44 protein-coding genes are annotated in these 46,680 nt (G+C 69.9%); 35 read left to right on the top strand and 9 right to left on the bottom strand.

The features are described from left to right. The coding region (locus tag ACWCXX_RS32430) for a transposase (protein ID WP_451133525.1) at nucleotides 1-168 on the top strand (168 nt) is incomplete at its 5' end. Between the two features lie 1,873 nt (nucleotides 169-2,041). Here ACWCXX_RS32430 and ACWCXX_RS32425 read toward each other — a convergent pair. Together ACWCXX_RS32425 and ACWCXX_RS32420 are read right to left on the bottom strand one after the other, a co-directional pair. Next, nucleotides 2,042-2,623 (bottom strand): N-acetyltransferase family protein, encoded by a 582-nt coding sequence (locus ACWCXX_RS32425; RefSeq protein WP_451133519.1) that lies wholly within the window; start codon nucleotides 2,621-2,623, stop codon nucleotides 2,042-2,044. Nucleotides 2,624-2,637: 14 nt separating this feature from the next. Further along, nucleotides 2,638-3,876 (bottom strand): hypothetical protein, encoded by a 1,239-nt coding sequence (locus tag ACWCXX_RS32420; protein ID WP_451133517.1) that lies wholly within the window; start codon nucleotides 3,874-3,876, stop codon nucleotides 2,638-2,640. A 170-nt stretch (nucleotides 3,877-4,046) separates the two neighbouring features. On the opposite strand from ACWCXX_RS32420, the gene ACWCXX_RS32415 reads away from it, so the two are divergent. Then, nucleotides 4,047-4,517, top strand: coding sequence for a hypothetical protein (locus ACWCXX_RS32415; protein ID WP_451133515.1), 471 nt, complete (start codon nucleotides 4,047-4,049; stop codon nucleotides 4,515-4,517). Beyond that, nucleotides 4,514-4,903 carry a DUF6415 family natural product biosynthesis protein gene (locus ACWCXX_RS32410; RefSeq protein ID WP_451133513.1) on the top strand — a complete coding sequence of 130 codons (390 nt, stop codon included), beginning with the start codon at nucleotides 4,514-4,516 and terminating at the stop codon, nucleotides 4,901-4,903. The genes ACWCXX_RS32415 and ACWCXX_RS32410 overlap by 4 nt, the downstream gene beginning before the upstream one ends. 432 nt (nucleotides 4,904-5,335) lie before the next feature. On the opposite strand, the gene ACWCXX_RS32405 is transcribed toward ACWCXX_RS32410, so the two are convergent. From ACWCXX_RS32405 to ACWCXX_RS32395, 3 genes are all read right to left on the bottom strand, one after another. Then, nucleotides 5,336-5,512, bottom strand: a complete 177-nt coding sequence (locus tag ACWCXX_RS32405) for a hypothetical protein (protein WP_451133511.1) — start codon at nucleotides 5,510-5,512, stop codon at nucleotides 5,336-5,338. 655 nt (nucleotides 5,513-6,167) lie between these two features. Continuing rightward, nucleotides 6,168-7,430, bottom strand: a complete 1,263-nt coding sequence (locus ACWCXX_RS32400) for a hypothetical protein (protein ID WP_451133510.1) — start codon at nucleotides 7,428-7,430, stop codon at nucleotides 6,168-6,170. A 159-nt stretch (nucleotides 7,431-7,589) separates the two neighbouring features. Next, nucleotides 7,590-7,811 (bottom strand): hypothetical protein, encoded by a 222-nt coding sequence (locus ACWCXX_RS32395; RefSeq protein ID WP_451133508.1) that lies wholly within the window; start codon nucleotides 7,809-7,811, stop codon nucleotides 7,590-7,592. A 272-nt stretch (nucleotides 7,812-8,083) separates the two neighbouring features. Here ACWCXX_RS32395 and ACWCXX_RS32390 point away from each other — a divergent pair, with 272 nt between their 5' ends. From ACWCXX_RS32390 to ACWCXX_RS32335, 12 genes are all read left to right on the top strand, one after another. Then, nucleotides 8,084-8,923 carry a hypothetical protein gene (locus ACWCXX_RS32390; protein WP_451133506.1) on the top strand — a complete coding sequence of 280 codons (840 nt, stop codon included), beginning with the start codon at nucleotides 8,084-8,086 and terminating at the stop codon, nucleotides 8,921-8,923. 116 nt (nucleotides 8,924-9,039) lie between these two features. Next, complete coding sequence (locus ACWCXX_RS32385; RefSeq protein ID WP_451133504.1) at nucleotides 9,040-9,288, top strand: hypothetical protein; 249 nt, start codon at nucleotides 9,040-9,042, stop codon at nucleotides 9,286-9,288. Further along, nucleotides 9,285-10,310 (top strand): conjugal transfer protein, encoded by a 1,026-nt coding sequence (locus ACWCXX_RS32380; RefSeq protein WP_451133502.1) that lies wholly within the window; start codon nucleotides 9,285-9,287, stop codon nucleotides 10,308-10,310. Before ACWCXX_RS32385 ends, ACWCXX_RS32380 begins: the two co-directional genes overlap by 4 nt. Further along, nucleotides 10,310-10,630, top strand: a complete 321-nt coding sequence (locus tag ACWCXX_RS32375) for a hypothetical protein (protein ID WP_451133500.1) — start codon at nucleotides 10,310-10,312, stop codon at nucleotides 10,628-10,630. Before ACWCXX_RS32380 ends, ACWCXX_RS32375 begins: the two co-directional genes overlap by 1 nt. Then, complete coding sequence (locus tag ACWCXX_RS32370; protein ID WP_451133498.1) at nucleotides 10,627-10,884, top strand: hypothetical protein; 258 nt, start codon at nucleotides 10,627-10,629, stop codon at nucleotides 10,882-10,884. Before ACWCXX_RS32375 ends, ACWCXX_RS32370 begins: the two co-directional genes overlap by 4 nt. Next, entirely contained in the window at nucleotides 10,881-11,564 is a 684-nt protein-coding gene (locus ACWCXX_RS32365; protein ID WP_451133496.1) for a hypothetical protein, read from the top strand. The genes ACWCXX_RS32370 and ACWCXX_RS32365 overlap by 4 nt, the downstream gene beginning before the upstream one ends. Nucleotides 11,565-11,576: 12 nt before the next feature. Then, nucleotides 11,577-14,159, top strand: coding sequence for an ATP-binding protein (locus ACWCXX_RS32360; protein WP_451133523.1), 2,583 nt, complete (start codon nucleotides 11,577-11,579; stop codon nucleotides 14,157-14,159). After that, the gene (locus tag ACWCXX_RS32355) at nucleotides 14,156-16,747 is read left to right on the top strand and encodes a hypothetical protein (RefSeq protein ID WP_451133494.1); all 2,592 of its coding nucleotides are present in this window, start codon (nucleotides 14,156-14,158) and stop codon (nucleotides 16,745-16,747) included. The genes ACWCXX_RS32360 and ACWCXX_RS32355 overlap by 4 nt, the downstream gene beginning before the upstream one ends. Beyond that, nucleotides 16,744-17,853 carry a C40 family peptidase gene (locus tag ACWCXX_RS32350; protein WP_451133492.1) on the top strand — a complete coding sequence of 370 codons (1,110 nt, stop codon included), beginning with the start codon at nucleotides 16,744-16,746 and terminating at the stop codon, nucleotides 17,851-17,853. The genes ACWCXX_RS32355 and ACWCXX_RS32350 overlap by 4 nt, the downstream gene beginning before the upstream one ends. A 173-nt stretch (nucleotides 17,854-18,026) precedes the next feature. After that, nucleotides 18,027-18,827 carry a TnsA-like heteromeric transposase endonuclease subunit gene (locus tag ACWCXX_RS32345; protein WP_451133490.1) on the top strand — a complete coding sequence of 267 codons (801 nt, stop codon included), beginning with the start codon at nucleotides 18,027-18,029 and terminating at the stop codon, nucleotides 18,825-18,827. After that, complete coding sequence (locus ACWCXX_RS32340; RefSeq protein ID WP_451133488.1) at nucleotides 18,824-20,185, top strand: helix-turn-helix domain-containing protein; 1,362 nt, start codon at nucleotides 18,824-18,826, stop codon at nucleotides 20,183-20,185. The genes ACWCXX_RS32345 and ACWCXX_RS32340 overlap by 4 nt, the downstream gene beginning before the upstream one ends. 42 nt (nucleotides 20,186-20,227) lie before the next feature. Next, complete coding sequence (locus ACWCXX_RS32335) at nucleotides 20,228-22,711, top strand: DUF4158 domain-containing protein (protein WP_451133486.1); 2,484 nt, start codon at nucleotides 20,228-20,230, stop codon at nucleotides 22,709-22,711. Nucleotides 22,712-22,807: 96 nt separating this feature from the next. Here ACWCXX_RS32335 and ACWCXX_RS32330 read toward each other — a convergent pair whose 3' ends face one another. Next, nucleotides 22,808-22,996 (bottom strand): hypothetical protein, encoded by a 189-nt coding sequence (locus ACWCXX_RS32330; RefSeq protein ID WP_451133484.1) that lies wholly within the window; start codon nucleotides 22,994-22,996, stop codon nucleotides 22,808-22,810. On the opposite strand from ACWCXX_RS32330, the gene ACWCXX_RS32325 reads away from it, so the two are divergent. Further along, nucleotides 22,907-23,104 carry a Tn3 family transposase gene (locus tag ACWCXX_RS32325; RefSeq protein ID WP_451133521.1) on the top strand — a complete coding sequence of 66 codons (198 nt, stop codon included), beginning with the start codon at nucleotides 22,907-22,909 and terminating at the stop codon, nucleotides 23,102-23,104. The genes ACWCXX_RS32330 and ACWCXX_RS32325 overlap by 90 nt on opposite strands. A gap of 122 nt (nucleotides 23,105-23,226) precedes the next feature. Here ACWCXX_RS32325 and ACWCXX_RS32320 read toward each other — a convergent pair whose 3' ends face one another. Next, a complete protein-coding gene (locus ACWCXX_RS32320; RefSeq protein WP_451133482.1) occupies nucleotides 23,227-24,093 on the bottom strand; it encodes a GNAT family N-acetyltransferase in 867 nt (288 codons plus the stop codon). A gap of 252 nt (nucleotides 24,094-24,345) precedes the next feature. On the opposite strand from ACWCXX_RS32320, the gene ACWCXX_RS32315 reads away from it, so the two are divergent. From ACWCXX_RS32315 to ACWCXX_RS32225, 19 genes are all read left to right on the top strand, one after another. After that, nucleotides 24,346-25,275, top strand: a complete 930-nt coding sequence (locus tag ACWCXX_RS32315) for a recombinase family protein (protein WP_451133480.1) — start codon at nucleotides 24,346-24,348, stop codon at nucleotides 25,273-25,275. Nucleotides 25,276-25,339: 64 nt separating this feature from the next. Then, nucleotides 25,340-26,008: a class I SAM-dependent methyltransferase gene (locus ACWCXX_RS32310; RefSeq protein ID WP_451133478.1), complete on the top strand. Its 669-nt coding sequence runs from the start codon at nucleotides 25,340-25,342 to the stop codon at nucleotides 26,006-26,008. 121 nt (nucleotides 26,009-26,129) lie between these two features. Next, nucleotides 26,130-26,747, top strand: a complete 618-nt coding sequence (locus ACWCXX_RS32305; RefSeq protein ID WP_451133476.1) for a PadR family transcriptional regulator — start codon at nucleotides 26,130-26,132, stop codon at nucleotides 26,745-26,747. Between the two features lie 106 nt (nucleotides 26,748-26,853). After that, nucleotides 26,854-27,642: a hypothetical protein gene (locus ACWCXX_RS32300; RefSeq protein WP_451133474.1), complete on the top strand. Its 789-nt coding sequence runs from the start codon at nucleotides 26,854-26,856 to the stop codon at nucleotides 27,640-27,642. A 754-nt stretch (nucleotides 27,643-28,396) separates the two neighbouring features. Further along, nucleotides 28,397-28,891 (top strand): hypothetical protein, encoded by a 495-nt coding sequence (locus ACWCXX_RS32295; RefSeq protein WP_451133472.1) that lies wholly within the window; start codon nucleotides 28,397-28,399, stop codon nucleotides 28,889-28,891. Beyond that, nucleotides 28,888-31,149, top strand: a complete 2,262-nt coding sequence (locus ACWCXX_RS32290) for a hypothetical protein (protein WP_451133470.1) — start codon at nucleotides 28,888-28,890, stop codon at nucleotides 31,147-31,149. Before ACWCXX_RS32295 ends, ACWCXX_RS32290 begins: the two co-directional genes overlap by 4 nt. Next, nucleotides 31,149-32,093 carry a replication-relaxation family protein gene (locus ACWCXX_RS32285; RefSeq protein WP_451133468.1) on the top strand — a complete coding sequence of 315 codons (945 nt, stop codon included), beginning with the start codon at nucleotides 31,149-31,151 and terminating at the stop codon, nucleotides 32,091-32,093. The genes ACWCXX_RS32290 and ACWCXX_RS32285 overlap by 1 nt, the downstream gene beginning before the upstream one ends. 311 nt (nucleotides 32,094-32,404) lie before the next feature. Continuing rightward, nucleotides 32,405-33,022 carry a hypothetical protein gene (locus ACWCXX_RS32280; RefSeq protein WP_451133466.1) on the top strand — a complete coding sequence of 206 codons (618 nt, stop codon included), beginning with the start codon at nucleotides 32,405-32,407 and terminating at the stop codon, nucleotides 33,020-33,022. Then, nucleotides 33,016-33,882 (top strand): ATP/GTP-binding protein, encoded by an 867-nt coding sequence (locus tag ACWCXX_RS32275; protein WP_451133464.1) that lies wholly within the window; start codon nucleotides 33,016-33,018, stop codon nucleotides 33,880-33,882. Before ACWCXX_RS32280 ends, ACWCXX_RS32275 begins: the two co-directional genes overlap by 7 nt. A 43-nt stretch (nucleotides 33,883-33,925) precedes the next feature. Further along, entirely contained in the window at nucleotides 33,926-34,618 is a 693-nt protein-coding gene (locus ACWCXX_RS32270) for an SAF domain-containing protein (protein WP_451133462.1), read from the top strand. Nucleotide 34,619: 1 nt separating this feature from the next. Then, nucleotides 34,620-35,495 carry a MinD/ParA family ATP-binding protein gene (locus tag ACWCXX_RS32265; protein ID WP_451133460.1) on the top strand — a complete coding sequence of 292 codons (876 nt, stop codon included), beginning with the start codon at nucleotides 34,620-34,622 and terminating at the stop codon, nucleotides 35,493-35,495. Then, nucleotides 35,488-37,041 (top strand): CpaF family protein, encoded by a 1,554-nt coding sequence (locus ACWCXX_RS32260; RefSeq protein WP_451133458.1) that lies wholly within the window; start codon nucleotides 35,488-35,490, stop codon nucleotides 37,039-37,041. The genes ACWCXX_RS32265 and ACWCXX_RS32260 overlap by 8 nt, the downstream gene beginning before the upstream one ends. Continuing rightward, nucleotides 37,038-37,955, top strand: coding sequence for a type II secretion system F family protein (locus tag ACWCXX_RS32255; RefSeq protein ID WP_451133456.1), 918 nt, complete (start codon nucleotides 37,038-37,040; stop codon nucleotides 37,953-37,955). The genes ACWCXX_RS32260 and ACWCXX_RS32255 overlap by 4 nt, the downstream gene beginning before the upstream one ends. Further along, nucleotides 37,952-38,857 (top strand): type II secretion system F family protein, encoded by a 906-nt coding sequence (locus tag ACWCXX_RS32250; protein WP_451133454.1) that lies wholly within the window; start codon nucleotides 37,952-37,954, stop codon nucleotides 38,855-38,857. Before ACWCXX_RS32255 ends, ACWCXX_RS32250 begins: the two co-directional genes overlap by 4 nt. 15 nt (nucleotides 38,858-38,872) lie before the next feature. Then, nucleotides 38,873-39,061, top strand: a complete 189-nt coding sequence (locus tag ACWCXX_RS32245) for an LPXTG cell wall anchor domain-containing protein (protein ID WP_365475787.1) — start codon at nucleotides 38,873-38,875, stop codon at nucleotides 39,059-39,061. Nucleotides 39,062-39,108: 47 nt separating this feature from the next. Further along, nucleotides 39,109-39,564 (top strand): TadE/TadG family type IV pilus assembly protein, encoded by a 456-nt coding sequence (locus tag ACWCXX_RS32240; protein ID WP_451133452.1) that lies wholly within the window; start codon nucleotides 39,109-39,111, stop codon nucleotides 39,562-39,564. Further along, complete coding sequence (locus ACWCXX_RS32235) at nucleotides 39,561-40,019, top strand: TadE/TadG family type IV pilus assembly protein (protein ID WP_451133450.1); 459 nt, start codon at nucleotides 39,561-39,563, stop codon at nucleotides 40,017-40,019. Before ACWCXX_RS32240 ends, ACWCXX_RS32235 begins: the two co-directional genes overlap by 4 nt. Beyond that, entirely contained in the window at nucleotides 40,016-40,477 is a 462-nt protein-coding gene (locus tag ACWCXX_RS32230) for a pilus assembly protein TadG-related protein (RefSeq protein ID WP_451133448.1), read from the top strand. Before ACWCXX_RS32235 ends, ACWCXX_RS32230 begins: the two co-directional genes overlap by 4 nt. A gap of 7 nt (nucleotides 40,478-40,484) precedes the next feature. Next, the gene (locus ACWCXX_RS32225; protein ID WP_451133446.1) at nucleotides 40,485-43,895 is read left to right on the top strand and encodes a LysM peptidoglycan-binding domain-containing protein; all 3,411 of its coding nucleotides are present in this window, start codon (nucleotides 40,485-40,487) and stop codon (nucleotides 43,893-43,895) included. Nucleotides 43,896-44,175: 280 nt separating this feature from the next. On the opposite strand, the gene ACWCXX_RS32220 is transcribed toward ACWCXX_RS32225, so the two are convergent. Next, entirely contained in the window at nucleotides 44,176-44,442 is a 267-nt protein-coding gene (locus ACWCXX_RS32220) for a hypothetical protein (RefSeq protein ID WP_451133444.1), read from the bottom strand. A 783-nt stretch (nucleotides 44,443-45,225) separates the two neighbouring features. After that, on the bottom strand, nucleotides 45,226-46,680 hold a 1,455-nt coding region (locus ACWCXX_RS32215), incomplete at its 5' end, for a DUF2637 domain-containing protein (RefSeq protein ID WP_451133442.1).

The following is a 46,680-nucleotide window of genomic DNA, read 5'->3' as shown; positions in this document are numbered from 1 at the left end:
AAAGAGGAGCACAACGCTTCCCACCGCAAGGTCCGCGCTCGAGTCGAGCATGCCTTCGCGCGGATGAAGACCTGGAAGATCCTCCGCGACTGCCGTCTGAAAGGCGACGGCGTTCACCACGCCATGCTCGGCATCGCCCGCCTGCACAACCTCGTCTTGGCCGGGTAACGCAGAAACCAGCAGGCCACCAGCCACGTCAGAGATCATTTACGGGACAACTCTTAGTCGGGGGAAGCGGCAGCGGAAAGCTGCGGTTGGTGCGGCTCCCACCGCGATCAACTTTCAGCACAACTTGAAGTGGAGCTGAAAGTTGGCTACGGTGAGGGCTGCACCAACCGCACGGGCAAGCCCTGCGGCATCGCCCCGGAAGGACCTGTGGAATGACCGTGAGCAAACACCCGACGTCCGTGTCTGAGGCGGCGACTATGGCGGTGCGCAGCACCCGGAACACCCTTGCCATGGTGGCCAAAGGGCCGATCCTCCGAACGGGCAGCCCTGATGACTCCGCGCGTGTGGTGCTGTGCTGGGGCGAAGGCGGCGCCGGGGCCCTGAACAGGTGGGAGGTCACGGCCTCATGGCGTGGTCACGGCTTCTGGGTGGCACAGCACAAGGGGGAGTGGTTCATCACCCGCGAGCGAATGCACCCGGCGGACCTCAGTAAGAACCCGAAGCGGTGGCGCAAGTCTGAGCAGGTCCGGCACTCGGACCGCCGCCCGATCCGGAGCCGGGCAGAGGCGGAAGCCCTGATGATCGCCCGGGTAGAGGAGCGGCGTGGCCGTGAGTCCGAAGTGCGCGGGATCATCAAGGCCGCGGCCGATGGTCCGGCTCCGAAGTGGACCCCGGCCCCGAGCATCATCAAGCCGCGCAAGGCCCCGCGTGCGGACTGGTCCCCGGCTGACGTACTGGCCAAATGGGGCGACTCGGTGAGCTACGAGGAGATCGTCGAGGAGGAGGCCGAGGACGTCGCCACTTTTGAAGGGGCGGCCGGTCCTCCGGGGCTCGTCGAGTGCCAGGCAGCGGCCGAGACCACAATCAGCCAGAGCGCGGAGGCTGGAGAGATCAAGACCGGAGCACCGACGGGGGTCAGCGCGCCGGCGCCTACCAGGGTGCCCGGCCCGGGCAGTGTCCAGACGTGGGAGGGCGGCGGCACGGTTCCGGGCATCGATGATCCCTGCCCGACAGCGCCCCGTCAGGGCGTTAATGCGAACGGGTCGAGCGAGATTCTCCTGCGGGTGGCAGAACCTGTCTCCGACGCGCCCGCAGTACCAACACCCGTCAAAGGCGTGCCCCGGTACCGATTCAGGCGATGCGACGACCGGGGATGCTACCCAGTGACGGTCGATGGCGCGTTTATCGGCCACGTCTACCGAATTCGCTGCGCATGGTTGGCCATCGGCCTTTCCGAAGAGCATGCGACCAGTCACACCAGCCGCGCGGCAGCAGCGGCCCGACTCGTAGCGCTGATTGACATGCGGGTCGCTGCTGAAGCCGACATGGCGCGCAACATGCGGCGGCGCACTGAGCCACCCCAGGGATGGCGCTTCACCATGTGGGACGCGGTCGGTCCGGGCGACATCGTCCGAACCCCGGCCCGGTGCCAGCCCGTACAGGGAGCCTCGGACGGCGGTCCGTTGTATCCGGAAGTGTGGAGCGCCCCGGTGACCTTGACCGGTGTCGACTATCTGTCCAACGGGGCCATTGTGGCGCGTGGACAGGAGGAGGGCGCGCCTGCATGGTCCGGAATGGGTGTCCTCCTGTCTACGCCAAAGTTCGCTGAGGTCGGCGTCCTGGTGCCGGAGGCGACCCCGGCGCGGACGACCGCCGCACAGTGGGTCGGCGCCCAGGCCGAGGGAAAGGGAAAGGTGCTCTTCCCCTTCGGGAGAAGAGGTGTCGGCGGCTGCGTCACGCTGACCCATGCCGCTGACCTGCAGCGACAGCGGGCAAGTGAATCCACCGTTGGCAACCTATTGAGCAACCCGTTGCTCAACAGGTTAGGCAACCCGTTACGCAACCTGTTGAGCAACTGGTGGGCCTGCGGGCTTTACGTCGGCATGGTGGCGACGGTTCCGTCGTGTGGCGGGAGATCGAGCAGCATGGCGTGGAAGAGCGGGGCGGCCGGGAGGGTCGGGTGTAGGTCGCCCAGTGTCTGCCAGCCCCATGATTCGTACAGTGCCCGGACTTTGGGGTGGTCCTGGAGGACCAGGAGCGTGGCGCGTTGTTCGGGCCGGGGTATGAGCAGTGCGTCGTGGAGTCGGCGGGCAGTGCCGGTCTTGCGCCAGGGGGCGCGGACCATGAGCTCGCTGAGTGCGTAGGTGCGAGTGCCGGTCTCGGTGATGGTGTCGGCGGGTGTGTCGGTGAGCAGTCCGCTCCACCACCGGCTGGCGGGAGGCAGCGGGGCTCCGTAGGCGTAGCCGACGGGCTGGTCGTGGTCGTAGGCGACGGTGCAGGTCCAGCCGGGGCGGGTCATCCAGCTGTCGAGTCCTTCGGCGAACCGGTCGAGGGCGCAGAACGGGTCGCTCTGTGCCTCCTTCGCGTAGACCTCGGCGTAGATGTCCAGCAGGAGCGGGCGCAGGCGGGGGGTGTGGCGGGTGGTGTAGTGGCGGATTTCTATGCCGGTGGTCACTTCGGGTGGTTCTCCTATGCGGTGGCGAGGGCGCGGCGGACGGCAGCGAGCCGGTTGGTGATGGCGCGGCTGCCGATGTGTGTGGTGTCGATGGCGGCTGTGGTGGTGTGGGCGGCGGCGGTGTTTCCCTGGGCGAGCTGGAGTTCGGCAAGCTGGACGGTGTAGTACGCGTGGCTGCGGCGCAGGCCGGGTTCGAGGAGGGTGAGGGCCTGGGCGGTGGCGGTCTCGGCGTCGGCGAGGCGTCCGGTGACCTGGTAGGTGATGGCGGCAAGTCCGCTGATCTCGGCGGGGGTGAGGAAGTTCAGCCAGCGGGGTGCGGGTTCGGTGGGGTCGATGCGGTCGTGTGCAGTCTGGGCGGCGAGCAGGGCGCGGGCGGCGGCGGGGCGGTCGCCGACGTGGGCGTGGCTGATGGCCAGTCGGGATTGGAGCAGGGCGGTGTAGCGGGGGTCCTGGCGGGCTGCGCGGCTGGTGAGGGCGGTTCGGCTGATGTGGAGGGCTTCGCGGTGGTGGCCGCCGCGGCGGGCGTGGATGGCGAGGTCGGACCAGGCTCGGGCCTGGGCCTGCGGATTGGTGCCGAGGATGGCTCTTTGCAGGGCAGTGGTGCGCCACCGGTGGGCCGTGTCCAGGTCGCCAGCGTCGTCGGCGGCCCATCCGGCCGAGCTGCACAGTGATGCGATCGCGGTGTGGAGTGCCTGTTCGACGCGGGGGCCGTAGGTGCAGTGGTCGGCTGCGGTGGTCAGGCGGTCGAGGTAGGTGGTGGCGACGGTCAGGAGGGGTTCGCCGCCGATCGCGGCGAAGTGGGCGTCGAGGCGGTCGATCCGTTCCCGGGCACGGGTGATGTCGCTCATCGCGAGGCGGCCGCCGGTGGGGGTTTCGTCGATGCTGAGGGCGAGGGCGACCGTGGTGGCGGCGGTGGCGGTGATGAAACGGCGGCGGCGCACGGGCGCCTCCTTCGTCGGTGCGGGAGCCCTTGGCGGGGCTGGCAGGTTCGCGCTGTTTTTGCCTCGGGGGATGAAGCCGAGTGCCTGCGCCGGGCGGTCGAAGAGCTGCTCCAGGGCATGAAGGTAGCGGGTCCAGGGCCATCGGACCTCGCCGCTGATCCAGCGCCGCACGTGGCGGTCGGTGCACTTGCGGGGGTGGTTCTCCCCGAAGATCCGGGCAGTGACCCGGTTGATCTCGTCGGCAAGGCCCTGGTGCGTAAAGCCGTACTCGGCCATCACCGCCTCGAGCCGGGTGTTCCGCTGCCTGTCCATCAAGTCCCCCGTAAGTACCGGTCGCGGCGCGGCCGGTAGCCCTGCTGGTTTTCTCCTGTTGGTAAAACTGTCCGGTCCCCGCCCGGTACTTGCCCGGAATCCGGCCTGAGCCCACCCGAACGTGTCGCGGTTGTCTGGGCGTACGCCGACAACCGTCCCGGGGAGGCCCCATGCCGAACTCGTCCGGCCACCACCGCACCGCCCGGCCCTTACCGGCCCGGGTGCGCAGGAAGGTCGCAGCGCTCCGCGCCCCGACAGCAGACGGGCCCCTCGCCGTCCCGGTGACGGCGGTGGCGTTGTATGCCGTGGTTCCGGTGCCGGGCACCGAGCACCTGGTGCTGCCCCCTCTGGCCGCGCACGCAGAGGCACGGGGCTGGAGGGTTCCGACCGGGTGCGCGGTGACCGACACCGGGCCGCTCGACCAGGAAACGGAGCTGCGGCCGGGCTGGGCACGCATCCGCGCAGCGGTGGACGGCGGCCGGATTTCCGGGATCGTCGTTCCTTCGTTCGCGCATATCGCCTACCGCTGGCACGACTGGCCCACGCAACGGTCCTGGCTGCTGGGCCACGGACTGTTCGTCATCGCCACCGACCCGACCGACATGGTCACGGGTCTGGAACCGGAGGAGTCACGGTCATGAGCCACGGCGTGCTGTACGACCCCGAGGCACTCCTGGCCGAGGAGCTGCCGCTCGACCGTGCCCCCGTCACGGCACTGGCCGACGCGATCCTGGCTCGGAAGAACGCGGACGGTCTGCGGGCGGGCGACTGCGCGCAGATCGCGCTGCTCCTCACCGGGCACGCCCGCGTCGTCGCCGCCGAAGTGGGCCGGCGCTTCGAGACCCTGCCCGAGGACAGTGACCTGCGGCCGCTGACCGACCAGGTCCTCCAGGAGGCGGAGCGCCGCCTGTCGGTCACTTCCCAGACCACCCTTGCGCACGCCCAGCAACGGGCCCGGCTGGTGAAAGCGCTGTACCGGGCACTGGACCGGCTCCACCCGCCCCGACCCGCGCCCGAGGACTCCTGACATCTACAACTCCCCTGGGACACGAGATGAAGAACCCCCGGGTCGGAGAAGGCTTCCGCCCGGCGGTTCCTCCATCTCGTGAGGACAGCCGACTGCTCGGGCCGCGGTCAGCCCACCCACCCGATGTCACGGACCTCCAGACCGTCGCGGTAAGCCACGTACGAGACCCAGCACCGACTCCCAAACACATCGACGACGCCCTCGCCACCGGGCGCCAGCCACCGGTCGGGCCGCTTCGTAACGTCGACGAGCAGGTCCCTGACAGCGCTCCGCGCCGCAGCGGACGACAGCCCATTCATGGCATCCGCAGCCAGCCACTCCAGCCGCACGTACCGCAGCCTCCTGCCCCCCAGGTGATCGACAAGACAGCACGCTACGGCAAGGCGCCCTGCCCGCCGGGGCCGGTGAACAACCTGGTGGCATGTTTCGGCTTCATCGGACGGTAGCGATGACACCGAGGCATGCCACCAGGACCGCCGCGGCGCCCGTGGCGACCATCAACGGTGTAGCAAGGACCGGATGCCGGTGCACGACGTAGGCGACACCGCCCACCACAAGGAGGGCGACGAGGAGCAGAAGGAGCAGAACCAGCAGGGCTAACGAGGACACAAGACATCTCCATTTCCATGAGCACACTTGAACTGAGTACAGGGCCAAAAATTATGCAATGACCACCATTTCACAAATCATTCATCCATGGCCTTTTTGTTTTTCTGTTCTTTTCTACTCTCCCGCATTCGACGGGGAGCACCACCCAAAACCCGCCTTAAGCAGCTCTACAATAATCGACACACCTCGACTACTAACGGCGAGCAAAACTTCGGAGCATTTCACAGGGGTAACGGATCTCAAGAGGCCTACCACTCACACATAAAAAATAAGAACGCGCTGACTAAGGAAGCAGAATGCCAGTGGTGGCCACGTCTCCGCTAAGGGCTGCCCCGTAATCCTCGGCGGATCAACGCGCGGCGTCAGATGCGGTGCATCGCAAGGCGGAGGGACGCCCACATGCTGGATTCATTCGGGCGTTCCAGCAACGCGGCGAGGCGCCGTAGCTGCCGCCGCGCGCCCGCCAGGGATTATTGGACAGCCCTTAGGTATCCAACCTCAGGCAACACTTACATTCATAGCCATGAAAACCAATCCTGCCGTTCCGCGAGCCCCTTCTGCAGTCACGAACAATCACTACCGACAGGCATAAGTAAAGCCATTTCGATCACCACAAGAATCCCACCACCCAATCCCATTTTATCCAGTTCAGCAATTAATCCCCTACGATGAGGTCGACGATCTTGTCGATGGCGCGGGTGACGGGTCTGGCGGCGTGGAAGACGGTTTTGACCTTGTGGGCGAGGTTGCCGATGCCGAGGAGTGAGGCGAGGAAGCCGACGAGGAGGGGGATGCCGGCGGCGAGGGCGGTTTCGACCGTTTTGGGGACGCCTGCGGTACCGCCGTTGGCGATGGCGAGGACGGCGTCGAGGACGGCGTGGACGAACTCGGCGATCTGGGCGCCCTGGTTCACGATGAACGTGACGATGTCGATGATGCCCTTGACGGCGCGGACGAAGGCGGAGGCGGGGTTGAGGAGGGAGAGGATCCAGGTGATGCCGGCGATGAGGACGGTGGGGATGAGGTAGCCGGTGAGTTTTTCGAGGATGGTGGCCTTGAGGTCGCCGGCCTCGGCCTCGATTTCCTTGACGGCGCCTGCGGGGCCCTGGGTGGCGAGTTTCTTCGCGAGGGGGACGGAGGACTCGACGGTGTTCATGGCCTGGTCGGGGACGCCCTTGCGGGTGATGCGGGCGCGGATGTTGTCCCAGGTCAGGCCAAGGAGGGAGGCGATGAGCTGGATGATGCCCTTGAGGTCGAACTTCTGGGGGAGTTCGAGTCCGGCCTTGACCGCCGTCCCCAGCAGCCAGGAGACGACGCCGGTCTTGAGGTGGGTGGCGATGTTGGTGACGAAGAGCTGAAGCCCGGCGCCGACCTCCTTGACCAGGTTGCCGAGGAACCCGATGGGGTCCTTGATGATCTTCATGATCGCGGAGGCGGCCTTGGCGAGGATGCCCAGCAGGAGGTTCTTGAGCTCGTTGATCGTCTTGAGGACGCCCACGATGGCGTCCTTCGCCTTGTCGACCAGGCCCTTGTTGGCCTCCTGGAGCTTCTTGATCTCCTCGTCGACCTTGTTCAGTGCGGCGGTGTATTTCTGGGCGAGGTCCTGGACGAGCTGTTCGGACTTCTCGTCGACGGTGGCTTCGAGGTCGTCGAACTTGCCCGCGAAGTCCTGCGCCGCGTCCTGCCCGAACCGTTTGAGGTCGGCGGGGAGCTTGTCGGCCTCGGCCCTGAGTTCGGTGCGGCCCTTGGCGATGCGGGCCTTGGCCTTGCCGAGTTCGGTGCCGATGAGGTCGGCGACCGAGGAGATGACGGTCTGCATCCTGGCGACGTAGAGCCTGCGGGCCTCCTGGAAGAGGGTGTTGGCCTCCTCCGGCATCCCCAGCAGCTTGTCCTTGGCCCACTTCGCCGGCCCGAACATCCCCGAAGCACACGGAAGCGCATCGGTGCACGGCGCAATGGGTCGCGCACGATCCACCGCACTCCCCCACCCGGTGAAGCGCACCGCAATGCCTGAGTGCAAGGCTTCCGCCCCGGGGGTTCCTTCGTTCGTGAGGACGGCCGACTGTTCGGGCCGTGGTCAGCCCGCCCACCCGATGTCACGGACCTCCAGACCGTCGCGGTAGGCCACGTACGAGACCCAGCACCGGCTCCCGAACACGTCGACGACGTCCTCGCCGCCGGGCGTCGGCCACCGGTCGGGCCGCTTCGCGACGTCGACGAGCAGGTCCTTGACAGCGCTCCGCGCCGCGGCGGACGGCAGCCCATCCATCACCTCCGCGGCCAGCCACTCCAACCGCACATACCGCACCTGCGCACCCCCGTTGATCGACAGGAGAGCACGCTACGACGGAATGTCTGGGCTTGCCGGGGCCTGTGGATATCCCAGTGATGGGCCTGTGGCGGCCAACGGCAGTGGTGGCATCTGGTGGTTACCCGGGTCAGCGCGAGCGCTCAGTGCGACCTGGGTCTGCTTTTGGGCAACCTTCTGACCTGCACATTTGATGATTTGGGTCAGCGGTCGGGTCAGGGGTGCTGAGAAGAGTTCACGGCATCACCTGAACGGGAGCTGTCGTGACTGGAACGCGGGTTTTTGAGTCGCTGGATGCCGAATGGACGCTGGTCTGCGCCGAGGCCGGGAGCGCCGAGATGGTGCTGGGCTGGCTGCAGGAGGGCGGGGTGGTCCTCAGCTGCGGGCGAGCAGCAGGTCTCGAGGATGTGCTGGCCGAACTGGAGCGTCGGGACCGGGTGCAGGGGCGTGTGCACAGTGACCGGTGGATGCGGGTGCTGTTGGAGCGGGCGGCCGGTGAGGGTGTTGGTGCGCAGTTGGCTGCGCGGGTGGTGGTGCAGGCGATGGTGCCGGGTGCGGTGCGGCTGACGCAGCGGCTGTTGCGGGCCGGCCGGGATTTCGACGAGGCGGGGCAGGTCGTCGTCGCGTGCCTGTACCAGGTCGTACGCCGGTACCCGTTGCAGAGGGCGGGCGGGGTCGCGGCGAACCTCCTTTTGGAGACGCTGCATCTGGCGAGCCGTGAGCTGAGGGCGGATGCGGAGACGGACGCGCTGCCGTGGCACCCGGCCCTCGAATCGGCGGTGGTGCTTGACGGGCCGGTGGCCGATCCGGCGGAAGAGGTCTGGCAGACGGTCGTCGGACGGCAGGCCGTCGAGGCCGGGCTCCTCGCAGCTGGTGAGGTCCCGGACGGTGCGCGGGGCGAGCTGGTCGAGCTGCTGGTGTGGGCTGTGGCTGCCGGACTGCTCGAGGTGGTACGGGCTCGGGTGATCGCGGAAGAGTCCCGGGCCGGGGCGCGGGAGAGCGCGGAGCGGGCCGGTGTGTCCGCGATCGCGTGGCGGCAGCGTCGGAGCCGGACCGTGCGGCAGCTGCGGTCGGTCGCGGACCGGTGGGTGCAGGCGGCGTGATGACGATTTCTCAGATTTCTCGGCTGTGGCTGTCACATCTGGGGGGCGGGCGCTCCTTGGTCCGGGTGTGCGGCGGAACGGCTGCCGTACCCGGGCTTGGAAGGGGTGAGCGGGACATGGCGGATCCGGTGCTCGCGGCGGAGGACGGCAGGGACGTCGAGCTGCTGGTGCGGGCGCGTCGACGGCTGCGTGATCTGGTGGTGCAGCTGGAGGTGGCGCCGTTCGCTGACCGAACGGCGCGGTCCATGCGCGCCTACCTCGATGAGGATGCGGCACCGGCCCAGGCCGCGTTCGCCCGCTGGGCCGCGTTACCGAAAGCGGCTCGGGACACGCTGGCCGCCCAGATGCGACAGGAGCAGCCGTGAAGCGCCGCAAGGAGCAGCCGCAGGATGTGCTGCCTGCCGAGGCGGGCGGTTGGGCGCTGGGTTCCCTGGGCGGTGCGGCGAACGCGGTAACGGTGATCCGCCGTACGGCCTGGGTCCTGTTGGTGGCCGGTCCGGTTCTGGCGGGGTGGGCGCTCGTGTCCCGGCCCGCGGTCACGGCGCCTGCGGCCCCGGTGCGCCAGGAACAGCCAGCGGCCGGGCAGCCTGCGGGGCCGGGCGGGTTCGCCGAGTTGTTCGTGAGCGCGTATCTGACGGCTGGGGAGGGCACCGAGGAGTCCTTGGCGCCGTTCTTGCCGAATGCCCGCGAAGTGAGTCTGACGGCTGATCCGGGCGTGCAGCGGGCGCAGGAGGTCGCGGCGGTAAAGGTGCGGGCCGTGTCTGCCGGGTACTGGTCGGTGACCGTGGCTGCCCGGGTGGTCTCGGCCAGCGCCGCGGACGGGAAGAAGACAGGGCCGGAACCGGGTGGGACCGGGCCGGTGCTGCGGTATTTCCAGATTCCGGTCAGGGCCGGTGCGGGCGGGAGTTTGGCGGCTGCTGCGCTCCCGGCCGAGGTGGGTACACCGCTGTCGGGTGAGGCTCCGTCGCTGGCGTACGGGCAGTCGGTCCCGGTCCGCAGTACCGATCCTGCTGCGCAGACGCTCACGGGGTTCTTTGCCGCCTATCTGGCCGGCAGCGGCGAGCTCGACCGCTACCTGTCCCCCGGGACGGCCCTGACCGCGGTGTCGCCTGCCCCGTACGGGCGAGTCGAGGTGGCCCGGTTCGCCGAGGTCGGCACGAACGACCCGTTTGGCACCGACGAGCGGGGCGTTCCCGTGTCCGATGGGGAGCGCAGGCAACTCCTCGTCGATGTCACCGCATCCGATGCCGGCGGGCAGGAACGGCCGCTGACGTACGCCGTCACGATCACCGCGCGGGACGGGCGCTGGGAGATCGCATCCGTGGAAGGGGCCCCCGTGCTGAGCAAGGAGCCGGCCGGGGCCGGGACGAAGGAGAGCGCGCAGTGATGGACGTGACGGTACTGGCCGGGGCGATCGACGACGTCGACCAGCTCACCCAGAGGATCACCGGTTTGCTGGTCGGCTCGGTGATGTCGTTCATGGTGGTCGCGGCAGTGGTGACTGCCTGGGCCAAGACGAAATCGATTCTGGCTGCCGGTGTGGCGCTCGCCGGTGGCGTGGCGTTGTGGTTCGCGGTAATGAATGCTGCGGTGTTCCGCGACAGTGTGGGCGAGGACATCGCTCCGAACAGCGGCTCCGTGAAGAACGCGGGCGCTGTTCATGCGGTGGTCCGAGTCGTCGAACTGGTGGACGGTGCGCGGCGATGACCAGCGTTCTCGCCGTCTTCCTGACGGCAGTTGTGGTGCTCTTCTCGGTGTCGCATGTATGGGCCAAGGTCCGTTCACTGCTTTCTTCGGTCGCAGTACTCGTCGGCACGGCGCTCTTCTTGTACGTGCTCCTGGCGGCCGTGTTCCACGACAGCGCCGGTATCGAGATCGTCTTCGGCGGTTCCGTGAAGAGCGCGGGCGCCGGTCACATGGTGGTCCGGGTCATCGAACCTGCGGCCGGTGAGCAGCAGTGAGCGGCGTCGCAGCGCCGGAAGCGCTGGTCGGCCGGTGCTACACCCGGGCGCGCCGTCACCCTTTGATGATCGGGAAATGGCCGGGTGGGCGGGGCCGGATCTGGGGTGGTCCGTACACGGTGCCGCAGATCGTGGTCCTGGCCGTCTCGCTCGCGGGCCTGGTGCTGACGCGGGGGGTGTGGGCTCATTTCGGGCTGTTCAACTATGCGATCGCGATCGGTGGGCCCTACGGGTTGTCGCTGCTGGTGCGCCACATCCGGGTCGACGGCCGTAATCCGCTGGCGGTGGCCGCGAGTACCGCCTCGCTGGTGGCGCGGCCGCGGGAAGGGCGGCTGGGCGGTCGTCCGCTCAGGTCGCGGGGCGGTCACCAGCCGCTGATCGGGGTGTGCAGCGTGACCTGGGCCGCACCGCGGCCCGAGGCAGGCGGCGGAGGTGCGGGCCCCGTGCTCCGGCCGATCCGGTCTCAGGCTGCGGCCTCCCGTGTGATGGGCGCCGGCCTCACCACCACAAGCGCTTCTGTATCCGAGAGCCCTGTGCCTGTCGACCGGGAGGACGTCGGCGCAACCCGTGGAGCGGTTGGCCGTCGGCCAGCGCCGGTAGTGGCGGCGTTGCTCGCCGCCCGGCGCCGCGACCGCCGGTTCAGCACGAGTGATGCGCCCGTGGCGCAGCGAGGGGAGTGATCCGTGGTGCGGATGCCGATCCGGCATGTGGCCGGGAATGTGATGTGGACGGTGCACGGTCAGGTCTGGGCGGTCTACCGGGTGGCGGGGGCGGATGCCGCTCATACCTCGCGGCGGGCGAAGGAGCAGCGGCTGGGGCAGCTGGAGTCGCTGGTCAAGGCGCTCAAGGGTGAGTCGATGCTGCTGAGTCTGTGCCCGGCCGTCGACCCGGCGAGTGTGGTCGCGAAGATGACCGAGGGGATCGATCTGGGGGGCTGTGGCCGGTACCGGCAGGCCATCGGTGTGCTGCGGGGGCAGTTGGAGCAGTTGGAGCTGACGGGGCGTACGGACTGGCTGGCGGTTCCGCTTGCGATGACGCGTGGGGAGTCGGTGCGGGAGGTTTTCGCGGCGGCGCGTGCGGATGTTGCTCTGCAGCTGGGGCTGCTGCCGCGGCCGGTGTCGGCGCGCGAGGAGGACGAGCGCCTGGTCCAGGCGCAGCGGATGGCGTCGGTGTGGCCGCCGGGTATTGCTCTGCGTCCGGCGACGACGGCGGAGGTTTTGTGGATCTACGGGCACAGTGCCCGTCGTGGGGTGTTCGAGCCGGTGCTGCCGGAGGGTGCGGGGCCGGGGATGCGGGGCCGGGGGCGGGGTGCGGCGGCGCTCGGCCAGGTGGTGCTCGCCGAGGGCGGCAACCTGCTCGACGAACTCGACAGGCAGGGCCTGGGCGGTGGTGGGGCCGGTTCTGTCCGGGCGGGGAGGCAGAAGGCGGGGCGGGCGAATCCGTTCGCGCGGCGCTGGCTGGAGGTGACCACGGAGTGGGGGCCCTCGTATCAGGTGATGCTCGCGCTCTCCGAGATGCCCGAGGCGTTCGCGTTTCCCGGGTCGGAGTATCTGTCGTCCCTGGATGCGTTCTCGTTCCCGGTGGACTGGGTGGTGCGCCTGAGCGTCTCCTCCGGCACCGAGGCGGAGGCGAAGACGCGGCGTCAGGCGCGCGAGCTCGCCAACCAGTACAGCGAGTACGACGGTGAGACCGCGGGTGTCCCGGCCAGCGTCGACAAGGCGGTGGGCGGGCTGGACGAGTACCGCGAGCGGCTGACCGCCTCGCAGACGGAGGTCGAGGTCCGTGCCATGACCGCCCTGTGCGTGTGGGGCGGCACCCCGGAGGAGGCCGAGCGGCGGGCCGGGGAGCTCGCCGGGCACTTCACCGGCAACGAGTACACCTTCACCCGGCCGCGCGGTGAGCAGGAGAACCTCTGGTACGGGATGCTGCCCGGTACCCGCACTCCGCGGGTCATGGCCCAGTACGCGCAGTACCTGGTCGCGCGGGACTTCGCGATGGCCGGCCCGTTCACGGGCAGCGGGCTGGGAGATGCCTCGGGGCCGTTGTTCGGGCTGCAGCTGGCCGGCGGCGGGGTCAGGCCGGTGCTGACGGACTGGGCGCGCGGCCCGCGGGAGAACACCTCGGCGACCGCGGCGTTCATCGGGGAGCTCGGTGCGGGCAAGACGACCGCGATGAAGTCGGCCGTGTATTCCGTGCTCGCCGCGGGCCGGCGGCTGCGGGGCGGTACCCGGCGGGGCCGGGCCGTGATCGTGGACCGGACCCCGCGGCAGGAATGGCTCCGCTACGCGCAGGCGTGCCCCGGCGAGACCGAGTGCATCACCATCGACGACCAGGCGGCCGTTTCCCTCGATCCGCTGCGGCTGTTCACCGGGCGGGAAGCGCAGCGGTTCACCGAGTCATTTTTGACGCTGCTGCTGGGGCTGGCTCCCATGAGCGATGAGGGCATCGCCCTGTCGGAGGCGGTCGAGGCGGTGCTGGCCGAGCCGCATCCCTCGATGCGGGTCCTGGTCGAGGAGCTCACCAACCGCGGCGCCTCGGGTGACATGCATTCGGCGATGGCTGCCCGCCGTCTGTCGGCGGTGAGGCGCAAGGACCTGGCCCGCGCGGTGTTCGACGAGTCGCTGCCCGTGGTCCGCGACTCGTCGGCCGACACCCTGGTCTTCTCGGTGTCCTCGCTGGCGCTGCCCACCAAGAGCGAACTGCGCGGCGGGGAGCGGCTGGAGAAGATGGAGTTCGAGAAGATCTTCGGGCGTGCGGTGATGTACCTGATCGCCGCCCTGTCCCGGAAGGTCGCCTATGCGGACCTGGACGAGTTCGCGCTGGTGGTGTGGGACGAGTGCTGGTGGCTGACGTCCAGCCCCGAGGGCCTTGCGCTGGCGCTGGAGCTGGTCAAGGACGGACGTAAGCACAATGCCGGTGCTCTCTTCGGCGGGCACGACGATGACGACATCGGCCCTGACGACGAGGGCGGGCAGATCCTGCGTGGCCTGATCCCCCGCAAGTTCGTCTTCCGGCAGACGGACCGCAATCTCGCCCGCCGGGCCCTGCGCTTCCTCGGCTGCAACCCGGACGACGAGGACCTCCTCGCCCTGGTCATGACCGGGCTGTCGCCCAACAGTGCCGAGTTCGGTGACGAGGAACGGGCTGCGCGGGCCGGTGAATGCCTGCACCGCGACCTGACCGGCCGGATCGGTGCCATGCAGGTCACGCTGCCCGCCGACGAGCAGGCTGTCGCCCACATCCACTCCCAGCCCATGCAGAGCACAGCAGCATGACCAGGCGGGCCGCCGCACCGGCGGGAACACTGAGGGCGCGCGCCCGGGCCCGGGGCGTGCGGGTGCTGCAGGGGGTGAAGCGGTGGGCGCGCCCCGGGCGGTCCATGGCTGCGGGGCTGATGCTGCTGGTGCTGTCGTTCCTGGTGTCGCTGGTGCTGGCGAACGTGTCGGCGAGCGCGGCCCCCACACCGACGCCGGCGCCTTCGCCTTCGGTGGGTCCGACGCTGCCCGGCCCGCAGAACCCGCTCGAGCCGAGCCCGCTCGTCCCCCAGCCGGGTACGTCGGGCCAGCCGGATGACTCCCCGCTGATCCGGGACGGGATCAAGGAGGCCGAGAAGAAGGAGAAGGCCGCCCGCGCCGAGTTCGACAAGCTGGTGGAGAAGTACAAGAAGGACCGGGCCGCGCAGGGCGGGGTGCTGTCCGCGTTCGAGGTGACCGACCGGGACGGGAATCCGGTCAGCTCGTACCGCATCTACTCCGACACCGGGGACTGGAACGACTGGGACCTGAGTGTGCAGGGGTTCCTCGTCGAGATGATGTTCATGGGGAACAAGTGGATCGTCAGCTTCGCCTGCTTCCTCTTGACCTGGAGCCTGGCGTTCTCTCTGGCCGGGCTGATGCTCAAGCCGGCGCTGCAGGTGTCGACGTCGCTGTACGGGAGCGTTGTCGTGCAGATGGGTCTGCCGGTGCTGTTCCTCACCTTCACAATGGTCGTCGCGTCGTGGCATCTGCTGTTCGGGAACCGGGTGCGCGGCTGGGGCGAGATGGCGGCTGCCCTGGTCATCTCCGCGCTCGCGCTCGGTGCTCTCGCCTCTCCCCCGCAGCTCCTGCTCAGCAAGGACACCGGGGTGGTGGGCGTGGTGCGGGCCCTGGCGGTCGAGACCGCCGCCCTGGTCCTGGACAAGGAAGCCATCGACACGGCCCGGCCGACCACCGACAGCGGATGGGAGAAGAAGCCGTCCGGGTCGACCGTGGGTGCGCAGGTCCGGTCCTCGCCGAGCGCGCTGGCCCGCCCCATCACCGACGCCCTCGTGGACGCGTTCGTGGCCCGGCCGGCCATGCTCCTGTCCTACGGGCGGACCTTCGAGGGCAGGTGCGGGAAGAAGTTCCGCGATTCACGGGTCCAGCAGGCCGTGTTCGACCAGCTGGTCGACACCAAGATGGAGAAGGGCAAGTCCTTCCTCAAGGACCTGCCGGGTTTCGGGATCGCGCTGCCCGACAGCGTCAAGAACTGGATGGTCGACACCACCGTCGACGCCGCCACCTCCCAGATGCTGGAACAGGTCCACGCGTCCGGCCCCATCAAGGCGTTCGAGAAGGCCTGTGTCCCGAACGCCGGCACGCTGAAGAAGGCGTCGATGGACAAGGTCGGCGGCGCGCTCTTCATGCTCCTGGCCGCGTTCCTCACCTGCATGTTCGTCATCGTCCTGGACGGTGCATTCCTCTTCGCCCAGCTGCAGATCGCCATCGAGGCGATGATCGCGAAGGTGGCCCTCGCGGCGGGGATCCTGCCCGGCCCCGGCCGGGCCTGGCTGTGGGGCCGGGCCGCGGCCATTGCCCGCGGCCTCGCCCTGATGCTCGCCTCCATCGCCTCCATGTCCGTCTTCATCGTCGTCGTCAACGCCGTGCTGAACACACCGGAGAGCGACCTGCCGGGCGGTCTCACCGTCCGGTTCGTCCTCCTGGACTGCGTCTGTGTCGCCGCGTTCATCTACCGCAAGAAGCTCGCCCGTTCCACCCGCGGAGCGGTGGCGCGCGCCCGTCACCGCCTCGGCAGCTCGCCCCTGGGCGGATCCGTCTCCCCCGCCCCCGTCGACACGCCGAGGCGCGGCGGGCTCGGCAAGGGCCTGCTGCTCGGCGGGCTCATGCTCGGCGCGGCCGCCGCCACCGGGGGAACCGGTGCTGTGCTCGGCGGCGCCGGACGCCTCGGCTCCGCCCGGCTCGCCGCCCGCCTCGCTCACGGCGGGGGCCGTGCCGTGGCGGGGCTGACCCGGCTCACCGGCCGCACCATCGAGGCCGGGGCGAAAGGCACCGTGAAGGCCGGGGTGTTCGGCCTCAAGGCCACCATCGGGCTGCCGGTGTACGGGCCGCGCGCGGCCTGCAGGGTCGGCGCGGCTGCGACCGCTTTGCCCGCCCAGGCCGCCGGCCGGGTCGGCAGCGCCGTCCAGAACCTTCAGCAGAGCGCGCAGAGTTTCCACCGGAGCTACGTCCAGCCCGCCCAGCAGTTCGCCGGGGAGTACCGGCACAACGTGCGCTCCCTCGGCCGGATCGTCCGGGGCCGGCCCGGGCTCGGCCCCTACACCCCGCCGCCCCGGGCCGCTGTTCCCGGTCCCCGGCGGGCACCGGCGCCCCGTCCCGCCCGGCCGGCTCCTGCACCCCAGCCAGCCCCCGCGCCGCCCGTGCGGCGGCGCCCTGCTCCGCCGCGCGTCGCCCAGCCGCCCTCCAGCGCGGCCCAGGCCATGCTCCAGCAGCGCCTGCACCGCATGCGCCAGCCGCGGAATACCGGGAGCAGCACCCCGAGGGCGCCCGTCCCCTCCGCCTCCCCGCGTCGTTCGCAGGCCGCGCCGCGCCTGGGAGGCCGCTCATGAGCGGCGTACGGAAAGTGGCCCTGGCCGTTTCCCCCGTACTGGTTTCGGCTGTGGGCGTCGTCGGCGTCCTGGTGCTGTTCATTGCCGCTGTCGCGAACGGGGCGGCCGGACACGAGAAGGGGGCCGCCGCCCCGCCGTCCGTGTCCGGGGCGGCCCCCGGGGCGGTGGCCGGCATCAGTCCGGTGATGCTGTCCGCCTACACCCGGGCCGCCGCGAACGTGCGCACCCTGCGGCCGAAGTGCACGGGCATGCGGTGGTCCGTCATCGCCGGGATCGGCAAGGTCGAGTCCAACCACGCCGCCGGGCGCACCATCACAGTCGGCGGGGATGTCCGCCCGCGCATTCTCGGGGTCCGGCTCAACGGCTCTGGGGCCGGAGGGAACACGAGCGTCTTCTCCGACACCGACCGCGGCCGGCTCGACGGCGACACCGCTTACGACCGGGCAGTCGGCCCCATGCAGTTCCTGCCTTCCACCTGGAACGGCCCCAGCGGCCAGGACGGAAACGGTGACGGGGTAAAGGACCCGCACAACGCGTTCGACGCCGCGCTCGGAACCGCCGTCTACCTGTGCGGAACCGGGACCACCGACTTGTCCCGGACCGACCAGCTGCGCAAGGCGGTCTACCGCTACAACCATTCCGAGGCGTACGTGGGCGACGTCACTGGCTACGTCGACGAGTACGACCGTCTCCCCGCTGGAAGCAGCGCGGCGGGTTCGGCGACCGGCCGGGCCGGCGCCGTCGTCGATGCCGCGCTGGCACAGCGCGGCACCCCCTACGTGTGGGGCGGCGGCAGTACCACGGGCCCGACCAAGGGTGGGTACGACTGCTCGGGCCTGATGCTCTACGCCTTCTACCAGGGAGCCCGGGTCACGCTTCCCCGTACCTCCCAGCAGATGCGGCACTCCGGTACCCGGGTCCCCCGCTCGCAGATCCGGCCCGGCGACCTCATCGTCATCAACAACGACGGGAACTGGGGACACGTCGGCCTCTACACCGGCAACAACACCATGGTCCACGCGCCCCGGCCCGGAAAGACCGTCGAGACCACTTCGACGTCCGGGTACTGGGAGCGGTACGACTGGGACGTACGCCGAGTGCTGTGAAGTCGGTGTAGGTTCCGAAAAGAGATGACGGTGTCCAAGTGATCTGTCGTCAATGTGTCGGCTGGCACTCTCTTTTCGGGCCGGTTCTCGCGCCGCACCGAAGTCACATCCAGAGTCTGAGGTCCAGCCTTTCGTTGGGTTTGCCCTGCCGCAGGGCCAGGTTACGGCTGGTCGTGGCCTATGTCCTGGTGTCAGAGGAATCTGACACGAAAGGGCGGGTCGCGGTGGGCGAGCACGACGACGCAGCAACGACAACTGATCGGACGGCCCGGGTCGTCTACCGGAAGGCTGACGGACGGCTGGCCGAAGCCGATTGGGACCGCTTGCTGGTGGACGAGGTGGCCGATGGGCTGCCGGTGCGCGAGTTCCGCTGGTACCGCGGCCGGAAGCACTATTCGGGCTGGTACCACGCGTCGACGGCGGGAGGGCTGGTGGCCTACGAGAGCCGTCTGGAGCTGGCCCGGATCCTGCTCGCGGACTTCGACCGGAGCGTCGTACGCATCGCGGCTCAGCCATTCCAGCTGGTCGGACGGGACGGGAGTCGCCTCCGCCGCCACGTTCCTGACCTGTTCCTGGTCCACACCGATGGTCTGACGACTGTCGTGGACGTCAAAGCCCCCTCACGCATGAAGGACCCCAAAGTGATCGCGCAGTTCGACTGGACACGCCGCCTGTGTTCGCACCGCGGCTGGGCCTATGAGACCTGGTCGGGGGCCGAACCGGTGGTCGTGGAGAACGTGAGGTTCCTGGCCGGCTACCGGCGCCGTCTGCTGCTGGAGGAGACGGTGCTGGCCGAGGTGCTGGATGCGGCCGGTCGTCAGTCGACGATCGGCGGTGTCGAGGCGGCCCTGGCGAGCCGCTATCCGGCCGAGGTGGTCCGGCCCGCCGTCCTGCACCTGATGTGGTGCGGTGATCTCACGGCGGACCTGCGCCAGCCGCTGGCCGGGACGACCGCCATCCGGGCGGCGGCGTGAGCGGGCAGGCAGTGACGGTCATGCCGGGAGGCCGCCTGTTCTTCGAAGGCGACGTCGTCGAGGTGATAGAGCTCGACGGGCTGCAGGTGACGGTGCGCAATGAGCGCACGGACGGCTTCAGTGTGATTCCGCTGGGCCGTCTGGCGGCCGGGGCACGGGCCATGGACATCGCCGTCGACCCTCCGTTGGAGGGTGTCGGCGTGTTACTGGCGGGGCTGTCTGCTGCTCAACGCACGGCTCTGGGCGAGCGGGCCGGGCATGTCAGGGAGGTCCTGAGCGGATATCGGGCCGGACACGCTGAGGCAGCCGTGGCGGGCGAGCCGCGGCCCGGGTTCGATCCTGACCTGCCGCTTCGCGACCGGATCGCGGCGAAGGCCGCGGAGCTGGATGTCTCGCCGCGCACGCTGGAGCGGTGGCTGAACGCCTACCGGGCCAGCGGCGAGGTGGGACTGGTGGACACCCGCGCGGTCAAGGGCCGGGGCCGCAGTGTCGATCCGCGGTGGGAGGAGGCGGTGCGCCGGGTGCTGGCGGAGTCGGTGAATGCCTCGACGCCGACCCGCTCGGCCGTGCTGAAGCGGGCCGAGGAGCGTTTGGTGGCCGAGTACGGCAAGAATGTGGTGCCGCTGCCGTCCCGGAGCACGGCTTATGCCCGGCTGGCCGAGTTGGCCAAGGGCACGAACGCGGTGTCCGGCAGCGCGAAGGCCCGCCGGTCGATCGCTCAGCGTCCGCAGGGCACCTACGGGCGGCTGCGGGCGAGCCGGCCGGGTGAGTACGTGGTGCTCGACACGCAGGACCTGGACATCTATGGCATGGAGCCGGTGACCTGCCGCTGGGTTCCGCTCCAGCTCACCGTCGCCCAGGACCTGTTCTCCCGGTGCATCGTCGGGCTGCGGGTGACGGCTTGCTCGACGAAGGCGGTCGATGTCGCCGGGGTGCTGTTCGAGGCCATCTGTCCGCCGCTGGAACAGTCGGCCCGGACGGGGCTGGCGCCCTATCACGGGCTCTGGGACGAGCTGGTGTTCACCGAGAACGCGCCCCACCCGGGACGGGGGTTGTGTCCGCCGGAGACGCTGGTGATCGATCACGGGCGGGCCTTCATGTCTGCGCATGTCATCGGGGTGTGCACCCGGCTGGGCATGTCGATCCAGCCGGCCCAGCCGAAGAAGCCCACCGACAAGCCGACCGTCGAACGGTTCTTCCGCACCCTGCGCGAGGGGCTGATCCAGCACCTGCCCGCCTACAAGGGGCCGGACGTCCACAGCCGCGGCGAGGCGGTCGAGGAGGCCGCGTTCTGGCCCTCGGGGAGTGTCCGAACGGAAATTAGCGGTAGCGGAGCGATCTTGATTCCGGTTCGGTGACGGACCCGTTTTGCCTGGTCAGCTGGCTCTACGTTCCTGGCCATGCCTGTTGAGTACCTGTCTGCTGAGCAAGAGGCCCGCTACGGCCGGTTCGCCACGGAACCCTCACCCGGGGAGCTGGAACAGTTCTTCCGCCTGGGCACCAGAGCCCTGGAGCTCGCTCGGGCGAAGCGCCGTTCGGCTACGAGGTTGGGGTGGGCGGTGCAGTGGGGCACGGTGCGGATGCTCGGCACTTTCCTGACCGAGGACCCCACGGCGGTACCGGCCTCCGTGGTGCGGTTCGTCGCCGAGCAGCTCGGTCTCGACGACGAGCATTTCGCCGAGTACGGGACGCGCGCGCAGACCGTGTACGAACACGCGTGGGAGATCCGCGACACCTACGGCTACCGGGACTTCGCGGCCGGGGAGGCGGAGCTGCGGGAGTTCCTGGCGGCGCGGGTGTGGTCGTCGCTGGAGGGGCCGCGGGCCCTGTTCGACCGGGCGGTGGTGTGGCTGGTGAACAACCGGGTGCTGCTGCCGGGTGTGACGTCGCTGGCCCGGATGGTGGCCGCGCTCCGTCAGGAGGAGAACGACCGGCTGCACGCCGCGCTGTACGAGGTGGTGCCGCACGAGCTGCGGACCGAGATGGTCCGGCTGCTGGAGGTGCCGGAGAAGAAGCGGGTGTCGGAGCTGGAGCGTCTGCGGTTGGGCCCGATGCGGGTGTCTGGCAAGGCTATGGAACTGGCCCTGGAACGCGCCCGCGCGGTGCGGGGCCTGGGGGCCGGCGCGGTGGATGCCGGACGGGTTCCGGCCGCGCGGATGACCGGGCTGGCCCGGTACGGGCTGGCCTCGAAGGGGCCGACGCTGAAGCGGCTGGAGGTCACGCGGCAGACCGCGACGCTGCTGGCGACCGTGCGCCACCTGGAGACCGCGACGGTGGATGACGCGCTCGATCTGCTGCACGCGCTGATGGCCACCAAGTTGCTGGCGAAGGCCGAGCGGATGGGCAACGATGCCAAGCTCAAGGCTCTGCCCCAGTTGCGCAAGGCCGCGAAGAAGGTCGCCGCAGCGGTCGACGTGCTGATGACGACGCCGCCCGCGACCGACACCGGCGAGCTCGTCTCCGTGGTCGACGCGTGGTCCGCAATCGAGCAGGTCGTGCCGCGCGAGCAGCTGGCCGAGGCGCTCGCCACGATCGCCTCGGTGGTCCCGGACATCGACGGGGACGACGACGCGGAATGGCGGGCCGAGCTGGTCGCCCGCTACGGCACGGTGCGTGGCTTCATCCGCCTCCTGGTCGAGGTCATCGACTTCGGTGCTGTGGAAGCTGGCGCGCCCGTCGTTGAGGCCCTCAAGCGGCTCCCGGATCTGATCGGCCGCAAGAAGGTCGGCGCCGAAGAGGTCGCCGCCGATCTGGTGACGGGCTCCTGGCGGCGGCTGGTGTTCGCCAACCCCAACGTGCCGCACGGCCTGGTCGACAAGGCCGCGTACTCGTTCTGCGTCCTGGAGCATCTGCACCGCTCGCTGCGCCGACGGGACGTGTTCGCCAAGGACGGCGACCGCTGGGGCGACCCCCGCGCCAAGCTGCTGGCCGGGGAGAAGTGGACAGCCGCCGAGCCCAAGGTGCTCACCGCTCTCGGTCTGGAGAGCGAACCGGCCGGACATCTCGCCGAACTCGCCTCCGCTCTGCATGCCGCGTACGTACAAGTCGCCGCCGGGCTGCCCGGGAACACGGCGCTGGAGGTAGTGGGCGGGAAGCCTGCATCCGCTGCCCTGTCCTGCGGCCCGACCCCGAGCAGATGCCCCGCCTGGAGGAGATCCACGCGAACCTGCTCGACCGGCTCCAGGAGGCCAAGGAACAGGGATGGCTCGGCGAGGTCGCCGCGATCGAGGCCAGCCTCGCCGCCGCCGAGCAGAAGCTCGCCGCCATGCGCGACCTCGCGGCCCGTCACGCCACCGTCCACCTGGGCATGCCCGATCTCCGCGGCGTCGTCGCGCGCATCGACTCCGAGCAGCGAAACGAAGATGCGAAGCGGCAGTCCTGAGCACTACAACGAGGGGATGACCGTCTTCCTCTGCTCCAAGTGCGGCACCGCGATCACGCCGGAGCTGGCCGAGCTTGCCGCCATCCCTGACGTCTCAGACGACGAGCGCGACCGGGACAAGGAGACACGCCGGGCACCTTCCACCGTTCCGCAGGGCCACTACGCGATCGATCCCGAGCCCTGGGGACCTCCCTACGTCATGCAGGACGACCAGGAGCACCCGCAGCCAGCTCAGTCGCGCGGACCTGTGGTCTGCCGTGAAGAAGGCTTCGTCATCTCGGCCGGCAGCCGACACACAGTGCTGGTGCACCCTGATGACGCCGCCGGTCTTCAGCCACTGCCCAACTGGGAGAACAGCAGTGGGTGCTGCGGACCGGCAGGCGACGAGGGACTCAACCGGGCCTGCCCCTGCGGCGCTCCGGTCGCGACCCTCGCGGCCGACTGTTTCGGGCCCTTCGAACTGCACCTCGACCCCGTCCGGACCTACGCGTTCTCCCAGTAGGACCGCAAAGCGCGCGTGGACGACATCCACGACACGCCCGATGGAACCCGTCCACCCAACTTCTTCACGACTACTTTCCGTGGTGAACGACGGCTCTCAAGCGGACCTGCCGCCGAGCTGGGCTAGTTCGGATAAGACCAGCTCGGCGCCCTCGGACTGGCCCTCAACTGCGTAGTCCTGTTCAACAGCCTTTACATCGACGCCGCCGTCAAACAGCTGGCCGCCGACGGCTTCCCCGTCACCGACGAACTGCTCGCCCGGCTCTCCCCACTCCAGTACGACCACATCAACTTCCTCGGCCGCTACGCCTTCACCCAACCGGCCGCGCCGGGCCTGCGGCAGCTGCGTAACCCGCACACCGATGACGAGAACGACGACGACGAGCAGGACTGAGCGTCACCGACCCGAAGGCTGATCAGAGTGCCCACTTTCGTCAGCCGCTACGCGGCGGTCACAGCCGGTACGTGGCAGGTGTGTTTGCGCCGATCACGCCCTCAACCGGCTTGTGGTGCGCTTCAGGAGAACTTGTACCCGGCGAAGTCGGCGACGTGAACATACCCAATGCGCTGGTAGAGGGCGTTGCTGGTGGGGTTGTCCGGGTCCGTGAACAGGACGACGTCCGTCGCACCCGCGGCCAGCGCTGCCCGGCTCGCCTCGACCGTCACGGCGCCCGCGTAGCCGCGGCCCCGGAGGTGGGCCGGGGTGTAGACGGGGTCGATCCGGACCATGCCGCCGATGACCGAGGTTGCGGCCCCCATCGAGACGGGGGTGCCATCCGGGGTCTCCCAGAAGGTGAAGTGCCGGTCGCCGAAGCGTGAGTAGGCCCAGGAGCCAGCGTCGATCAAGTCGATGGAGGGCTGCTCCCCGACGTCGACGCAGAACTCACGGCACCAGCGCACGACGCGTTCGCGGTCTGTTTCGTCCGTGAGACGGCCCCGGCCCTCCGGGTGCGGCTGCGGCGGGGTGATTTTGCCGAGACGGTAGAGATGCGTCCGCCAGAAGAGTGCTGGCTCCGCGCCCGTGTGCCGCTGCCAGGAGTCGGCGAACGCGGTGGCGGTGTCGCGGTCCGCGATGACGTTGGCGGGCGAGTGGCCGAGGACGGTCAGATGGGCGGCGAGGACGTCGGTCTGCTCGACAGAGAGGGGAGTGAGGCCCAGGCGGCCTCGCGAAGTGAGATAGAAGACCGCGTAGACCTCGCCTCCTGCCTCCAGTCGGCCGAAGACGGCGGTGACGAGGCCGTGTGCGTCCGGCCTGCGTATCCGCAGTTTCTCGATGTCCGTCAGCGGCGTGTTGTGTAGGGCGGGGCGCGAGCGCAAGAAGTTCCCGGCTCGGGCAAGGAAGACGTCAACGTCTTGGGTGAGGTGCCAGTCATCCGGGAGCATGCTTCATGATCCCGGATCTCCTCGACTCGGGAAGTGCTTGCTCAATGCCTTTCAGCCACGTGACGTAGCTGCCCCGATGAGCCGCAGGCTCTGTCGGCAAAGGATCGAATGACGACAGGGGCGGCGGGCGTCCAATGAACCCCGACTTTCCGGGGCCTGACGGCGGCTCCGATCCAACGAGATCCGATGGCGGCTGACGACAGGGTTAGATGACACCCGAGGTCCGATGCGGCGGCAGAAGCGGGGAACAGCGTGGCCAATCTCGTCTACAAGCGGGTGTCGACCGACCAGCAGTCGACCGCCCGCCAGGATCTTGTCCTCGCCGAAGCCGGGATCGACGCCCCGCGGGTGTTCGAGGAAGAGGCGGGCACCTCCAGCCGCCTCCACCCGCTCCAGCGCCCGAAGTTCGGCGAACTGCTCACGTACGCCCGGCCGGGCGACACCGTGCACATCTCCGAGATGTTCCGTCTCGTGCGCGGCAACCAGCACATCCTCGATGTCCTCGAAGTCCTCCACCGCGACCAGCTCGCCCTGCGTATCCACGACGGCGCGTTCTCCGCCATGGACCTCACCGCCCGCCACCCGCGCACCGGAGAACTGCTGTCCACCGTGAAGTTCATGCTCCAGACCCTCGCCGCCGCTGGCGAACTCCAGCGCGACCTCCAACGCGAGCTGACCTACGACGGACTGCGCGCCGCCGAGGCCAAGGGCAACAAGGGCGGACGCCGCCCCGCCGTCGCGGCCACGAAGACCGCTGACGTACGCACCGCGTACCTGGAGGGCCGCTCGATCGCCGCCCTTGCCCGCGACCACGGAGTCAGCCGCGGCGCGATCCGCACGGCCGTCGGCGACCTCCTGCCCGACCACACCGCCATCGAGGAGAATGCCCCCGCCCCGGAATTGCCGGTCACCCTCGACATGCCGGGCAAGGTCGCCGACTACCTCCGGGCCACCGAACTGGAGCCCGCCGAGCGCGCCGCGCTCGATCACGGCGTCACTGTACGGCGCGGCCAGGGCTACACCCTGCGCGTCAGCGCCGTCCCCGCCGTGCACCAACAGCTCCTCGCCCGCTGCCAACCGCTCGACGGTGCCCAGGGCGTCCCGGTGATACCGGCACAGCGCAAGGCCCGCCGCGAGTACGAGAACCGCGTGAACGCCCTCACGAGGTCAGCCGGGCCGTGAAGAACGGCTTGGCGTCAACCGCTTCACCAGCCCCAAGTCCCCCGTGCGGTCCTATGGTTGGCTGATGCGCGCACACCCTATTGACCGCCCGGCCGATCTCGACGTCGTACGTGAATCCTACGACCGGGTGGCCGACAACTATGCCCACATGGTCGTGACGACTGGAGTCGGCGACATCCGCAGGGACCCGTGGCTCAAGGCGTCGATCGACGCCTTTGCTGACACCGTGCGCGGGCTCGGGCCTGTCCTCGATGTCGGCTGCGGGCCCGGAACAGTGACCGCCTACCTCGCCGAACGCGGACTCGACGTGTCCGGGGTGGATCTCTCTCCTCGCATGATCGAGAACGCACGCCGCCTTCATCCGGAGTGCCGCTTCGCTGTCGCTTCCGCCACCGAGCTCGACCTCGGTGAAGCGACCCTGGGCGGCGTGCTCGGGTGGTGGTCGCTGTTCAACCTCCCCCGTGACGTCCTTCCCCAGGTCCTCGCCCTGTTCGCACGCGCGTTGAAGCCAGGCGGACACTTCATCACCGGAACACACGTCGGCGACGAGGACGCGGTGCGCACCGACGCCTACGGAGGCGTACCCGTCCGCTGGACGACCCACAAGTGGCGGCCGGAACAACTCGTCAATCTGATCGAGCAGGCCGGCCTGAACCCGGTCGCCGAATTGCGGCTCCCCCCAACGGAATACAGCGGCCCCGGTCTGGTCGTCATGGCCAAACGCCCGGGCTGACGATCAGGCGTCGAAGTGGCGCAGGGTCTTCGGCCTGGATCCATGACCTGACGCCTACCGCTATTTTCCGTTCGGATACTCCCCGAGGGCCAGCTACCTCAAGGCCGAGCGCAGCGCCCTCGTGACCCAGTTCCAGCGACTCGAACGCGACCTCGGCACCGACCTCTTCCACCGATCCGCCTTCAGCAAGCCCCAACGCCCCAGCGCACGCGGCCAAGTGCTGCTGCGTGACCTCGCGCAGGAACGGGTCCAGGAACTCATGCGCGCCGCCCTCACCAGCGACCAGTTCTTCGCCATGCCCGACGACGACACGCTCGCCCGGGCGATGGAGAGCCTCCACACCCGTCGACCGCCCAGCTCCCTCCGGCCCTACGACAACATCCCGGTCCCACGCATCCGGATCCGAGCCGAAACGCTCACACTCCTGCGGGATCTCGTCGACCACGCACCCACCGAGTTCTTCGGATCCCAGGTCAGCGCAAGGACCGGTCTCAACCAAGGCAGCATCTCCGACCGACTCCGCCAACTCGAACAGGCCGGCTGGCTCACCAGCAGGCCCGAAGACGACGCCAGCTGGCTCAGCCGCGCAACACCAGGACGCGGAGCAGGCCGACGTCGCACCTACTACGCCCTCACCCCCGAAGGGCGCCAAGCCGCTGCCCATGAGCTCCACACCCGCAGCACACGAGCGGCCCGCACCCCCATAGCCTCGGCCAAAGCCGCGCGGGATCCCTCGTGATCAGCACCACCACGGCAGTCAGTGCACACCTGCGCCACCTCGCCCGCGCTGGCCCCTCAACTTCGTACGTCACACCCCAACTCGGCCCGAATCCAAAAGGAGTTGCATGTTGTTCACCATCGAAGATCGGACACGAGTGCGAGATCACCTCCTCGCGCACGCGGAATCGGATGACGCCATCGTGGGCGCAGCCTTCACCGGTTCGGTGGCCGTCGGCGCCGAGGACCGCTGGTCCGACACTGACCTTGTCCTCGCCGTCCGCGGCGACCTCACCACCACGCTCCAACGATGGACTCGGTGGTTCTACAAGGAACTCAACGCACAGCACCACTGGGACCTGCCAGCCGGCGCGAGCAAGATCCGCGTCTTCCTCCTGCCCGGTTGGCTCGAGATCGATATGACCTTCGCACCCGAAGCTGACTTCGGCCCCCGTGGCCCGCAGTGGCAAACCCTCTTCGGCCAGGAACAAGCGGTCGAGTCCTTCCCTCCCCCCGACCGCACCACCCTTGTCGGGCTTCTCTGGCACCACGCCCTGCACGCCCGAATCTGCATCCATCGCAGCCGCTGGTGGCAGGCAGAGCACTGGATCAGTGCCATGCGCGACCACGTGATCACACTGGCAAGCCTGCGACTGGGTCACCCAGCCTCCTACGCCAAGGGCGCCCACCTCCTGCCGGACGAGCTCACGGCGAACATCGAGACAACCCTCGTCACCTCCATCAGCGCATCCGAACTCAACCGCGCCCTGGCAGCCACCATCACCATCACGACAGACGAATTGCAGCGATCCGTGCCGGAACTCGCCACCCGCATCGGCCCGATGCTCGCGGAACTCGCAGATGGGACTTCCGAAACCGGGCCACTCGCGCCCCCTCACCCCAGCCATGACCAGTAAGCGTCATGGACCCCAAACGGGTCGCATCCGCACCCCACCGCGAGAAAACGACAGATCAGCTGGACGGCGCCGCCGACAAACCATCTGGACACTCACCCGAAAACGCAGGTCACCGGAGCACCAGACGACATGTCAAGCCGGAACCTACAGTCGGCCTGTCTTCGGTGCCTACAGGTTTTCGCCGCCGCTGCCCAGGTCAGGGCATTGCGTCGGGCCGATCGTCTCCGAAGACCTCGGAGACGAAGGGCATGAGGTCGGCGCACGAGGTCCAAGAACCATGGGGCCCGGCCCCGCTGGTCAGTCCTCGTTGAGACGGCGCCAAGTTTCTTCTCATTCCTGTGTCACGTTTTCGGCCCGCGGGTTCCTTGCGCAGGTAAAGGGACGGCATCCGGCCGTCCTGCGCGGGAGGTGCATTGCGTATGGCACGGCACGCTGCTGGGTTCCGGAGTACAGCAGGGCGCAGCCGGCTAGATGCGGATGTCGAGGCGCTGGTCAGTCTGTGCGGGTGGCTGGTCGCGATGGTGTTCGTGGTCGGGTTCGTGCGCGGGTGGTGGTGGGGCGGGGATCTACGCAACCTTCCCTGGGGTTTGGGAGACCCGGCTGCGGAGGCGGCCGAGGAACGGCGGGGGTGGCCGCTGGTTCCGGTTCTGTCGGCGGGGCTGGGTGCGGTGTGCGCGCGCTGGGTGTGGCTGGCGTTGGCTGATCTGGTGTGCGGGATAGATCCTCGGGTCCGGCGGCGGGGGTGGCGGCGGTGATGGAGTGGCCCCCGGCCGTCGGCTGGTTCGACGCAAGTTCGCTGGTCGGCGTGTTCTGGGGTGCCCGGTGGTGGTGGGTGGGCGCCGCCGTCGCCACGGTGTGCATGTGGCTTTGGGCACGGCGATGGTGGCTGCGGCGTGCCCGGACCCTGTTGCGGGGCCGGGCGGTGGTGACGCTGGTGCCGGCTGCAGGTTTCGACCCGTCGCTGGAGGAGATCGAGCGGCACGCGGCACGGCTCGCGCGGGTTCCGGCAGTTACGGGGTGGGCGCCGAAGCGGGCGGTGGGGGTGCGGATCCGGCTGTCCAGTGAGGAGGGCCGGCTGTCGTACCGGCTGGAGGGACCGGCTCGGGCGGCAGCGCTGCTGAGGCTGCGGTCCTTTCCTGATGTGGATGTCGTGGATGCCAGGGCCGGTGGCGACGAGGTGCCACGGATCCGGTTCGACGGGGTGCCCCCGCTCGGAACGGACGACCACGATGGAGATGAGGACGCGTGACGGTTCAGCTGGAGAAAGCGACGCTCGACGAGGGCCTCGGCATGGATGTCCGTGTCCGTACGGACGGGGGCCGGTCGTACGTGGCACGGGCGGAGCTGGTGTTGGCCCGGCCCGATCACCGTCAGCTGACGGCTGCCGGTCTGGATCCGGATCCGCTGCAACTGATGGCCGCGGCATGTGCGCACGCCGACGGCGAGCGTGGTGAACGGGTGGAGCTCGTGGTGGACCTGGTGCCGGTGGCCGGGCGGCGGGTGGCTCGGTGGCGGCGTCGGCTGGTGCGGCGTGCGCAGCAGCGGGGCCCGTCAGCGTTCGGTGAGCAGCTGGGTGGCGAAGGTCGGGCGGGGATGGGCGGGTCGCTGTGGACTCAGGTTCTCGCAGGCCTGCACGGCGGCAATTCCCGAGGTCGTCAGAGTCAGAGGGTGGGGCGGGCTCCCCGGTCGTCGGATCTGGCCGAAGGGGTGGGCAAGTTCATTCCGGGGGTGGATGCGCAGGTGTTCGCGGTGCAGGTGATGGTGCGGACGGTCGCTGGCCACCCGGTGAAGGCGCAGGCGTTGTTGCATCAGGTGATGGCGGTGATGGATGCCTGGTCAGGTGAGAACTGGTGGCGCCCGGTCGGGCCGCGGATGGGTATGTGGCGGCCGTACAGCAGTGTGTGGTGGCGGCGCCGGGGGTTCGAGCGGCGGTTCGTGTCGGGTGAGTTCGCGCCTTCGAAGCGGCAGTGGGTGACCTCGCGGGAGATCGCCGCGCTGCTCAAGCCGCCGTCGGTGCACTGCACGCCGACGAACGTGGTGCGGACCGGGGGTGTGGTGCCGGCGGCGCCGTCGCGGCTGCCGGAGTGGACCGGGCAGCGGGGTGTCGTGCCGCTGGGCATGGTGACCGGTGCGGACGGGCGTGCACGGCTGGCGGCTGTCCCGCAGAAGGACGTGCTGTTCGGGGCGAGCCTGGGCCGGTCGGGTTTCGGGAAGTCGGAGCTGGCCCTGCTCCAGGCGCTGACGCTGGCGTATGCGGGGTTCGGGGTGTGGTTCCTGGATCCGCACGGTGCGGCGGTCCAGCGGGCGCTGCCGTATCTGACGCATCCGGCGGTCGTCGACCGGGTGCAGCTGATCGATCTGAGCGTGAAGGATCCGGCGGCGCGGATCGCGTCGTGGAACCCGTTGTCGATGGAGGGGCGGGGCCGGGCGCAGATCCAGGACGTGGTGGGTGCTGTCGTCGGCGGTCTCGCCTCGGCGCAGGGGTGGGGGGACCGGGCGCCGCGGGCGCGGGCGATCCTGTCCCACGCGGTGCAGGTCCTGGCCCACCTCGCGCTGCTGATGTGCGAGCGGGGCCGCCCGGACCTGCAGCCGACGCTGTTCTCGATCACGCGGCTGCTGACGGACGAGCTGTGGCGGATGCAGGTGCTGGAGCAGCTGCCGCGGCGGCTGTCCCGGTTCTGGCGGACCACGTTTCCGAAGTACGAGGGCAGCGCGGTGCCGGTCGTGACGCAGATGCTGGAGCAGTTGGAGACGTCGGATTCGCTGCGGGCGTTCCTCGGCCAGTCGCGGTCCAGCTACAACGTCAGGGCGGCGATGGACGGGAACAGGATCGTGCTGCTGCGGTGCTCGGGCACCGGGGGCGGTGACCAGATCATCACGAGTCTGCTGTTGTTCGATCTGTTCCTGGCGGGGCTGTCGCGTGAGGGTGTGCCTCCTGAGGACCTGGAGACGATGTTCGCGTTCGCGGACGAGTTGACTGCGATCGACGGTGCTTCGCGCGGGTATGTGGCGGCGATCCTGGAGCAGCTGCGGAAGTACGAGGTGCGGTTGATGGGGCTCACGCAGATGGTGATGCGGCTGTCCGAGGAGACCCGGCAGGCCCTGATGCAGAACCAGTCCCTGCTGTCTGCGGCGGGGGCGGACAGTGACGAGGCCGCGTTCATCTCCCGGCGTCTGGCCGGGGTTGTGTCCCCGGTGCTGGAGCAGCTCGCGAAGTACCAGTACGTGATGTCGACGATGCTGCACGGGGAGCGCAGTACCCCGTTTCGGGTGCGGGGTGTGGCGGTGCACCAGGTGCTGGCCGACTACCGTCGTCCCGACCTCCTGCCCGGCCTGGTCGCCGCGGTCGACCGCAACCTGGGGCGCCGGCCGGTCGGCGAGATCCTCAAGGCGCTGGACGGGGACGATGAACGGGTCCCGGGCCTGGACGACATGCTGCTGGCCCATCTCGCCGGCCTCGTCCCGGCCGTGCCCGCCCAGAGCACCGGACGAAGCGAGGTCGCGTGATGTCCCCTTCTCTTTCCCTGGATCCCCAGGCCCGATCCGCTGGTCTGTCCCGGTTCGGGCAGCAGCTGCTGCCGGTCCTGTACCAGCACCGTCTCGTCGCCACCAGCCAGCTCCACCGGCTCCTGACCCCGCACACCCGGCGCCCGGTGTATCTGCTGCGCCAGCTCGGGCGTCTGCGTGCGATGGGCCTCGCGGAGTCCACCGACCGGCGCACCGGGCGGATGGGGCGCTGCGAACAGCTCTGGTACATCACCCCGTTGGGCTGCGAGATCGTGGAGGCGGGCGGTGAGGTCACCGCCCGCTCGTACCGCATCAGTCCCAGGGCGGCCGCCTCCCGGCTCCAGGAGCACACCCTCGCCGTCGTCGAGACCGGGATCGTGTTCACGGAGTGGGCGGGCCGTCTGGGCGACGAGTGCGGGCCGCTGGACTGGGAGCCGGAGCTGGCCCACCGTGTCCGTGACGGCGACAGCCGGCTCGGCGACGACGCGTTCCTGGTCCCGGATGCGGTGCTTCGCTATACCCGGGCGACGGGTGAGGGGCGGCGTCAGCTCCTGACGTTCTTCCTGGAGATCGACCGTTCCACGATGCAGGTGGCCAAGCTGGGCCGGAAGCTCGGCGCGTATGCCCGCTATGCCTCCTACATCCCTCAGCCGCCGGGGCGCCGTCAGCAGGTGGGCACCCGGGAGGCATGGCGTGAGCGGTACCCGGCGTTCCCGCGTCTCCTGATCGTTCTGTCGGGGGCGTCCGAGCGGGTCCTTCGTCGCCGTACCGAGGATCTGCGGGCGCTGGCTTCCGCCAACTCTCTTGTTGTGCAGGGGAGTCGGCTGCGTGCCGGTATCACCACCGCTGAACTTCTGGGCAGGTACGGTCCTTTCGCTCCGGTCGTCACTCCGGTACTGGGCGATGCCGAGCCCACCGACATTCTGCTGGCGGATGCCCGGTGAAAGCGCCCGCCAATGCAGATGAGTCGACAAAATCAGCTGCCGCTTTTGTTTCGTTCCGCGCCCGGCTTTCCCGCCGGACGGGCGCGCGGGAGACGGAATCCCCGGGCCGGATCCCGTCATGCGAGATTGTGCCGGTTTATGGCGCATTCCATGCGACTGAACTGCGGGAACGGGGTGGGCTGTTGGCCAGAATTTGCGTACTGTATGGGATCAGACCGCACGGTCGGCTTTCAGGCCACGTCCGGCGCACGCTTCCGCTCGCAGCGCGCACCGCAGGTCGGAGCGCCGTGGCATATGCATCGGGAGGCAGAGTGACGCAGTCAGTGCGACCGGAAAGCTCAGAAGTTCGCAAACGGAATCATGCACTTCCGGCAACGCTGCTTGCCGTCGCCTGCACGCTCGTGACCGTCGGGGGATGCAGCACCGGCAAAGCAGAAGACCCGAAAGAATCCCCTGCGCCGACCGCTTCGGCAAAGGCGAAGCAGACGCCGTCCGCGCCTGCAGATGCCACCGAGACCGCCAAGAACGACGCCATCGCCACGTACAAGAAGTACTGGCAGGAAATGGAACGTCTCTACGCCGACATCGACGGAAACGAAAAGGGTCTGGAGCAGTACGTTGCGGGCGCGGCGCTGAAGAACGCCGAAGCAGATGCCAAGCGCATGCACGGCAAGGGCAATGTCGTCACCGGCCAGGTCGTTGTCGACCGCCCCACCGTGACCAGTTCCGACATCGACCGCAAGATCCCCAACGTAATGCTCTCCAGCTGTCTGGACGTCTCGGGCTGGAAGGTCATCGACCACGCCACCAAGAAGCCGGCGGCCCTTCCCTCGACGCGGCTGACCAGGTACGTCATCGTGTCCACGGTGGAACGCTGGCCGGAGGGCTGGAAGGTCATCAGAGACGAGCCCAAGGGGCAGAAGTGCTGAGCCGTCGGGGCCTGGCCCCTGCCGCGGCAGTTCTGGCAGTTCTCGCCGGCGCCGGCACCGGCCGGGCCGCGGACGGTCCCGGAACCGGAGTGGAGGGCTGCGGCCTCTTCGTGTGCGTGGAGGCCGACGCCCCCGGCACCGCCGCAAGCTCCAAGCCCGGCCGCCGTCCTGGAACGGACCAGGCGAAGAGCCGCGGCAAGGGCCCCGTCAGCGGGATGCCCTGCACGTACAAGCTGGCTGACCCGCAGCCCCCGGCCGGGAGCGTGGAGTGGGGCGGGCACGAACCGGGGGACGGCTCGGTCTACGAGAAGACGTGCGCCCCGGGGAACGACGAAGTCGCGATCACGCAGCTGGTCTGGGCGGCCGATCCGCCTGAGGAGCAGGTCGATTCTGCCGTCGTGGCGCAGCAGGCCGTGGACAAGATGCTGCTGTCCGGTCCGCGGATCGGGATCACGCCGAAGCCCGGCGGCAAGGGTGTGGTCGGGATGCCGGTCTACATGTGGACCGCGAAGAGCGCCTCGACGTACGGGCCGAACACGGCCTCGGCGACGGCGGGTTCGGTGACCGTCACGGCGACCGCGAAGGTCAGCAAGATCGTGTGGTCGATGGGGGACGGCTCGAGCGTCACCTGCACGACGGCGGGCACGCCGTACCGGGCGGAGTACGGCAAAAAGCCGTCCCCGGACTGCGGCCACCACTACACCCGGCCCTCCTCCACGCGGGAGTCCGGTAAGTATCACGTCACCGCGACGTCGACCTGGACGATCGGCTGGACCGGGGGCGGCGAGAGCGGCCAGCTCACCGAGATCCGCGACAGTGCCGTCGACGTCACCGTCGCCGAGGTCCAGGTACTCAACTGACCCCGTTTTTCCCCTTCCTTGAATTCCCGAGAGGCAGCACCGCATGGAGTCCCCTGTCGCCGTGCCGCCGGCGCCCCGCGCCGCCGGTCCGGCCCGCCCCGACATCCCCATCACCACGACGGCCCCGGTCAAGCGGGAGCGCCGCTGGTCGGTGGCCGCGCTCTGCGCCGTCCTGGCGGTGGTCGCCGGGCTCGGGGCGGCTGCGGCGGTCACGTCAGCCGGTGACCGCACCCGTGTCCTGGCCGTTGCCCGGGACGTCCCGGCCGGTCAGGCGCTGACGGAGGGCGATCTCGTCGTGGCGGAGGTGTCGGCCGACGCACACCTGTCTCCGGTTCCCGCCTCGGACCGGGCTGGCATGATCGGAAAGCGCCCTGCTGTCGATCTGCGCAAGGGCGGGCTGCTGACGGCCTCGCAGCTGGCTACGGGAAGCGGGCTGGGCGACGACAAGCAGCAGGTGGGCGTGCAGGTCAAGCGGGGCCAGGCCCCCGCCGGTGCCCTCGCCCCCGGCGACAAGGTGCTCGCCGTCACCACCCCGGCCGCGGGGGACCAGCCCGATGCCAAGGATGTCGAGGCGCCTCCGTCAACGGTCAACGGCGTCGTGGTCTCCGTGTCCCGCCCGGACGCCTCGGGCACGATCGTGGTCAACCTCGCGGTGTCCTCCACGGACGGGCCGCTGCTGGCGACCCGGGCCTCGACGGGGCGGATCGCCCTGGTCCGCGAACCGCGGAGCAGCTGACATGCCCGTGACCGCTCTTGTCTCCGCCAAGTCCTGCGGGGTCACCGCTTCCGCGCTCGCCCTGACCCTGGCCTCGAAACGCCCGTCGCTGCTCGCCGAGTGCGACCCGGCCGGAGGGACCGTCCGTGCCGGGTTCCTGGACGGCAGCGTCACCGCCGGGTTCGGCCTCTACCACCTCGCCGCCGCCGAACGCACCGGCCCCGACGCCCTGGCGAACGCGTTCGCCAATCATCTGTGGCCCCTGGACGAGGCCGGGCACCGCAAGCTGCTGCCCGGCCTGACCGACCCCGCCCAGGCGGCGGCACTCGGCAGGACGTGGCCGGCCCTGTCGGACGTGATGCACGTCCTGGCCGGGGAAGCCGGGTACGACGTGTTCATCGACGCCGGGCGCCTCGCGCTGGAGTCCGGGCACCTCCACCCCGTCCTGACTCCGGCTCCGCTGCTCCACCAGGCCGACCTGGTCCTGCTCGTGGTCCGCAGCACCGAGCAGTCCCTCACCCTGGCCCGGCACGTCATCGATCCGCTGCGCACCGAACTGCAGGAACACGGCTCGGGCGCCGACGCCCTGGGCCTGCTGCTCATCGAGGGCGGAACCTACCGGGCGCACCAGGTCAGCGACGCCCTGAAGGGTGTGCCGGTGCTCGGTGCCCTTCCCTGGGACCCGGCCACCGCCCAGTACCTCACCACTGGAGGCAGACCTCCTCGCGGTCACGCCCGCAGCCCTATGCTCCGGCACGCGCGTACCGCGACCGAGCAGATCGAGGCGGCCACCTCACGCCGGCGTATCCAGCAGGAGTACCCGGCCCGGCCCGCCAACCCGCGGATGGCCGGTGTGCTGCAGCGCCTGGCCGAGCAGCGCGGAGGAAGCCGTGGCTGACACCCACCAGCGTCCCGGCGCCAACGGGCATCCGGAGCCGATGGGCCGCCAGGAACTCGCGTCGTTGCTGTCCGGGCATCTCGGCCAGCGCCGTACGCACCCGCCCGCCCAGCCGCCGCAGGCCCCCGTCTCTCCCCCGGCGGCGAGTGCGGGGCCAGCCGCGGTACCGCGGCTGGCCGGGCTGCCCGGCGACCTCCCGGTGGGCTGGGACGTGATCGAGGCGCTGCAGAGCGAGGTGTCCAGGGCTCTCAGCGAGCAGGACCCCGACAAGCACCTGGAGGAAGCGGACCGGAGGGCTCTCGCGCGGGCCCTGGTCACCACCGCGGTCGCGGACTGGTCGACCAAGCACGCCCACGGCAACACCCCGCTGACCGCCGAGCAGGAGAGCGCGATCGGCACCGCGGTCTTCAACTCCATGTACCGCGGCGGCCGGCTCCAGTCCCTTCTCGACGAGAAGGGGGTCGAGGACGTGATGGTCGACGGGCTGCGCGCGCACGTCGAGTACTACGACCGGCCGCGCCGCACGATCGAGAAGGTCGCCGACAGCCATGAAGAGCTGATCGCGTGGGTCAACCGGATGGCCCGTCTGTCCGGGCACGGCGAGCGGGCCCTGACGCAGGCCACACCGATGGTTGGTTTCCGGATGCCTGACGGTTCCCGGGTCACCTCCTCGCTGCTCACCACCCGCCCGTCGGTTGTCATCCGGCGTCACCGCATCCAGCAGCACGGCATCGCCGACCTCGTCCGGTGGGGCTCGATCAACCCGATCCTGGAACGGTTCTTGACCGCGTGCGTCCACGCCAAGATGAACATGCTGGTGGTCGGGGACATGGGCGCGGGCAAGACGTCGCTGCTGCGTGCGCTCGGCCGTGAGATCCCGCCTGCCGAGCGGCTGGTCACCTTGGAGTCCGACCGCGAGCTCTACCTGGACGAGCCCGGCCCGAAGCCGGGACCGGTGACGTTCGCATTCGAGGCCAGGCAGTCCAACGGTGAGGTCAGAGGCGGCGACCGGGCCGGTGAGGTCAGCATTTCCGACATGTTCGCCACCGCGCTGCGCTACAACGCGAGCAGGGTCATCGTGGGCGAGGTCCGCTCCACCGAGATCGTGCCGATGCTGAACGCGATGTCCTCCGGCGGCTCCGGCTCCATGTGCACGCTCCACGTCCGCCGCCCGCACGCCATCATCAGCCGTCTGGTCCAGCTGTGCACCGAGGCCGGTATGCAGACCGAGGCCGCCCACCACCTCATCGCCGCCTCCATCGACGTGGTGGTCTACCTGACCTACCTGGACGAGACGGCGATCGGCGGCAAGCGGCACCGGTTCGTGAGCAGCATCTACGAGGTTCATGACACCGTCGGGGAGGGGGGCCGGCCGGTCACCACCGAGCTCTTCGCGCCCCAGGGCGGCGAGTTGCGCGCCGTCTACAAGAACATGCCGACCTTCATCGGCGATCTGGAGCGCACCGGTCTGTTCAACCGGCAGTGGCTGACCGAGAACCCGTACGGTGCGTGGCTCGGGCCGCTGCAGACGGTGGGTGCGCGATGACCACCTCCCAGCTCGCGCTCGTCGCGGCCTGCTGCGCCGTGCTCACTCTGCTCTCCGTCTTCGCCGCGGTGCGCGAGGTCCGGGGCCGGGTCCCCGACCCGGCCAAACCGAGATCCCGCATGACCGGCCGCATCCAGCGTGCGAAGGCCGAGCTGCCGGAGGCGTGGCAGCGGCGCTGGCGGCATCTGCTCACCGCGGCGGGCATCGTGGCGCTGGTGGTGTGGGCCTGGACGGGCTGGCCCGTCCACGGTCTCCTCGCCGGTGCCTCCGTCCTCGCCCTGCCCTACCTCCTCAACCCGGGCACCGCGGCCACCCAGCGGATCGAGCGCCTGGAGGCGCTCGGGCAGTGGCTCAACCACCTGGCTGGTGTCCACCAGGCCGGGATCAGTCTCTCCCAGACGATCCAGGCCTCCGCGAAGGCCGCGCCCGCACCGATCGCCCCGGGCGTGCGGGCCCTGGCGGACCGGCTGCGCTCCGGAATGGAAGCGAACGACGCCTTCGCCCTGTTCGCCGACGAGCTCGCCGATGGTGTGTCCGACCACGTCGTGCTCCTGTTCCAGTCCCATGCCGTCTACAAGGGCCCCGGGTTGTCGGACGCGTTGGAGGCCCTGGCGGTCACGATCCATCAGCAGGCCGCGGACGCCCGTGACATCGAGGCCGACCGGGCGAAGGTCCGCAAGAGCTCGCGCATGGTCTCGGTCGTCATCTGCATCGTCGTGGTCGGCTGCATGCTCAACGACGCCTGGTCCGGCTGGTACCAGTCCCCGGGCGGGCAGATCGTCCTCGCCGGCCTCGGCGGGCTGTTCGCCTACACCCTGCGCTGGCTGCGGAAGATCGCCCGGACCGAACCCGACCCCCGGCTCATCGACCCGCTTCCGCCCGCCCAGTTCACCACCACGGGAGGCGCCCGATGATCCCCATGAACGCGGTGCTCCCCGCCGCGGCCGCAGGCGTCCTGATCGGCCTGGCCGTACGCGCGGCCATGCCCGCCCGACGCGACCTCGCATCCGCCCTGGACCGCCTGGACGTCTCCAAGACCGGCGGACCGCCCCTGTCCTCAACCACCCACACGACCACCACCGCCGGCACAACGTTCCAGGAGCGCGTCGGGGCCCGGCTGCTCGACGAACTCGGCGGCCGCATCACCCTGCCCGTCAAGGACCTGAACCTGCTGAGGATCAGCCCGGCCGAGCACCTCGGCAAACGGTTCCTGTTCGCCCTGTACGGCCTGCTGCTCCCGCAGCTCCTCCAGGCGCTCCTCGCCGCAGCCGGCGCGGCCTTCCCGTTCGCCGTTCCCGCGATCGTCTCCCTCGCCATGGCCGGCCTGTTCTGGTTCTGGCCCGGCAAGGACGTCGCCCGTGACGCGGCAGCCGTCCGCCTCATCGTCCGTCACGCCGCAGCCTCCTACCTGGAGCGCGTCGCGCTGGCCCGCATCGCGAACTCCGGCGCGGCCCAGGCCCTGACCCAGACCGCGGAAGTCGGTGACGGCTTCATCTTCGTGCGCATGCGGCAGGTCTTCCACCAGGCCGACCTCTCCGGTGTCACCGTCTGGGACGCCCTCAAGCAGCTCGGCGACGAACTCGACATCCCGGAGCTGACCCGGCCCGCCGACACCCTCGCCCTCGCCGGTGACGGCGCGGCCGTCTACACCACCTTGCAGGCCCAGGCCCGCCAGCTGCGCATCGCGCTGCTGTCGGACGCGAAGGCGCAGGCCAACGCGGCGAGCGCGGCGATGATCCTGCCGGTCACCTTCGGCGTCATCCTCATGCTCACGTTCGTGATGATCCCCGTCACGATCACCATCCTCGGAAACTGAAAGAGAAGAACACTCATGGACATCCAGACCCTGACCGTGTGGATCCGCGGCCGGTACGCGGCGCTGAAGGCCGGCAAGGACGCCGGGCAGACCTCCACCGAGCTGGCGGTGATCGCCGGTGCGCTGCTGGTCGGCGCCGGTCTGCTGGTGCTGGCGATCCGCACCAAGCTCCTGGAGAAGATCGGCATCATCAACGGCGGCTGACCCCACCCCACACCCGCATCACCATCACGTCGAAGAAGCCGAGGAAGATGAAGCACGCACACGAGCCCCGAAGAGGCGGGGGGAGGCTGACACGTCCAGGACGGCGTGCGGCAGCGCTCCTCCGGCGGCGGGCGCGGGGCGACCGCGGTTTCGGCAGCGTCGAGTTCGCGGTCCTGGCCGTCGTCGTCCTCGCGCTGATCTTCACTGCCGTCCAGGTCGGCCTGTACTACCACGCGCGCAAGGTCGCCCAGTCCGCCGCCCGCCAGGGCGTGGAGGCCGGGCGGCAGTTCGGCGCCGGCGAGGGCGACGGCGTCACCCAGGCCCAGGAATTCCTGACCCGGTTCGGCGGCAGCGTCCAAGGCGCGAGCGTGTCATCGGACGGCAGCAGTGCGCAGGAGATCCGCATCACCGTGCGCGGCCGTGTCGCCACGCTGGTGCCCGGCCTGACGCTGGACGTCGTCCAGCACGCCGCCGCCCCCGTCGAGCGCTGGACCAACCCGTGACGGCCCGCTCCTACAGCCGTCGGCTGCTGCGGGGGCCGCGCCGCGACCGGGGCTCCTACGCGGTGGAGACCGCGGTCCTGGCACCCGTGATGATCGCCCTGCTCCTCCTCATGATCGCCTTCGGACGGGTGACAGACGCCGACGGCGCCGTGGACTCCGCCGCCCGCGCCGCCGCCCGCGCCGCATCCCTGGAACGCGACGCAGGAACCGCCCAGGCCCAGGCCCAGGACGCAGCCACCCGCAGCCTCCAGGGCGAAGGCATCACATGCCGAACCTCCAGCGTCGCGATCGACACCTCCGGCTACGCCCTCGACATCGGCGTGGAGGCAACCGTGACGGCCACGGTCGCCTGCACGGCGAACCTTTCCGACATCGGGCTGCCGGGCCTGCCCGGGGCCAAGACGCTGACCGCGTCGTGGACCAGCCCCATCGACACCTACCGGGGGCGCCAGTGAACACCACAGTCCGCTGTTTCGTGGACCGGCAGCGTGCGGCACTGGCCGCCCGCCGTGACCGCGGATCGATGTCCCTGTTCTTCGCCCTGTCCTCGCTCGCGATCCTGATGGTGATGGGGCTGCTCGTCGACGGCGGCGGCGCACTGAACGCCGGCAACCGCGCCACCTCGCTCGCCCAGGAGGCCGCCCGCACCGCCGGCCAGCAACTCGACCCCGCCCAGGCCATCGAGGGCACCGCCATCACGATCGACCCGGACGCCGCCGTCGGGGCCGTCCAGGACTACCTCGCCGCCGCCGACGTCCAGGGCGACGTACAGATCACCGACGGCGGACAGAGCCTCACCGTCACCGTCCACGCCACCTACGACACGTACTTCGCACAGTTCGTCGGCGTAGGAACGATCAACGTGACCGGCACCGCGAAAGCCCACCTGCAGACCCAAGCCTCCGGAGGCTGAGCCGACCATGGCCCCCCGCATCCCCGCCCCGCTGCGCGCCGTCGTCACCCTGCTGCGGTCCATGCTCGGCCTGACCCTCCTGACGGCCCTGGTCGGCGGCGTGCCGTACCTGCTGCTCAAGGTGGGCCACCAGCCGTCCGAACTCTCCGGCGGCCTGGACCTGCTGACCCAGCAGGACGACGGGACGCTGTTCCTCTTCGTCCTGACCTGCATCGGCTGGGTCGCGTGGGCGGCGTTCACGGTCTCTGTCCTGGTGGAGCTCGTGTCCGTGCTGCGCCGCCGCTCCGCCCCCCGCATCAAGGGACTCGGCGGCATGCAGTCGCTGGCGAGCTTCCTGATCGGCGGCATCGTGCTGCTCGCACCGACCGCCGCGTCCGCGGCCACGGTCGCTCCTGCGGTCGCCGCGACCGCGACCCCCACCATCGGGCAGGACACCAGCAGCCCGTCCATGCAGCACAAAGCCGTACAGACAAAGAAGGCGGGGCTGCGGCACACCGTCGCCTCCGCCACGGAGTCCCCGTGGGAACTCGCCGAGAGGTATCTCGGCAGCGGCCCGCGGTGGAAGGACATCGCTGCTCTCAACCCCGACATCCCCGAACTCGCCGCCGGCGACCAGTACCTGCCCAAGGGCGCAGTCATCACACTGCCCGCCGATGCCCGGCCCCCCGCCACGGCCGAGACCACACCCGGTTCCCCGACCGCCACCAAAGCAGCGAAGGCCCCAGCCGACGCTCAGGACGAGACGGCAGGCTCCCCCACGTCGTACACTGTCCGGTCGGGCGACTACCTGTCAAAGATCGCCGCCGAACAGCTCGGTAACGGGGACCGGTGGCCCGAGCTGTACGAAGCGAACAAGGGGGAAAAGCAGCCCTACGGGCAGGTCTTCGACGACCCCGACCGGATCTATCCGGGCCAGGAACTCGCCCTGCCCGCCAACAACCAGACCGACCCCGACTCCGAATCCGGTGAGAAGCCCCCCGCTCAGGACGATCACGACACCGCGACGCCGCCCGAAGCGGACACCACCACGTCGCCGCGACCGGCCCCGGACACCGAGCCGCCGTCAGCCGCCGCCCCCTCCCCCGGCCAGAGCCGCACGGCATCTCCCTCCCCCGCCGTGACGCCCGCCCCCGACACGACGACACCGGCACCCGCCGAACCGGCCCCGTCGGCAACCCCCGCCGACGACCGGCGGACGACGACCGGGATGCGGGCCGGCATGGTCGGCCTGGGAGCCACCGGAGTCCTGGCCGCCGGACTCGTGGGCACCCTGGCCACCCGGCGAATCCTGCAGCAGCGCCGCCGACGCCGCGGCCGCCGCATCCCGATGCCCTCCGGCCAGAGTGCCCTCACAGAAATCGCGCTGCGCAGCGCGGACGCCGGCGAGGAACTGGCCGTGCTGGACCGGGCCCTGCGCACCGCGGCCGCGGCCCTCTCCGAGGAGAACCGGCAGCTGCCCACGCTCACCGCGGTGCAGCTCGGCACCGAAGGAGTCCGGCTGCACCTGGAGGCGCCCGCCCCGGCGGTCGCCCCGTTCACCACCGACCCCTCGCAGAACACGGTGTGGTGGTGCCCGACAGACTCCGGCGAACTGCTGCCCTCTCAGGAGAGCCGAGAGGTCGACCCGCCCTATCCGGGGCTGATCGCGCTAGGCGAGGACGACCAAGGCGCGATCGTACTCGTCGACCTGGAGCACACCGGCGCGCTCCACCTCACCGGCAGTCTGCGCAACGAGGTCCTGCGGACCCTCGCGCTGACACTCGCGCTCTCGCCGCTCGCCGAGCAGCTCGACATCGCGGTCGCTGGAGAGGACACCGCCCCCGGACTGGCGATGCTGGACAGCGACCGGGTCACCCCGTACCCGGACCTGGCCGACGCGGTACATGCCCTGCAGGCCCATCACGCAGAGCAGCAGCAGGCCCTGGACAGGCTCGAGGACGGGAACGAGGCGGAAGCGGAGGATCTTCCTGCAACGGGGGCGGGCGGGCTGTGGCCGCTGGTCGTCGTCGCGGACCTGGATTCCTGCCCGGCTCCCGAGGGGACCCGGGAAGTGCTGTGGGAAGTGCTGGGCCAGCAGCCCCGGTCGGCGGTGGCCGTGGTCACCAGCAGCACCGCCGTACCGGAGGAAGCGGGCGGGGCATGGCCGGTGGACACCGACCTGCCGTACATCACCGTTCCGGGCACCACGCTCCACGTCGCGCTGTCGGTGTGCTCCGATGCCGAGTACGCCGACATCCTGGACGTCGCACTCACCGCGGACGCGCCCGGCGATGTGCCCGCCCCCGTGCGAGAGCCGGCCGCATCCGCACCGTCGGCGGAGAACCAGCAGCCCGCCTCTGTGCTTCCGTCGCAGCCAGGGGTGTCTGCCGCGGGCGAGGCGGCCGGGCCGGTCGGCAAGCCGGGGCTGATGGCCGCGTTCGCCGAGCTGGAGGACGGCTCCGACACCGACGTCGACGACGCAGAAGACCTTGCGGACCCGCCTGCCGGGCCGGAGAGCACGCCTGGGTCGGATCCCCTGCCCACCTCATCGCCGTCCCCCGGAGCTCCCGTGCTGCCGGCGCTGTCCAGCCCCCCTCTCCGGGTCAGCTCGCGGATCCCCGGCCCCGCCGGCCCGGAAGAGACCGAACCCGCCCGCCCGGCAGCCGTCCCGCTTCCCGAGCAAGCTGTCTCCTCAGACCCTTCCGACAGCCCGGACCGCCCGCTGGTGCGGGTACTCGGGACGGTCGATCTCCTCGGCGCCCGCGGCACCGTCAAGTCCAACCGGCGCACCCTCGCCCTGGAGATGACCGCCTGGCTGGTGCTCCACCCCGGAGCCAACCACCACCAGCTCGACGAGGTCCTCGCGCCCGGCGGGATCGTCACCCGCAACACCCGCAACACCCGCCTCGGAGACGTCCGCAGGTGGCTGGGCGCCGACCCGCAGGGCAACAAGCACTTCCCCCACGTGAGCACCCAGCCCGACAAGCTCTACCGGCTGGCCGAGGTGGACTGCGACTGGGACCGGTTCCAGCAACTGGCCCGTTCCGGCCGGGCCACCGACGGCCCGGACGGGGAACAGCTGCTGCGCCAGGCCCTGGAACTCGTGCACGGGCGGCCGTTCTCCGGCATCCCCTCCCGCCGGTACGCGTGGGCGGAACCCCTGGCCCAGGAGATGATCGCCGAGATCGTGGACGCGGCCGACGACCTCGCCGAGCGGTACCTCGCCCGCAGCGACGCACGCAGCGCCCTGTGGGCCGCCACCCACGGCCTGACCGTCGCACGGGAGATGGAGTGCCTGTGGCGCCACAAGTTCCGGGCGCTGTCACTGCTCGGCGAAGAAACCGCGCTCGAAACGTCGATCCGGCAGCTGGACGAACTCCTCCTGGAACTGGGCTCGTCCATGGACGAGGAAACCGAACAGGTCCTCCGCCTGCTGTAGCAGGCCGCACCGGCAACTTCCCTCCGCACAGGGATGGCCGAGGAGCGCTGCACCCGAGACTGCACGGGTGCCGGCGAACCGGGTGGTGGAACGTTGAAGGCCCTGCGCTCTCGAGAGGGAGTGCAGGGCCTTCGGCGTCCGGGCGGTGAAGGGAGGAGCGGGGCGCTGACCCAAATGCTGACCCGGTCAGAAAAGCCGCAGGTCGGCGCGTCTTCCAGCGCTATGGCTGCGCACATGCTGACGCGCGGCTGCGTCAGGCCCGGGCTGCCCTCATGTCACGTCACGCCGGCTTCTTCCGCTTGGGCTTGGCGGCCTGGCGCTCCTCGGATGCTCGGGCCAACCATCCAGGGTGGGCCTTGTCGATGAGGTCACGAAGATGCTGGACATTGATGCCCGCCTCCCGGGCGACGGCAGAGACATGGCCGTACTCGGTCGAGGTCATGGCCTCGGCAATGGCAGCCTCGTACCACTCGGCCCTGTAGCCGGCGGCGGTCTTCTCGGCCTTCTCGACCCGTTTCCGCAGCGCCGCAAAATCCGGTTTGCTCATGGAGCGAGAGTGGCACACCCGCCACCGCACTTCAAGTTTCACTGAAAGTTTGCCCCTGGTTGCAAAGCGGGCGACCACCCGCGCCCTGGCGCGGTAACCGTCGCCCTGGATGCGGGTCCGGCCAACCGCCCAGTAGGCCAGACCTCCTGTCACCGGCCGCCTCTGCGAGCTTCCATACTGGATGGCCAGCACGCACCCAGGACCGGCACAAGCACCCGACACAGCCGACGGGACGTCACCCAGCGCAACCAGATATGTGGTTGCGCTCCCCCTGCTCTCAGCCCCTTGCCCACCGACGAGGCCTGCGGCCGGGTGGAAAACCCGGCCACCGATCTGGTCGCCTCCCGGACCGGAAGACCATCTGAACGTGGAAAATTCCACCCCGTCCTCACCGCCACGGCGGCGGAGCCGGTCCTGCTTTTCGACCGGCTGCTCCCACGTGGAACGGCCAGCCCTCCGCTGATGGCCGACCCCTCCATGCGGCACCGCTCACCATCTCGATGAGCGGCAACAAGCAGCACAGAAGACGCAAGCGGGGTATGACCCAAACGCTGACCCATCCGGAAAAACCCCAGGTCGCAGCGTTCCACCCCCGATTCAGTGCCAGCCCTCGTCCCGGCGCTCCCCGACCGCGCGCCCGCTGCCTCAGCGGCAGAAAGCGACACCGCCGGGCACCCAGGCGAGGGTGGGACAGCGAAAAGGGGGTGGGGTGGAACTCTTGGATTCCGCCCCACCCCCGTGCAGCACTCCGGGCAGCTCTCCCGCATTCCACGCGGTGGAACGTCACACGCCAGTGGTCCGCTTGATCTGCCCGAGGTACTTCCGCACCGTGCCCTCCCGGTACCCGCAGAGCTCCGCCAGGACCGGGGCCAGGGCCTTCGCCGAGCGCTCCTGCTCCTCCGGTGGCAACTGCCTGTAGTGGAATTCCACCCGCGCCGGGCCCGTCAGATGAGAGCCGTCCTCCTGCCCGGTCTCCTGCTCCCCCTCGCTCTCACGAGGCTCCGGGGCCTGCTCCCCCGCGTCGGGTTCGTCCTCATCCCAGGCCTTCGGCACCCGCACCTGGACGATGTTACGGCCGCCGCTCTCCCCGCCGGACGCGTGGACGGGGTTCCTCTCCGCCGCCCTCGGCTGATCCTGCTGACCGGCTCGTGTACCGGGCTGCTCCCCCGGCTCACCGGAACTGCCCGGCGGGAGCTCGTCGTGGTTCTCCTCCCCGTCGCTGTCGGGGGCCGTCTCGATGGTCTGGTCGGCTGCCGCTGGCTGGGGTTCCGGGGCAGGCCCGGCCTCGCCCTGCCGTTCCCGGAACCGGGCGACGTAGTCCTTCAGTTCGTCTGCGGTGACGGGCCGGCCGGTGGATCCGAGGATGCCGTCGCGCCGATAGACGTACTCGGCGAGGACTGCGGCGTCGGGGTAGACGCCTTGCTCTTCCGCGCAGGCGAGCCACGCGGCGTAGAAGTAGTGGTCCCACGTGTCCTCGCTCGGTGTCTCCTCCTCCTGGGGAGTGCTGGGCCTGTCTCCGGGCTGGGGCGTGCTGCGCTGTTTTAGGACCTGCAGCAGGGGCTGGAGTTGTTCGTCGGACAGAGGGTCGCCGGCTGCGGTGGCGATGCCGTACTGCTCCTGGAGCCAGAGCGCGAGCTGCTGGTGTGTGGGTTCGGAGGGGAAGGTGGCAGCCCATGCCTGGTAGGCGTCGATGAGACGCTGATCGGCCCTCGCACCGCCCGGCGCCGAACCGCGTACTTCCTCGTGCGCGTAGTCCGGTGGTCGGGAATCTGCGGCCCGTGAGGCGGCGGTCGAGCCGGCGGTCTGCCGGTGTGCTTCCTCGGCGGAGGCCGGGGCGGCGGGGTGGTCGTCCTGTTCGTGCTGTGGGTCGGGGGCGGAGGGCAGTTCGGGCTGGGTCTCGCCCGCCGCGACCTGGGCCGGTGCCGGGGTGGGGGCCGGGGGCAGCAGGGCCGGTTCGATGCCCGCGGCGGCGAGGCCGGCCGGGGCGGTGTCGGCCAGCGGGACCCCGTACTTCGCCAGGCGCAGCGGCATCAGGGCCTCGACGGGCGACTTGCGGCGCCAGTTGCGGCCGAAGCGGGCCTGGAGGCGGGCCTGGTAGATCAGCCGGTCCTGTTCGAGCTTGATGACCTGGTCGTAGGAGCGGAGTTCCCACAGTTTCATCCGGCGCCACAGCCGGAACGTGGGGACGGGGGAGAGCAGCCAGCGGGTGAGGCGCACGCCCTCCATGTGCTTGTCGGC

The sequence above is a fragment of the Streptomyces sp. NPDC001732 genome (assembly GCF_053596315.1).
The sequence above is the reverse complement of the archived record's forward strand: the minus strand, read 5'-3'. Positions and strand labels throughout refer to the sequence as shown.

Bases quoted from the DNA above. Each gene is read 5' to 3' on its own strand.
- ACWCXX_RS32415 (WP_451133515.1), top strand. From the start codon at position 4,047: ATGCCGAACTCGTCCGGCCACCACCGCACCGCCCGGCCCTTACCGGCC.
- ACWCXX_RS32295 (WP_451133472.1), top strand. From the start codon at position 28,397: ATGGAGTGGCCCCCGGCCGTCGGCTGGTTCGACGCAAGTTCGCTGGTC.
- ACWCXX_RS32335 (WP_451133486.1), top strand. From the start codon at position 20,228: ATGCCTGTTGAGTACCTGTCTGCTGAGCAAGAGGCCCGCTACGGCCGG.
- ACWCXX_RS32320 (WP_451133482.1), bottom strand. From the start codon at position 24,093: ATGCTCCCGGATGACTGGCACCTCACCCAAGACGTTGACGTCTTCCTT.
- ACWCXX_RS32225 (WP_451133446.1), top strand. From the start codon at position 40,485: ATGGCCCCCCGCATCCCCGCCCCGCTGCGCGCCGTCGTCACCCTGCTG.
- ACWCXX_RS32350 (WP_451133492.1), top strand. From the start codon at position 16,744: ATGAGCGGCGTACGGAAAGTGGCCCTGGCCGTTTCCCCCGTACTGGTT.
- ACWCXX_RS32250 (WP_451133454.1), top strand. From the start codon at position 37,952: ATGATCCCCATGAACGCGGTGCTCCCCGCCGCGGCCGCAGGCGTCCTG.
- ACWCXX_RS32255 (WP_451133456.1), top strand. From the start codon at position 37,038: ATGACCACCTCCCAGCTCGCGCTCGTCGCGGCCTGCTGCGCCGTGCTC.
- ACWCXX_RS32420 (WP_451133517.1), bottom strand. From the start codon at position 3,876: ATGGACAGGCAGCGGAACACCCGGCTCGAGGCGGTGATGGCCGAGTAC.
- ACWCXX_RS32310 (WP_451133478.1), top strand. From the start codon at position 25,340: ATGCGCGCACACCCTATTGACCGCCCGGCCGATCTCGACGTCGTACGT.
- ACWCXX_RS32285 (WP_451133468.1), top strand. From the start codon at position 31,149: ATGTCCCCTTCTCTTTCCCTGGATCCCCAGGCCCGATCCGCTGGTCTG.
- ACWCXX_RS32400 (WP_451133510.1), bottom strand. From the start codon at position 7,430: ATGTTCGGGCCGGCGAAGTGGGCCAAGGACAAGCTGCTGGGGATGCCG.
- ACWCXX_RS32355 (WP_451133494.1), top strand. From the start codon at position 14,156: ATGACCAGGCGGGCCGCCGCACCGGCGGGAACACTGAGGGCGCGCGCC.
- ACWCXX_RS32240 (WP_451133452.1), top strand. From the start codon at position 39,109: ATGAAGCACGCACACGAGCCCCGAAGAGGCGGGGGGAGGCTGACACGT.
- ACWCXX_RS32410 (WP_451133513.1), top strand. From the start codon at position 4,514: ATGAGCCACGGCGTGCTGTACGACCCCGAGGCACTCCTGGCCGAGGAG.
- ACWCXX_RS32270 (WP_451133462.1), top strand. From the start codon at position 33,926: ATGGAGTCCCCTGTCGCCGTGCCGCCGGCGCCCCGCGCCGCCGGTCCG.
- ACWCXX_RS32360 (WP_451133523.1), top strand. From the start codon at position 11,577: ATGCCGATCCGGCATGTGGCCGGGAATGTGATGTGGACGGTGCACGGT.
- ACWCXX_RS32265 (WP_451133460.1), top strand. From the start codon at position 34,620: ATGCCCGTGACCGCTCTTGTCTCCGCCAAGTCCTGCGGGGTCACCGCT.
- ACWCXX_RS32220 (WP_451133444.1), bottom strand. From the start codon at position 44,442: ATGAGCAAACCGGATTTTGCGGCGCTGCGGAAACGGGTCGAGAAGGCC.
- ACWCXX_RS32375 (WP_451133500.1), top strand. From the start codon at position 10,310: ATGGACGTGACGGTACTGGCCGGGGCGATCGACGACGTCGACCAGCTC.
- ACWCXX_RS32300 (WP_451133474.1), top strand. From the start codon at position 26,854: ATGTTGTTCACCATCGAAGATCGGACACGAGTGCGAGATCACCTCCTC.
- ACWCXX_RS32385 (WP_451133504.1), top strand. From the start codon at position 9,040: ATGGCGGATCCGGTGCTCGCGGCGGAGGACGGCAGGGACGTCGAGCTG.
- ACWCXX_RS32245 (WP_365475787.1), top strand. From the start codon at position 38,873: ATGGACATCCAGACCCTGACCGTGTGGATCCGCGGCCGGTACGCGGCG.
- ACWCXX_RS32370 (WP_451133498.1), top strand. From the start codon at position 10,627: ATGACCAGCGTTCTCGCCGTCTTCCTGACGGCAGTTGTGGTGCTCTTC.